The 57,077-nt window shown below is 69.4% G+C and carries 52 protein-coding genes (2 of these 52 cut by a window edge); 32 read left to right on the top strand and 20 right to left on the bottom strand.

Translation table 11 applies throughout. The features are described 5' to 3' along the window. The 4 genes in view from ABZ345_RS01010 to ABZ345_RS00995 are tightly spaced (at most 27 nt apart) and all read right to left on the bottom strand, a layout consistent with a single transcriptional unit that may run on beyond the window. Positions 1-456, bottom strand: the 5' end (the start) of a protein-coding gene (locus ABZ345_RS01010; protein ID WP_359841591.1) for a glycosyl hydrolase 115 family protein. It extends 2,607 nt beyond the left edge of the window; 456 of the gene's 3,063 nt are visible here — the first part of the coding sequence; its start codon is at positions 454-456; its stop codon lies beyond the left edge, outside the window. Positions 457-483: 27 nt separating this feature from the next. Continuing rightward, positions 484-1,299, bottom strand: a complete 816-nt coding sequence (locus ABZ345_RS01005) for a carbohydrate ABC transporter permease (protein WP_359841589.1) — start codon at positions 1,297-1,299, stop codon at positions 484-486. A gap of 2 nt (positions 1,300-1,301) precedes the next feature. After that, positions 1,302-2,276, bottom strand: a complete 975-nt coding sequence (locus tag ABZ345_RS01000; protein WP_359841587.1) for a sugar ABC transporter permease — start codon at positions 2,274-2,276, stop codon at positions 1,302-1,304. Further along, complete coding sequence (locus tag ABZ345_RS00995) at positions 2,276-3,559, bottom strand: extracellular solute-binding protein (RefSeq protein WP_359841586.1); 1,284 nt, start codon at positions 3,557-3,559, stop codon at positions 2,276-2,278. The genes ABZ345_RS01000 and ABZ345_RS00995 overlap by 1 nt, the downstream gene beginning before the upstream one ends. 130 nt (positions 3,560-3,689) lie before the next feature. Between ABZ345_RS00995 and ABZ345_RS00990 the strand changes: the two genes are divergently transcribed. From ABZ345_RS00990 to ABZ345_RS00940, 11 genes are all read left to right on the top strand, one after another. Continuing rightward, entirely contained in the window at positions 3,690-4,703 is a 1,014-nt protein-coding gene (locus ABZ345_RS00990) for a LacI family DNA-binding transcriptional regulator (protein ID WP_359841584.1), read from the top strand. A gap of 26 nt (positions 4,704-4,729) precedes the next feature. Continuing rightward, complete coding sequence (locus ABZ345_RS00985) at positions 4,730-7,030, top strand: glycoside hydrolase family 3 N-terminal domain-containing protein (protein WP_359841582.1); 2,301 nt, start codon at positions 4,730-4,732, stop codon at positions 7,028-7,030. Positions 7,031-7,093: 63 nt separating this feature from the next. Next, on the top strand, positions 7,094-8,188 hold the full coding sequence (locus ABZ345_RS00980; protein ID WP_359841581.1) for an aldose epimerase family protein: 1,095 nt from the start codon (positions 7,094-7,096) through the stop codon (positions 8,186-8,188). Positions 8,189-8,260: 72 nt separating this feature from the next. Beyond that, a complete protein-coding gene (locus ABZ345_RS00975; protein ID WP_359841579.1) occupies positions 8,261-9,625 on the top strand; it encodes a glycoside hydrolase in 1,365 nt (454 codons plus the stop codon). 123 nt (positions 9,626-9,748) lie between these two features. Then, on the top strand, positions 9,749-10,051 hold the full coding sequence (locus ABZ345_RS00970; protein WP_359841577.1) for a gas vesicle protein: 303 nt from the start codon (positions 9,749-9,751) through the stop codon (positions 10,049-10,051). Positions 10,052-10,068: 17 nt separating this feature from the next. After that, positions 10,069-10,374 carry a gas vesicle protein gene (locus ABZ345_RS00965; protein WP_359841575.1) on the top strand — a complete coding sequence of 102 codons (306 nt, stop codon included), beginning with the start codon at positions 10,069-10,071 and terminating at the stop codon, positions 10,372-10,374. Beyond that, positions 10,371-11,054, top strand: a complete 684-nt coding sequence (locus ABZ345_RS00960; RefSeq protein ID WP_359841573.1) for a GvpL/GvpF family gas vesicle protein — start codon at positions 10,371-10,373, stop codon at positions 11,052-11,054. Before ABZ345_RS00965 ends, ABZ345_RS00960 begins: the two co-directional genes overlap by 4 nt. After that, entirely contained in the window at positions 11,047-11,199 is a 153-nt protein-coding gene (gene gvpJ, locus ABZ345_RS00955; RefSeq protein WP_359841571.1) for a gas vesicle protein GvpJ, read from the top strand. The genes ABZ345_RS00960 and gvpJ (ABZ345_RS00955) overlap by 8 nt, the downstream gene beginning before the upstream one ends. Continuing rightward, the gene (gvpK, locus tag ABZ345_RS00950; protein WP_359841569.1) at positions 11,196-11,465 is read left to right on the top strand and encodes a gas vesicle protein GvpK; all 270 of its coding nucleotides are present in this window, start codon (positions 11,196-11,198) and stop codon (positions 11,463-11,465) included. Before gvpJ (ABZ345_RS00955) ends, gvpK begins: the two co-directional genes overlap by 4 nt. Further along, the gene (gvpJ, locus tag ABZ345_RS00945) at positions 11,462-11,812 is read left to right on the top strand and encodes a gas vesicle protein GvpJ (protein WP_359841567.1); all 351 of its coding nucleotides are present in this window, start codon (positions 11,462-11,464) and stop codon (positions 11,810-11,812) included. The genes gvpK and gvpJ (ABZ345_RS00945) overlap by 4 nt, the downstream gene beginning before the upstream one ends. Then, on the top strand, positions 11,809-12,489 hold the full coding sequence (locus ABZ345_RS00940) for a GvpL/GvpF family gas vesicle protein (protein WP_359841565.1): 681 nt from the start codon (positions 11,809-11,811) through the stop codon (positions 12,487-12,489). Before gvpJ (ABZ345_RS00945) ends, ABZ345_RS00940 begins: the two co-directional genes overlap by 4 nt. A 6-nt stretch (positions 12,490-12,495) precedes the next feature. Here ABZ345_RS00940 and ABZ345_RS00935 read toward each other — a convergent pair whose 3' ends face one another. After that, on the bottom strand, positions 12,496-12,744 hold the full coding sequence (locus ABZ345_RS00935; RefSeq protein WP_359841563.1) for a PLD nuclease N-terminal domain-containing protein: 249 nt from the start codon (positions 12,742-12,744) through the stop codon (positions 12,496-12,498). Between the two features lie 186 nt (positions 12,745-12,930). On the opposite strand from ABZ345_RS00935, the gene ABZ345_RS00930 reads away from it, so the two are divergent. Then, entirely contained in the window at positions 12,931-13,281 is a 351-nt protein-coding gene (locus tag ABZ345_RS00930; protein WP_359841561.1) for an STAS domain-containing protein, read from the top strand. A gap of 15 nt (positions 13,282-13,296) precedes the next feature. Here the strand turns inward: ABZ345_RS00930 and ABZ345_RS00925 are convergent, their stop codons facing one another. Beyond that, a complete protein-coding gene (locus ABZ345_RS00925) occupies positions 13,297-14,457 on the bottom strand; it encodes a beta-ketoacyl synthase N-terminal-like domain-containing protein (RefSeq protein ID WP_359841559.1) in 1,161 nt (386 codons plus the stop codon). A 205-nt stretch (positions 14,458-14,662) separates the two neighbouring features. Between ABZ345_RS00925 and ABZ345_RS00920 the strand changes: the two genes are divergently transcribed. The 4 genes from ABZ345_RS00920 to ABZ345_RS00905 all read left to right on the top strand — a co-directional run bounded on the left by ABZ345_RS00920 (position 14,663) and on the right by ABZ345_RS00905 (position 20,073). Continuing rightward, positions 14,663-17,419, top strand: coding sequence for an EAL domain-containing protein (locus ABZ345_RS00920; RefSeq protein ID WP_359841557.1), 2,757 nt, complete (start codon positions 14,663-14,665; stop codon positions 17,417-17,419). Positions 17,420-17,674: 255 nt separating this feature from the next. After that, positions 17,675-18,049: a hypothetical protein gene (locus ABZ345_RS00915; protein WP_359841555.1), complete on the top strand. Its 375-nt coding sequence runs from the start codon at positions 17,675-17,677 to the stop codon at positions 18,047-18,049. A 5-nt stretch (positions 18,050-18,054) separates the two neighbouring features. Continuing rightward, the gene (locus ABZ345_RS00910; RefSeq protein WP_359841553.1) at positions 18,055-18,531 is read left to right on the top strand and encodes a roadblock/LC7 domain-containing protein; all 477 of its coding nucleotides are present in this window, start codon (positions 18,055-18,057) and stop codon (positions 18,529-18,531) included. Positions 18,532-18,810: 279 nt separating this feature from the next. After that, positions 18,811-20,073: a vanadium-dependent haloperoxidase gene (locus tag ABZ345_RS00905; RefSeq protein ID WP_359841551.1), complete on the top strand. Its 1,263-nt coding sequence runs from the start codon at positions 18,811-18,813 to the stop codon at positions 20,071-20,073. Between the two features lie 6 nt (positions 20,074-20,079). On the opposite strand, the gene ABZ345_RS00900 is transcribed toward ABZ345_RS00905, so the two are convergent. Continuing rightward, positions 20,080-21,183 carry a substrate-binding domain-containing protein gene (locus ABZ345_RS00900; RefSeq protein ID WP_359841550.1) on the bottom strand — a complete coding sequence of 368 codons (1,104 nt, stop codon included), beginning with the start codon at positions 21,181-21,183 and terminating at the stop codon, positions 20,080-20,082. A gap of 103 nt (positions 21,184-21,286) precedes the next feature. On the opposite strand from ABZ345_RS00900, the gene ABZ345_RS00895 reads away from it, so the two are divergent. Genes ABZ345_RS00895 through ABZ345_RS00870 form a run of 6 tightly spaced genes read left to right on the top strand, consistent with a single transcriptional unit; the run spans position 21,287 to position 28,822 of the window. After that, positions 21,287-22,612: a sugar ABC transporter substrate-binding protein gene (locus ABZ345_RS00895; protein WP_359841548.1), complete on the top strand. Its 1,326-nt coding sequence runs from the start codon at positions 21,287-21,289 to the stop codon at positions 22,610-22,612. Continuing rightward, positions 22,609-23,538, top strand: coding sequence for a sugar ABC transporter permease (locus ABZ345_RS00890; protein ID WP_359841546.1), 930 nt, complete (start codon positions 22,609-22,611; stop codon positions 23,536-23,538). The genes ABZ345_RS00895 and ABZ345_RS00890 overlap by 4 nt, the downstream gene beginning before the upstream one ends. A 41-nt stretch (positions 23,539-23,579) precedes the next feature. Next, complete coding sequence (locus ABZ345_RS00885) at positions 23,580-24,389, top strand: carbohydrate ABC transporter permease (RefSeq protein ID WP_359842228.1); 810 nt, start codon at positions 23,580-23,582, stop codon at positions 24,387-24,389. Then, positions 24,386-25,396: a hydroxyacid dehydrogenase gene (locus ABZ345_RS00880; protein ID WP_359841544.1), complete on the top strand. Its 1,011-nt coding sequence runs from the start codon at positions 24,386-24,388 to the stop codon at positions 25,394-25,396. Before ABZ345_RS00885 ends, ABZ345_RS00880 begins: the two co-directional genes overlap by 4 nt. 58 nt (positions 25,397-25,454) lie before the next feature. Beyond that, positions 25,455-27,356: a DUF2264 domain-containing protein gene (locus ABZ345_RS00875; protein ID WP_359841542.1), complete on the top strand. Its 1,902-nt coding sequence runs from the start codon at positions 25,455-25,457 to the stop codon at positions 27,354-27,356. Between the two features lie 8 nt (positions 27,357-27,364). Then, positions 27,365-28,822, top strand: a complete 1,458-nt coding sequence (locus tag ABZ345_RS00870; protein ID WP_359841540.1) for a glycoside hydrolase — start codon at positions 27,365-27,367, stop codon at positions 28,820-28,822. Here the strand turns inward: ABZ345_RS00870 and ABZ345_RS00865 are convergent. The 4 genes from ABZ345_RS00865 to ABZ345_RS00850 all read right to left on the bottom strand — a co-directional run bounded on the left by ABZ345_RS00865 (position 28,814) and on the right by ABZ345_RS00850 (position 32,511). Then, entirely contained in the window at positions 28,814-29,494 is a 681-nt protein-coding gene (locus ABZ345_RS00865) for a DUF1345 domain-containing protein (RefSeq protein ID WP_359841538.1), read from the bottom strand. The two genes, ABZ345_RS00870 and ABZ345_RS00865, sit on opposite strands and share 9 nt — an antisense overlap. A 48-nt stretch (positions 29,495-29,542) precedes the next feature. After that, positions 29,543-30,250, bottom strand: a complete 708-nt coding sequence (locus ABZ345_RS00860) for an aspartate/glutamate racemase family protein (RefSeq protein ID WP_359841537.1) — start codon at positions 30,248-30,250, stop codon at positions 29,543-29,545. Between the two features lie 11 nt (positions 30,251-30,261). Further along, a complete protein-coding gene (locus tag ABZ345_RS00855) occupies positions 30,262-31,707 on the bottom strand; it encodes an NCS1 family nucleobase:cation symporter-1 (RefSeq protein WP_359841536.1) in 1,446 nt (481 codons plus the stop codon). Positions 31,708-31,797: 90 nt separating this feature from the next. Further along, positions 31,798-32,511, bottom strand: a complete 714-nt coding sequence (locus ABZ345_RS00850) for a GntR family transcriptional regulator (RefSeq protein ID WP_359841534.1) — start codon at positions 32,509-32,511, stop codon at positions 31,798-31,800. Between the two features lie 151 nt (positions 32,512-32,662). On the opposite strand from ABZ345_RS00850, the gene ABZ345_RS00845 reads away from it, so the two are divergent. Continuing rightward, a complete protein-coding gene (locus ABZ345_RS00845) occupies positions 32,663-33,418 on the top strand; it encodes a hypothetical protein (protein ID WP_359841532.1) in 756 nt (251 codons plus the stop codon). Positions 33,419-33,421: 3 nt separating this feature from the next. Here ABZ345_RS00845 and ABZ345_RS00840 read toward each other — a convergent pair whose 3' ends face one another. From ABZ345_RS00840 to ABZ345_RS00830, 3 genes are all read right to left on the bottom strand, one after another. Further along, the gene (locus ABZ345_RS00840) at positions 33,422-34,741 is read right to left on the bottom strand and encodes a glycoside hydrolase family 6 protein (RefSeq protein WP_359841530.1); all 1,320 of its coding nucleotides are present in this window, start codon (positions 34,739-34,741) and stop codon (positions 33,422-33,424) included. A gap of 134 nt (positions 34,742-34,875) precedes the next feature. Beyond that, positions 34,876-35,733 carry an expansin EXLX1 family cellulose-binding protein gene (locus ABZ345_RS00835; protein WP_359841528.1) on the bottom strand — a complete coding sequence of 286 codons (858 nt, stop codon included), beginning with the start codon at positions 35,731-35,733 and terminating at the stop codon, positions 34,876-34,878. 129 nt (positions 35,734-35,862) lie between these two features. After that, a complete protein-coding gene (locus ABZ345_RS00830; RefSeq protein ID WP_359841526.1) occupies positions 35,863-37,161 on the bottom strand; it encodes a DUF1996 domain-containing protein in 1,299 nt (432 codons plus the stop codon). Between the two features lie 237 nt (positions 37,162-37,398). On the opposite strand from ABZ345_RS00830, the gene ABZ345_RS00825 reads away from it, so the two are divergent. Then, complete coding sequence (locus ABZ345_RS00825; protein ID WP_359841525.1) at positions 37,399-38,229, top strand: SGNH/GDSL hydrolase family protein; 831 nt, start codon at positions 37,399-37,401, stop codon at positions 38,227-38,229. Here the strand turns inward: ABZ345_RS00825 and yicI are convergent. Together yicI and ABZ345_RS00815 are read right to left on the bottom strand one after the other, a co-directional pair. Continuing rightward, positions 38,222-40,447 carry an alpha-xylosidase gene (gene yicI / locus ABZ345_RS00820; RefSeq protein WP_359841523.1) on the bottom strand — a complete coding sequence of 742 codons (2,226 nt, stop codon included), beginning with the start codon at positions 40,445-40,447 and terminating at the stop codon, positions 38,222-38,224. The genes ABZ345_RS00825 and yicI overlap by 8 nt on opposite strands. Before the next feature lie 68 nt (positions 40,448-40,515). Continuing rightward, positions 40,516-41,739, bottom strand: a complete 1,224-nt coding sequence (locus tag ABZ345_RS00815; protein WP_359841522.1) for an ROK family protein — start codon at positions 41,737-41,739, stop codon at positions 40,516-40,518. A gap of 137 nt (positions 41,740-41,876) precedes the next feature. On the opposite strand from ABZ345_RS00815, the gene ABZ345_RS00810 reads away from it, so the two are divergent. The 7 genes from ABZ345_RS00810 to ABZ345_RS00780 all read left to right on the top strand — a co-directional run bounded on the left by ABZ345_RS00810 (position 41,877) and on the right by ABZ345_RS00780 (position 51,790). Beyond that, complete coding sequence (locus tag ABZ345_RS00810; protein WP_359841520.1) at positions 41,877-43,535, top strand: ABC transporter substrate-binding protein; 1,659 nt, start codon at positions 41,877-41,879, stop codon at positions 43,533-43,535. Between the two features lie 2 nt (positions 43,536-43,537). Next, entirely contained in the window at positions 43,538-44,536 is a 999-nt protein-coding gene (locus ABZ345_RS00805) for an ABC transporter permease (protein WP_359841518.1), read from the top strand. Next, positions 44,533-46,239, top strand: a complete 1,707-nt coding sequence (locus ABZ345_RS00800; protein WP_359841516.1) for a dipeptide/oligopeptide/nickel ABC transporter permease/ATP-binding protein — start codon at positions 44,533-44,535, stop codon at positions 46,237-46,239. The genes ABZ345_RS00805 and ABZ345_RS00800 overlap by 4 nt, the downstream gene beginning before the upstream one ends. Beyond that, the gene (locus ABZ345_RS00795; RefSeq protein WP_359841514.1) at positions 46,236-46,991 is read left to right on the top strand and encodes an ATP-binding cassette domain-containing protein; all 756 of its coding nucleotides are present in this window, start codon (positions 46,236-46,238) and stop codon (positions 46,989-46,991) included. Before ABZ345_RS00800 ends, ABZ345_RS00795 begins: the two co-directional genes overlap by 4 nt. Beyond that, positions 46,988-49,441, top strand: coding sequence for a glycoside hydrolase family 2 protein (locus ABZ345_RS00790; RefSeq protein WP_359841512.1), 2,454 nt, complete (start codon positions 46,988-46,990; stop codon positions 49,439-49,441). Before ABZ345_RS00795 ends, ABZ345_RS00790 begins: the two co-directional genes overlap by 4 nt. Beyond that, the gene (locus ABZ345_RS00785; protein WP_359841510.1) at positions 49,441-50,268 is read left to right on the top strand and encodes a substrate-binding domain-containing protein; all 828 of its coding nucleotides are present in this window, start codon (positions 49,441-49,443) and stop codon (positions 50,266-50,268) included. The genes ABZ345_RS00790 and ABZ345_RS00785 overlap by 1 nt, the downstream gene beginning before the upstream one ends. Positions 50,269-50,527: 259 nt before the next feature. Beyond that, complete coding sequence (locus ABZ345_RS00780; RefSeq protein WP_359841508.1) at positions 50,528-51,790, top strand: YncE family protein; 1,263 nt, start codon at positions 50,528-50,530, stop codon at positions 51,788-51,790. Between the two features lie 44 nt (positions 51,791-51,834). On the opposite strand, the gene ABZ345_RS00775 is transcribed toward ABZ345_RS00780, so the two are convergent. Both ABZ345_RS00775 and ABZ345_RS00770 read right to left on the bottom strand, forming a co-directional pair. Continuing rightward, a complete protein-coding gene (locus ABZ345_RS00775) occupies positions 51,835-51,987 on the bottom strand; it encodes a hypothetical protein (protein ID WP_359841506.1) in 153 nt (50 codons plus the stop codon). A gap of 37 nt (positions 51,988-52,024) precedes the next feature. Beyond that, on the bottom strand, positions 52,025-52,624 hold the full coding sequence (locus ABZ345_RS00770) for a TetR family transcriptional regulator (protein WP_359841504.1): 600 nt from the start codon (positions 52,622-52,624) through the stop codon (positions 52,025-52,027). A gap of 79 nt (positions 52,625-52,703) precedes the next feature. Between ABZ345_RS00770 and ABZ345_RS00765 the strand changes: the two genes are divergently transcribed. Continuing rightward, the gene (locus tag ABZ345_RS00765) at positions 52,704-53,462 is read left to right on the top strand and encodes an SDR family NAD(P)-dependent oxidoreductase (RefSeq protein ID WP_359841502.1); all 759 of its coding nucleotides are present in this window, start codon (positions 52,704-52,706) and stop codon (positions 53,460-53,462) included. A 4-nt stretch (positions 53,463-53,466) separates the two neighbouring features. Here ABZ345_RS00765 and ABZ345_RS00760 read toward each other — a convergent pair whose 3' ends face one another. Continuing rightward, positions 53,467-56,229, bottom strand: coding sequence for an AAA domain-containing protein (locus tag ABZ345_RS00760; protein WP_359841500.1), 2,763 nt, complete (start codon positions 56,227-56,229; stop codon positions 53,467-53,469). Between the two features lie 126 nt (positions 56,230-56,355). Next, positions 56,356-57,077, bottom strand: the end of a protein-coding gene (locus tag ABZ345_RS00755) for a S8 family serine peptidase (RefSeq protein WP_359841498.1). The gene runs 1,090 nt beyond the window's last position; only the last 722 of its 1,812 coding nucleotides appear in the window; the start codon falls outside the window, past its right edge; it ends in the stop codon at positions 56,356-56,358.

The following is a 57,077-nucleotide window of genomic DNA, read 5'->3' as shown; positions in this document are numbered from 1 at the left end:
GATCGTGCCGCGCGGGTCGCTGCCGGTGATCACCAGAGCCCGCCTGCCCGCAGTCCGCACGACCTGCGTCAGCGAGGTCTCCCACTTCCCCTCGATGCCGGTGACGTCGAGCTTCCCGGCCGCGACCAGCTCGTCCACCAGGCGGCTGCGGCCGAGCGAGCCGACCAGCACGACGTCACCGCGCGCCGGAACGGTGTCGACGGCCAGCGCGGGTCTGACTCCGGTGACGCGCTCGATGTCGGCTTGCAGGTCTCCGGCGACCCGCACGACCCCGGGGTGATCGGAGTCGCTCACCACGATCGCGGTGGCCTTTCCCTTGGACACCAGCGGAAAGCGACCGGAGCCGCCGTCGTTCGACACACGTTCGGCCGCCGCCGCTGTGGTGCCGGTGGCGCCCACGGCCGTCAGCGCGGCCATCAGCTGCAGGAAGTTCCTTCTGGCGAGGGGTGAGGTCATCGTCGAACTACCTCCTCGGAAGCGGGTTCAGCCCTTGACCGACCCGGTGAGACCACCGACCATGCGGCGTTCGGCGAGCACGAAGAACGTGAGCGCGGGGATCATGGACAGCGCGGTGAAGGCGAGCACCTTCGCGGTGTCCTGGGTGTGCTCCGACTGGAACATCGCGACGCCCAGCGGCAGCGTGAAGTTCGCGGAGTTGTTGAACACGAGCAACGGCAACAGGTAGAAGTTCCAGCTGCTCACGAACGCGAGCACGGACACCGTCATCAGCGCGGGCCGGGACAACGGCAGCAGGATCCGCCAGAAGAAGCCGAGCTTGGCCGTGCCGTCGAGCAGCGCGGCGTCCTCCAGCTCACCCGGGATCGCGTGCATGAACGGCCGCAGGATCACGATCGTGATCGGCAGCGAGAACGCCGCCTCGGGAATCGCGACGCCGAGCGGGTTCTCCAGCAACCCGAGCAGGCGCAACCACAGGTACAGCGGCAGCGACGCCACGCCCAGCGGGAACAGCAGGCCGAGGGTGAACAGCGTGTAGAACGCCTCCCGGCCCCGGAAAGCGTAGCGGGACAGGGCGAACGCCGCCATCGAGCCGAGCACGACCGCGAGCGTCGTCGCGATCACCGCGATCAGCGCGCTGTTGCCGAGCAGCCGCCAGAACACCGGGGACGTCGCGACGTCCCGGTAGTTGTCCCACACCCACGGGCCGGGCAGGCCCGCCGGCGAAGAGTTGATCTGCGCCGTCGTCCGGAACCCGCCCAGCAGCACGAACAACAGCGGCACGATCGTGACGCCCACGACGGCGATCGCGGCCAGATAACCGACGGTGTTGCGACGTGACATGGTCAGTTCACCGCCCTGGTCTGCGCGCCCTCGGTGTCCCTGCGCAGCGCGTATCGCTGGTACAGCAACGCGAACGTGAAGCAGATGATGAAGAGGATCACCGCGACCGCACTGCCGAAGCCGAACTCGTAGCGCTTGAAGCCGTGGTCGGTCAGATAGCTCACCATCGTCGCGGACGCGTTCGCCGGCCCGCCGAGCGTCATGATCCAGACCAGGTCGAACAGCTGCAGCGATCCGATCACCGCGAGGAAGATCCACACCCGGATCGTCGGTCCCAGCAGGGGAAGCACGACGTGCCGGGTCGCCTGCCACGGACTCGCACCGTCGAGCGCGGCGGCTTCCCGCAGCTCGGCCGGGATGTTCTGGAGAGCGGCCAGCAGCAGGATCACGCCGAACCCGATGTACTTCCAGGTGATCACGACGAACAGCGTGTACAGCACGATCTTCGGGTCGGCGAGCCACTGTCGTACGAAAAAGCCGAGGCCCGCGCCGCGCAGCAGCTCGTCGATGAACCCACCCGGTTGCAGGATCAGCAGCCAGATCACCGCGGTGACGGCTTCCGACAGCACGTACGGCGCGAAGACCACCATCCGCAGGAAAGTCCGGCCGCGCAGCTTCCGGTTGAGCAGGAGCGCGAGGCCGATGCTCAACGGCAGCTGCACGATGATGGTGAGCGCGACGATGATCAGGTTGTGCCCGATGGCGCTCTGGAACACGTCACCGGAGAAGGCGTCGACGTAGTTGCCCAGGCCGACGAAGTCGGTCAGCGGGCCGAAGCCGTTCCACGAGTAGAGGCTGTAGTACGCGGCCACGCAGATCGGGATCAGCACGAACGCGGTGAACAGCACGAGAGCTGGCGCCAACAGGAACGCGAGCTCGAGACGGGTGCGGGAGCGGGACCGTCGCCGGGCGCCCCCAGCCGCGGGCGCGTGCGGGCTGGGGGCGGTCAACGGCCGCGAACTGGTCGCGGTGCTCATCATTTGTTCCCGGCAGCCGCCTGGCTCACCGACTTCACGATCGTGTCCGGCCCGCCCTGTCCGGCGAAGAAGTTCGCGATCGCGTCGTTGAGCGCCTGGCCGACGTTGGTCGGCATGGCGATGTCGAAGTAGAACTGCAGGTGCGGAGCCTTCGACACGTACTCCGAGATCTTCTTGTGCGTCTCGGTCTTCAGCGAGGCCACCGCGGCCGGGTGCACGGGCAGCCCGGAGCCCGTCGCGGCGAGCTTCTTCTGCACGTCCTCGCTGACCAGGTGGCCCAGGAAGTCCGCGCACGCCTTGGCGGCACGCGTGGTGCAGGAGAAGCCGTCACCGCCGCCGAGGACCGAGTTCGGGTCTCCCTGCCCGCCCGGCACCGCCGGGAACGGGAACCAGCCGATCTTCGAGTCCAGGTCCTTGTCCTCGGTCAGCGACTGCATCACGTCCGGGTTCCAGTCGCCCTGCAGCTCCATGGCGGCCTTGCCGGTCGCGAGCATGCCCGCCGAACTGCCCGCGCCCTGCTGGGCCGGGGTGCCGACGAAGCCGTCCTGGAACGGTTTGGTGTCGAGGAAGGCCTTCAGGTTCTCCCCCGCCTTGGTGAAGCACGGGTCCGCGAAGTCCTTCTTCTCGACCGCGGTCTTCAGCGAGTCGACGGAGCACTGGCGGATCGCGAAGTAGTTGAAGTAGAACGCGTCCGGCCAGCGGTCCTTGCCACCGACCGCGATCGGCACCAGGTTCGCGGTCTTCAGCTTGGTGACCGCCGTGTTCAGCTCGTCCAACGTGGACGGCGGACTGGTGACGCCGGCGGTGGCGAAGAGGTCCTTGCGGTACCAGAACCCGACGGCGTGCATCTGGTACGGCACGCCGTACTGCTTGCCGCCGGACTGCCAGCCCTGGGCCGCCTGGCCCAGTGGGCCGATCCAGCCCGACGACGCCTGGGTGATGTCGGCGAGCTTGCCGGAGCTCAGCTGCGAGGTGAGTGACCCGCCACCCCACTGCTGGAAGATGTCCGGTGGTGTGTTGCCCTGCAGCGCGAGCGGCACCTTGGTCTGGAACTGCTCGTTCTGCAGCGGTTCGATCGTGAACGACACGTCCGGGTGCGCCTTGTGGAAGTCGTCGGCGATCGACTGCCAGATCGACTTCATCGGTTCGGTCGTGCGGTTGTGCCACCAGGTGAGGGTCACCGGTCCGTTGGCAGACGCATCACCGCCGGAGCCGCTGCACGCGGCGAGCAGGAGGGTCGCCGCGGCGGCGAAAGCGACGGACAACTTGTGCGAACAACGCATTTGGTCCACTCCTGACGACGTCGGCCGAGTGTGACGATCCGCGACGGTGCGCGACGGCTAGTGAGAATTCCGCGTCGATCTCGCCGTGTCAATCGTTGTCGATAACGTTTTACATCGCTAGCCTGACCCGGTGCCTCCTCGCTCTCGTGTCACCATCCGTGACGTCGCGGCTCACGCCGGCGTCTCGGTCGCGACCGTCTCCAAGGTCCTGAACCAGCGCTACGGCGTCGCCGCCGAGACGCTCGCGCGGGTGCAGCAGGTGATCAAGGAGCTGGGCTACGAGGCGAGCCTGGTCGCGCAGAGCCTGCGCAACCACCGGACCAACGTGATCGGCATCCTGGTCGCGGACATCGAGCCGTTCAGCACCGAACTGCTCAAGGGCGCGGCGGACGCGCTGCGCGGCACCGGTTTCGAGCTCGTCGTGTACTCGGCCGGCGGGCGCACCGGTGACCCGCAGGGCTGGGAACACCGCTACCTGACCAGACTCAGCGGCACGCTCGTCGACGGCGCCGTGCTGGTCACGCCCGCCGTCGACCTCGAAGGACTGCCCGGCACCCCGGTCGTCGCGGTCGACCCGCACACCGGCCGCTCGCCGCTGCCCACCGTCGACTCGGACAACCTGCACGGCGGTCAGCTCGCGACCGAGCACCTCCTGGAGCTGGGACACCGCCGGATCGCCCTGCTCACCGGCCGCGAGGACCTGAAGTCGGCCCAGCAACGTGAAACCGGCTACCGGCGCGCCCTCGCCGCCGCGGGTGTGACGGTCGACGAGAGCTTGATCCGCCGCGGTGACTACGACCACGACATCGCCGCCGAGTCGGCACGGGAGCTGTTGTCCGGCCCCGACCGGCCGACGGCGGTGTTCGCCGCCAACGACATCACGGCCATCGCGACCATCGAAACGGCCGGCGAGCTGGGCCTGCGGGTGCCGGAAGACCTCTCGGTGGTCGGCTTCGACAACATCCCGGAGTCCGCCCTGTGCACCCCGCCGCTGACGACGGTGGGGCAGCCGATCCGGGAGATGGGCCGCCGCGCGATCACGTTGCTGGTGCGGCTCATCAACGGCGAGCAGCCGGACGAAACGCACATCACGCTCGGCACCGAGCTGATCGTGCGTCACTCGGCGCGCGCGTTGTCATCCTGACTCCTCACCGAAGACAGGCGGTTCCCGTGACGACCGAAGCCACCACGCCGGACGAGCGCTGGCGCGACCCGCTCGTCTCCGCGGCCGAGCGCGTGCGAGACCTGATGGCGCGCATGACCCCGCGCGAGAAGGTCGCGCAGCTGTACGGCGTCTGGGTCGGCATCGACTCCGGCGGCGAGGTGGCGCCGCACCAGCACGACTTCGTGGCCGAGCTGGACTTCGACGACCTGCAGCAACACGGCATCGGCCAGCTCACCCGCGTGTTCGGCACCCGCCCGATCGCGCCGGAGGTGGGCGCGCACAGCCTCGCCCGCACCCAGCGGCAGATCATCGAGGGCGGCCGGTTCGGGATTCCCGCGGTGGTGCACGAGGAGTGCCTCACCGGACTGGCCGCGTGGCAGGCGACGGTGTACCCGTCACCGCTGTGCTGGGGGGCGAGCTTCGAGCCGGACCTGGTGCGGCGCATGGCAGAGCTCATCGGCCGGTCGATGCGCCGGCTCGGCGTGCACCAGGGCCTGGCCCCGGTCCTCGACGTCACGCGGGACCTGCGGTGGGGTCGCGTCGAGGAGACCATCGGCGAGGATCCGCACCTCGTCGGCACGCTCGGCGCCGCCTTCGTCACCGGCCTGGAGTCAGCCGGAATCGTGGCCACCCTGAAGCACTTCGCTGGCCACTCGGCCTCCCGGGCGGGCCGCAACCTCGCACCGGTGTCCATCGGCCCGCGCGAGATGGCCGACGTGATCCTGCCGCCGTTCGAGATGGCGCTGCGGGCGGGCGCGCGGTCGGTGATGAACTCCTACTCCGGCGTCGACGGAGTGCCGGTCGCCGCCGATCCCACGATCCTGACCGACCTGCTGCGCGGTGAGTACGGCTTCACCGGAACCGTGGTCGCGGACTACTTCGCCGTGCCGTTCCTGCACATGCTGCACGGCGTCGCCGCCGGCCGCGAGGACTCGGCCGGGCAGGCGCTGACCGCGGGCATCGACGTCGAACTGCCCACTGTGGACTGTTACGGCGACCCCTTGCTGGCCGCGGTGGAGTCTGGCGCGGTCGACGGCGCACTGGTGGACCGGGCGCTGGAACGCGTGCTGCGTCAGAAGTGCGAGCTCGGGCTGCTCGACCCCGGCTACTCCCCCGAGCCCGCCACCGATCTCGACCTCGACGACGAGGACTCCCGCACGCTGGCAGGCAAGCTGGCCGAACGCTCGATCGTGTTGCTGCACAACGACGGTGTGCTGCCGCTGGCCGAACGGCGGCGCGTCGCCGTCATCGGGCCGCGAGCCAACGACCCCGGCGCGATGATGGGCTGCTACGCGTTCCCGTTGCACGTCGGTGTGCACCATCCGGACGTGCCGATGGGCATCGAGGTGCCGACCGTGCTGGACCGCCTGCGCCCCGACCACGACGTCACGTTCGCACTGGGCTGCCCCGTCCTCGGCGGCGGCGACGAGGAGATCCTGGAGGCCGTCGAGACCGCCCGGCACGCGGAGGTCTGCGTCGCGGTGCTCGGCGACCAGGCAGGCCTGTTCGGCGGCGGCACGTCCGGCGAGGGCTGCGACGCCGCCGATCTGAAGTTGCCCGGCAGGCAGGAAGAGCTCCTCGAGGCGCTGCTCGCCACCGGCACCCCGGTCGTCCTGGTGCTGCTGTCGGGGCGTCCCTACGAACTGTCCCGGCAGATCGACCGTCTCGCCGCGGTGGTGTGCGGCTTCTACCCCGGCGAGGAAGGCGCCGCCGCGGTCGCCGGTGTCCTCAGTGGACGGATCAACCCGTCCGGCAGGCTCCCGGTGAGCTTCCCCGGTCCGGGCGCGAGCCAGCCGGCCACCTACCTCACCGCCGCGCTCGGCGCCCGCAGCGAGGTCAGCACCGTCGACCCGACGCCGCTGTTCCCGTTCGGGCACGGCCTGTCCTACGCCCCCGCCGCCTGGGTGAGCGTCACCGCGCAGTCACACGCGTGGCCGACCGACGGAACCTGCCGGGTGGTCGCGGTCCTGCACAACGGCACCGAGACCAGCACCAGCGAGGTCGTCCAGATCTACCTGCACGACCCGGTGGCCGAGGTCGCCCGGCCGATCCGGCAGCTGATCGGTGCGGTGAAGGTCGACCTCGCGCCCGGCCAGACGCGCACGGTCACGGCGGTCCTGCACGCCGACCTGACCGCCTACACCGGGCGGGCCGGTCACCGGCAGGTCGATCCCGGTGAGGTCGAGCTGCACGTCGGCAGGTCCAGCGCGGACATCGACACGACCGTGCGCCTGACGATGACCGGGCCTCCCCGTCGCGTCGGATTCGACCGCGCGTTCACGCCGGAGTTCGAGCTCGAGGCCTGACAGCGTTCGACGGTCATCCTCACGGCAAGGCTCAAGGTCGACTGTTAGCGCTAACATGACGGGATGCAGCGTTCTGACACCGTCGCCCCCGCGGTCAGCAGCGAGCACTTCGGCAAGGTTGGCGACACCGACGTGCACCGCTACGTGCTGGCCAATCCGGGCGGGATCACCGTGCGGGTGCTGGACCTCGGCGGCGTGGTCCAGTCGATCGACGCCCCGGACCGCCACGGCTCGCTCGCGAACGTGGTGCTCGGGTTCGCAGACCTCGACGGCTACGTGGCCAACAACCGGCCGGACGCGGGCCGGGTGTTCTTCGGTGCCCTGATCGGCCGCTACGCCAACCGGATCGGCGGCGCGAAGTTCAGCCTGGACGGCGAGCAGTACGAGGTCGACGCCAACGAGAACGCCAACTGCCTGCACGGCGGCGGCGGAGGTTTCGACACGCACGTCTGGCAGGCGAGCCCGTTCACCGACGACACCGGCGCCGGTGTGCGGCTCAGCCACGTCAGCCCGGACGGCGACCAGGGCTTCCCCGGCCGCGTCACGACCGCGGTGACGTACCACCTCGACGCGCGCGACCGGCTGACCATCAGCTATCGCGCGGAAACCGACGCGCCGACCGTGCTGAACCTGACGAACCACACGTACTGGAACCTGGCGGGCGAAGGTTCCGGCGACATCTACGACCACCTGCTGACGATCCGCGCGGGTTCGTTCTGCGCGGTCGACGACTCGCTGATCCCCGACGGCGATCCGGTCCCGGTCGGCGGGACCCCGTTCGACTTCCGCGAGCCGACGCCGATCGGGGCGCGCATCGAGTCACCTGATCCCCAGCTGCGGATCGCGCACGGGTACGACCACAACTGGGTGCTCGACGAGGCCGGGCAGCTCGCGTTCGCCGCGCGGGCGCACGATCTCGGTTCTGGCCGGATGCTCACCACGTACACGACCGAGCCGGGTCTGCAGTTCTACTCCGGCAACTTCCTGTCCGACGCGCTGGTCGGCACGAGCGGCCGGCCGTACCGCCGCGGCGCGGGTTTCGCGTTGGAGGCACAGCACTTCCCCGACTCGCCGAACCGCCCCGACTTCCCGAGCACGGTGTTGCGGCCGGGCGAGACCTACCACCAGGAAACGGTTTACGAGCTGACTACGCACTGATGCCCGGTCGAATTCGAGTCGAAGAAGTGCTCGGGATTGCCTGCACCGCAACGGTTCCATCACGCTGACTGAATGACCTCAGCGGTATCGGCCGTAGCGGTGCTCCTCCTCGGCACGCTCGTCGCGCCGGCCGCGGCCACCGCGGTGACCATCGACGGCGCCCGGCCGCACCAGCAGATCGACGGCTTCGGGTTCTCGGAGGCGTTCGGCCGCGCCGAGATCATGCACGGCTCGCAGAGCCTGTCCGCGCCGAAGCAGCGGGAGATCCTCGACCTGCTGCTGTCGCGCACCACCGGCGCCGGCATGTCCGTCGTGCGGCTGGGCATCGGGTCGACGTCCGCGAACTCCATCCAGCCCGCCGATCCTGGCGGCCCGAACGCGGTCCCCCGTTACGTGTGGGACCGTGACGACGAGAGCCAGGTCTGGCTCGCCCAGCAGGCCAAGGCTTACGGCGTGAACCGCTTCTACGCCAACGCGTGGAGCGCGCCCGGTTACATGAAGACCAACGGGGACGAGGCCAACGGCGGCAGCCTCTGCGGGCTGTCCGGCGCGTCCTGCGCGAGCGGCGACTGGCGCCGCGCCTACGCGAACTACCTGGTGCAGTACGCCAAGTTCTACGCCCAGGAAGGCATCGGGATCACCGACATCGGGTTCACCAACGAACCCGACTACACCTCCGACTACTCGTCGATGCGCTTCACCCCGGCCCAGGCGGCGGAGTTCGTCAAGGTGCTCGGGCCGGTCGCCTCCGGACTGAAGGTCGCGTGCTGCGACTCGTTCGGCTGGAACCAGCAAAGCGCCTACACGCGGGCGATCGAGGCCGACGCGGCCGCACGCGCCATCGTCGCCACGCACACCGGCCACACCTACGCGTCGCAGATCACCGGCCCACTCCCGACGAACCGCCGCACCTGGATGTCGGAGTGGTCTCCGAACGGCACGACGTGGAACGAGAACTGGGACGACGGCAGCGGCTACGACGGCTTCACCATCGCCAAGGCCGTGCACACCGCGCTCACCACAGGCAACGTCAACGGCTACGTGTACTGGTACGGCGCTTCGGTCGGCGCCACCCGCGGCCTCATCCAGATGGACGGCGACGGCTACCGCGTGTCGAAGCGGTTGTGGGCGCTGGCGAACTACAGCCGGTTCGTCCGTCCTAACGCGACTCGGATCGACGCGACCTCCTCCGGTGACCTGCTGATGTCCGCGTTCCGCAACACCGACGGCACCCTCGCCGTCGTCGCGCTCAACACGGGCACCAGCGCGGGCTCGGTCTCGTACGCGCTCAAGAACGTCGCCGCCTCCACCGCGACGCCGTACCTGACCAGCACGACGGGCAGCACCACGGCCCAGTCCCCCGTCCGCGTCACGCGCGGCACGTTCACCGCGACCGTGCCCGCGCGATCGCTGGTCACCTACCGGATCACGCCGTGATCGCACCCCGATAGTCCGATCAGACCACCATTCGAATGTATTCGACACCTCGCGTGAACATGTGAATTCTTGCTCGGCGGCAATTTCTACAACTCACCGTTGCTACTCCCTAGTATCGAGCCGGTGAGCGCCGACTCGAGTGATTCTTCGTCGCCTGGCAAACCTGAGAGGCTGACAGCGGCGAATGCCATTCGAGCCGCAACGGAGCAATTCGGTGCTCTGCTCGGAAGAGCCCCTGAGGCCGTTTCGGGGATTCGCGCTCTGCCGGACGGCGGCTGGTCGGTGCTGATCGACGTCGTCGAGCTCGAACGCATCCCCGCCACTACCAGCATCATGGCCACCTACCGCGTCGACGTCGACGCCGCAGGTGAGCTGTCCGGCTGTGAGCGGCTCCGGCGCTACACCCGCGGGACGACCGACATGTGACGGGGACGGATTCGCACGTGGAAAACAGACACACCTCGCTGGCCGACACATTGGAACGGGTTCTGGACAAAGGCGTCGTCATCGTAGGTGACATCGCCGTGTGCGTAGTGGACATCGAGCTGCTCACACTGCGAGTGCGCTTGTTCATCGCATCCGCGCAGACCGCTCGTGAAATGGGAATGGACTGGTGGGCGAACGATCCGTTCTTCTCGCCGAAAGTGGTGGACCGAATGGCCGAGATGAAAGACCTCACCCAGCAGAACGCGGAACTGCGCGATCGCCTCGCGGTGCTCGAACGCGCGCTCGGGGAGAGACGCTCGTGAACCGCGGCCTGTACGCCTACGCGATCACCAGGGACAGACCAGCGGAGGTGACCGGGGCCTGGCTGATAGGCCACCGGGACCTGGCGCTGGTCGTGGCGGAGGTGGACCTCGACCGGTTCACCGGACTGGACTTCGACGAACCCGCCGAGGACAGCCCACTGGCCGTGCTGGCCCGTGAACATGATGCCGTTGTGCGCGCGGTGTTCCGGCACGAACCCGTGCTGCCGTTGAGGTTCGGCACCGTCCTGGAGGGCACCGACGCCGCACTCCGGTTGCTCGCTGTCCGCCACGACGAGGCGCTGGCCCGTCTGCACCAGGTCGAGGGGCGGCGGGAGTGGGGCGTCCGCGTCCGGGCCGCTGCGCGGAAGCCGGTGGAGCTGGACGGCCTGTCGGGAACGGCCTACCTGACCCTGCGGCGCCGCAACCTGACCGCCGCCGACGACACCCGGCGCGATGCCGCGGCCCTGCACGAGGAACTGACGCGCGCCGCCGCCGAGAGCACCCGCCGCGATCTCGCGGGTGACGTGCTGCTCGATGCGGCCTACCTGGTCGACGCCGGGCGCGAGGACGACTTCCACGCCGAGATCCACCGTCTGAGCGGCGAACTGGGCCTGTCGGTGGAGATCACCGGGCCGTGGCCGCCGTACTCGTTCACGACCATGGAGCTCGCCGATGCCTGACCACAGCACCGCGAGCCTGGTCGACCTGCTCGACCGCGTCGTGCACCGGGGTGCGGTCGTCCGCGGCGACGTCGTCATCACGCTCGCGGGCGTCGAGCTGATCCGGCTCGACCTGCGCCTGTTGCTGATGGGCATCGGCGGGTGAGCGGGCAGGACGCCGGCCGAGCGCTCGGCCGGATCGTCGTGGCCGTGCTGGAGATCGTGTGTGAACTGCTCGAACGTCAGGCGCTGCGCCGGGTGGACGCGGGCACCCTGACCGACGAGCAGGTGGAGAACGTCGGCCAGGCCCTGATCTCGCTGCAACGCCAGTTCGCGGCGCTGCGGGAAGCACTCGGGGAGCCGGACTCCTCGGGCGTGCGGCTCCCGGTCGACATCGCGAGTCTGCTGGACGATGAGAGGACATCGCTGTGACCGCTCCTGCCATTCCGAACTCCGGCGGCCTGGCCGACGTGCTGAACGTCCTGCTGGACAAGGGACTCGTGATCGACGCGTCGGTGCGGGTCTCTTTGATCGGCATCGAGATCCTCGCCATCGACATCAAGGTCGTGATCGCGAGCGTGGACACCTACATCCGTTACCTGGAAGCGATGCAACGGCTAGAGGCGGTGCGCCGGGGCATGTCGGCGCCGCCGGTGTCCCAGGGCATCGGCGGCACCTATGGGCTGCTGGCCTCCGCGGTACCGGCCGTGGTCACCCCTGCCATGGTCGCCCCGACGCCGATCGCCGTTCCGACGCAGGCGGAGGAACCGCAGCAGTGAGCCTGCGCCTGCATGGTGTCGTGCGAGCGCGCCACCGGTGGCCCGACGGCTCACCGTTCCGGCTGATCGTGGTGGACGACCTCGCTGTCGTGGTGAGCGACCACCACAGCGAGCTCACCGAACAGGACGCCACCGCGAATCTGGCCGGGCTGTGCGCGCTGCTGCTCGCCGGACCGGTGCTGCCGCTGCGCATCGGAACCGTCGCGGTGGACGAGGAAGCCGCCCGTGCCGCCGTGCTCGCGCTGACGGTGCCGGCCCTGCGCGCACACCTGGAGCGGCTCGACGGCCTGGCCGAAATGCATGTGCGACTGGCGTTCGACGAGGAGACGGCGCTGCGGGCGGTGTTCGACGAGGGTGCGTTCACGGGCGGCGGCCGCGACCTCGCCTCCACCATCGGGAGGGGCGAACAGATCGCCCAGGCGGTCGCGGCGTGGCGCGGGAAGCAGGCGGACGCCCTGCTCGCTCCGGTGTCGGCCCTCTCCCGGTCGGTGGCGATGCTCGACGCGCGCGAACACACCGAGGATCTCCGCGCGTTCCTCGTTCCGCTGGACCAGGCCGAAGCCGTGCGTACAGCGGTGGCCGGGTTCGACGGCGTCGTGGCGACCTGCACCGGTCCGCTGCCCGCGTTCCACTTCCTGGACCTGGCACCACAACCCGTGTCCCGCTGGGGCTGGTGAGGCGGTCTAATTCACCCCGGCGGTCCGTCGCCCTGCCACGAACCACAGCACACTGCCCAGGAACGGCAACGCGAACACCACGAGCAGCCAGAGAATCTTGGCACCGCACCCGATCGGCGCGCCCAGCACGCTCACCAGCGCGGCGATCCAGAAGATCAGGAGCGCGGCGGCCAGGAGCAGGGCGAGCACGAGGCCGCCGCCCTCGAGCAACCGGGCGTTCTGATCGGACAGGGCCGGCACGACCTGATGTGACATGACGCCGAGGTTAGGTCCGTTCGGACGCATCGGGCATCGGCCTGAGGGACGATCGTCCGTCCTACCTGGAGTGGACGACCTGATGTGCCCTCGACGCCTCGACGGCCGGCGCGACAGGCCGGGCGGGTGATGATCGACAACGCTGGCCCGGCCTGACAGGCTGGAGGGGTGTCGACAGGAGGCGGGATGGAACCACTCGAGGTCGAGACCGAACAACGGGACAACGCGGTGATCCTCCGGGTCGCCGGCGAGGTCGACTCCTACACCGCGCCGGTGCTGCAAGAGCACCTGGCCGCGGCGTTCAGCGAGGCGGCGAGACACAAATACGCGGTCGTGCTGGACATGACCGGCGTCTCCTTCCTCGCGTCGACCGGCCTTTCCGCGCTCGTCGAGTACCACACGCGCGGCGAGGACCAGGGCATCGCGCTGCGGATCGTCGCACCGGCGGGAAGCGTTCTGCGCGCGCTGCGGGCGACCATGCTGAACGACCTGCTCGAACTGCACGCCACCCTGCCCGAGGCGCTGGCCGCGGGCTGAGCCGGACGGGCTGGGTCAGGCGGGCGGTGCCAGCACGACCGCCGAGTTGTGGCCGCCCATGCCGAGCGACGACTTGATCGTGACGCCGTCGCCGAGCGGTGTGGGCCCGTCCAGCAGTCGCGGGTGTCCGGGTGCGACGACCGGTGGCGCCGGGATCACCCCGCGGTCGTAGGCCATCGCGGTCACCGCGACCTCGATGGCCGACGCCGCGCCCTGGCAGTGCCCGGTCAGCGGTTTCACCGAGTAGATCCCGGTCTCCGGCGCGAACAGCTGTTCCAGCACGGCTGCCTCGGCGGCGTCGCACTGCGCGGTGCCGGGGCCGTGCGCGTTGAGGTAACGCACGTCGGACGCGCTCACGGCGGCGTTGTCCAGCGCGTCGGTGAAGCACGCGGTGATCTGGTCGAGGCGCGGGTCGATCGACGTCACGTGGTACGCGTCGTGCGACATCGCGCCGCCGAGCGCGAGGGCGTACGGACGTGTCGCGCGGCGTGAGAGGACGAACGCCACCGAGGCCTCGCCCATCACGAATCCCCTGCTGCCCACCTGGAACGGGCGGCAGGCGTCGAGCGGCTCGGCGTCCACGATCGCCACGCCGAGCCGGACGAAGTGGGCCACGTTCTCCGGGGTCAGGGAGAGATCCGTCGCGACGAACACGACATCGTCGACGATTCCCGCGTCCAGCCAGGCTTTCGCGGTGAGCAGACCGGCGTTGCCCGACGCGCACATCGCCGAGACGTTCATCGCCGGACCGTGGAACCCGTACTCCTGCATGAACGTCGACATCGGCGTGGACGGCATCAACGCCAGGTAGTCGTGCACCGAGAGCTTGCCGCCGCGCGTGACGTAGAAGTCGCGCCAAAGGTCCACTTCGCCCAGCACCACGGCGTGCAGCAGGCCCACCCGGCGGCCGGGCCGCCAACCGCGGGTGCCCGCGTCCTCGATGGCCTCCCGGGCGGCGGCACGCATGGCCCGCGCGAACCTGCTCGGCCCGTCCACCGGGTCACCGCCCTCGCCGACCCGCGCCGCCCAGACGGTGTCACCGGGGAAACGGCCCAGCTCGGGAACGATGACGGCGGCGGGTTTGCCGCTCACCAGTCCTTCCCAGAACGACTCACGGTTCCACCCGTAAGCGCTGACGACGCCGATTCCGCAGATGCCCACACCCCGCGCGACCATGTCCAGTTTCCCCCATACCGAGGGCCGATACCTCTGTCGCAAGGATAACGGTGTAAACCATCTGGCTGCGAGAAACCCATTGGTGCACAATGGATTTCGTGAGTGAACCCTGATCAACGCGCGGTATGGGCGACCGGCTATAACGGCACACCATGTTCACGCCAGGCGGATGCGGTGGCGGCCGGGTCTGTAGTAGGACTTCACGATGGCAACGCCACCGCACATCCGAGACGTCGGATCTGGGAGCCAAGACGTGAGCGGGCTGATCGGCGACGCCGAGTTCGACCACGAGCTGCTGGTCGACCTGGCGCTCTCGGTCGGCGCCGCCGTGGTGTGGTGGCTGGACCTCGGCGCGGACCGGCTCGGCTGGACGCCCGGCCTGGACGCGCTGATCGGCGTGCCCGGCGCGGACACCGGCACCGTGCGCGCCCGGCTGGCCGAGCTGGTCGAACCGCTGACCGTGGCCGCGAAGACGGCGACGGAGTGGCAGGACTTCGAGCTGGAACAGCCGGTCGAAACCCCGGCCGGACCGTGCTGGCTCCAGTTCCGCGCCCGTGTCTCGACCCGCGGAACCACGCGGGCCCTGGTCGGCGTCGCCTCCAACGTGACCGGGCGGCACACCCAGCAGCAGGAGCTGGCGGATCTGGCCGACCGCTACCGGTTGCTGGTGGACCACACACCCGAGGCGATCGTGGTGCACGAGGCGGGCCGGCTCGTGTATGCGAACCCGGCGGCGGTCCGGTTCGTGCGGGCAGCGTCCGACGAGGAGATTCTGGGGCGGCCGATCACGGACTTCGTCCATCCGGACTCGCAGGAGGAGATGCTGCGGCGGATCTCGAAGCTGACCGTGCCGGGGGCGGCGAGCGACCCGGCGGACGCGGTGCTGGTCAGGTTCGACGGCGGCACGACCGAGGTCGAGTCGGTCTCGGTGCGCACGACCTGGGAGGGCAGACCGGCGTTCCAGGTGATCATGCGGGACGTCACCGAGGAGAAGGCCATCGCGGCGCAGCTGCGCCACCAGGCCGCGCTCGCCGAGCACGTCAGCGACGCGCTCATCGGGACCACGCCCGACGGTGTCGTGACCTGCTGGAACCCCAGCGCGGAGACCGTCTACGGCCACCTCGCCGACGACGCGATCGGGCAGCCCATCAGCCACGTGGTGGGGGCACCGCTGGACCCGGTGGCGGTCCTGGAAGCGGGTGGTGTGGTGCACGCGGTGCACCGCAGGGCCGACGGTGAGGCGCTGGCGGTGCGGGTGTCGGCGGCTCGTGCGGACGACGGGTACGTGCTGATCTGCGCGGACGAGACCGCCCGCAAGCGCGCGGAGCACCACTTCACGTCGGTGGTCAACGCCATCGGGGAGGGCGTGCTCGTCGTCGGCGCCACGGGACTCGTCGAGTCCGTCAACCCCGCGGCCGAACGGATCCTCGGCATCCGCGCGCGGGAGGTGATCGGCAAGTCGTCCTCGCTGACCGAGCTGTACGACGAGGCCGGCCGGCCCATCCCGACAACGCACTTCCCGTCGGCCATCACCCGGACGACCGGCAGAGCGCAGCACGGGCGGATCGTCTGCGCGCGCCGGCCGGACGGCCGCCGCGTCTGGCTGTCCCTGAGCGCCCGCGCGCTCACCCAGGAGGGCAAGCTGCCGTCGGCGACGGTCGTGTCGTTCACCGACATCACCGAACGCCGCATGATCGACAGCCGGCTGGAGCACGAGGCGACGCACGACGCGCTGACCGGCCTGTGCAACCGCACGGTGACCATCAACCGGCTCAGCCCGGCAGCCCGGGCACACCGATCCGGGCTCACCGCGGTGCTGTTCATCGACCTGGACAAGTTCAAGGTCATCAACGACTCCCTCGGCCACAGCACGGGCGACGAGGTGCTGCGGGTCGTCGGCACGCGGCTGAGCCGCAGCGCCCGCCGCGGTGACGTCGTGGGCAGGCTCGGCGGTGACGAGTTCACCGTCATCGCCTACGGGGTGACCGGCGCGGACGAGGTGACCGCGCTCGCGGACCACATCCGCGCCGAGCTCAACAGGCCGATCCCGGTGGACGGGCGGCAGCTGCACGTCGACGCGAGCGTGGGCGTGGTGCTCGCCGAACCGGCCGACTCCCGCGACGGCTCCGACCTGCTCCGCGACGCCGACCTCGCGATGTACCAGGCGAAGACGAGGGGACGCGGGCGCGTCGCGTTCTTCGACGTCGAGCTGCGCGAACGCATCCAGCGCCGCCTGCAGCTGGAACAGGACCTGCGCAGAGCCCCGCTGGGCGACGAGCTGTGGCTCGCCTACCAGCCGATCGTCGACCTCCGCACGGACAGGCGCACGGCCGTCGAGGGCCTGCTGCGCTGGACGCATCCCCGCTACGGCCTCATCTCCCCCGGCGAGTTCATCACGCTCGCCGAGGAGAGCGACCTGATCAACATCATCGGCGCCCACATGCTGCACACCGCCGCCCGCGAGATCGCCGGACTGGCAACGGACCTGCAGCTGACCGTGAACCTGTCGGCACGCCAGCTCGACGACCCGTGGCTCGTGTCCGCGGTCCGGCACGCCACCCACAAGGCGGGGCTGGCCCCGGGCTCGCTGTGCCTGGAGATCACCGAGAGCGCCCTCATGCGCGATCCGGCACTGGCCGCCCGCACCCTCGCGGCGTTGCGCGACCTGGGCGTGCGGCTCGCGATCGACGACTTCGGCACCGGCTACTCCTCGCTCGCCCAGCTGCTCACCCTGCCGCTGGACACGCTCAAGATCGACCGTTCCTTCACGGCGGGGCTGGGCCGGTCCGACGAGGCCGAGGCGATCGTCACGAGCATCATCGCGATGGCCCACGCGGTCGACCTGACCGTGATCGCCGAGGGAGTGGAGCACGGGGAGCAGTTGGAGATCCTGCGCTCGCTCGGGTGCGACCAGGCGCAGGGGTTCCTCCTCGGCAGGCCGGTACCGCTGGCCGAACTGTGAAGTTCCCGGAAAAAGAGCGCGATCGCGATTCGCGTTCGACTGGGGTATCGACACCGTTCGACGACGTTCGACAATGACCGGACACAATGGACTCGACGCTGTGTCCACTTTGCTCCGAACGGGTATGTACGCACCCCACCTCGCCACATAGGGTGATGCTGATCATGCGACTCCGGTCCGGCGAATTCGGGGAAACCGCCGGACGAATTGTCATCGCACTCAATCGTTCGAACGCGCGCGAGGAGCAGTCGTCGAATGAACATCGACACGGCGTTGAAAGAAGCCATGAACATCACCGGCGCGGTGGGCGCCGCGCTCGTCGACTTCGAGAGCGGGATGTCGCTCGGGTCGATCGGCGGCGGTGACCGGCTGGACCTGGAGGTGGCCGCGGCCGGCAACACCGAGGTGGTGCGGGCGAAGCAGCGGGTGGTCTCCGCGCTCAAGCTGAACGACGAGATCGAGGACATCCTGATCACGCTGAACCGCCAGTACCACCTGATCCGCCTGCTGAAGGCGACCAACCGGGGCACCTCGACGTTGTTCCTGTACCTCGTGCTGGACCGCGAACGGTCCAACCTCGCGCTGGCGAGGCACAGCCTCAAGACCATCGAAGCCGACCTGATCGTGTGAACGACATGTCCGCCCAGGCATCAACGGACGCCTGCGCGCTGCCCCTGCGCAAGCGCGGTTCGTCCTTGTCGGCCCGGCTCGCGATGGCGCTGCCGCCGAACGGTGCCGGCAAGAAGACGGTGACCGAGGCACTGCAAGGGATCCACGACCGCATCGACTCCGTCGCGATCAACGGGGTGCTGGTCGCGACGCGGGACGGCGTGGTGCTCAGCGCGCTCACCCGTGACCTCGAGAACGAGAGCGTCGCCGCGATGGCCGCCGCCGCGGCCGGGCTGGGGGCCCAGTTCACCGCGCGGGCCAACGTCGGCGGCTCGCGCGTGGTGTTCTTCGAGGGCGACACCGGTCAGGTGGGGGTGTTCTCAGTCGACGCCGACACGCTGCTCGTGGTGTTCAGCGGGCACAACACCACCATGGGCATGTTCAACGTGGCGGCCAAGCAGGCGCTGGCCTTGCTGCAGCAGGCGATGACCCCACATCAGTGAGGACCGCCGTCAGCTGCTCGATCGCTTGTCCTGCCCCTTGATGGTCAGCAGGGTCAGGACAAGCGCGCCGAGCCACGTCGCGGCTCCGAAAGCCCTCGATCATCGGCGGTCCAGTGCTCAAAACGACCTTCAAGGTCCGGTGATCCGATATCCGCTCGACCTTCTGCGCCGCCTGGAGCCGGCCGAAGTTAGTTCGAGCAGCCGTCGCCGAGCTGCGCGAACCGCGACACGATGGGGCCGTCCTGACCGCGACTTTCCGCGTGTTCTGGAGGCGAGGTCATGCAGAAGATCGTCCTGGTCCTGGTGCTTCTGCTGTCCGGCGCCGGGTCGAGCGCGGCCGCCGAGCCGCGGCCCGACAGCGTGCGAGTGTGGAACGAGCTCGCGTTGGCCGCGGTGCGCGCCACCCGTGCCACCGACGCCGACGCGGCCCGCACCTACGCCATGCTCAACGTGGCCATCTACGACGCGGTCAACGGACTCTCCGGTCCCGCACGCGCCCATGCGCTGATACCCGGTCCTGGCCCGCGCGGCGCCGATCCGCGCGCCGCAGCCGTCGCTGCAGCACACGGCATCCTCGTCGGGCTGGACCCCGCCCGAACCGAGCGCTACGACACGCAGCTGAGCGCCGACCTGGCCGTCCTGCGTCCCGGCCACCAGCGCGATGCCGGCGTGCGCTGGGGAACCGAGGTCGCTCACCGCGTGGTGGCCGCCCGCAGCGACGACGGCTCGGTTCCGGTGCAGAGCGAGCCCGCGGGCTCTGGCCCTGGCGTGTTCCGAGCCGAGTGGTCCGGCGTGCAGTACCGCACCGTCCGCCCGTTCGCCGTCGCCGATCCCGCCGCGTACGTACCGGGTCCGCCGCCCGCCCTGGACAGCCTCGACTACGCCGCCGCCTTCGCCGAAGTCGCGCTCCTCGGTGACGCCTCGATACCCGCCCCCGACAAGCTCGCCACCTTCCAGTACTGGTCCGTGCCCACCGGCACGAGCCAGCCCGCCGGCGAATGGGTCAAGATCGCGCTGACCGTGTCGCACGACCTGTCGTTGCCCGCCTCGGCGCGCCTCCTGGCGTTGCTGACGATGACGCTGGCCGACACCACGATTCCCACTGTCGGCACCAAGTTCACCTACCGCCACTGGCGTCCGGCCACGGCGATCCGCGAGGCCGACACCGACGCGAACCCGTGGACTCAACCGAACCCGGGCTGGAACCCGAGAGCGGGCAGCGTCGGCGGAACACCGGAGTACCCGTCCGGGCACAGCTCCTACAGCGGCGCGGCCGCCACCGTACTGGCCGGGTTCTTCTGCACGGACGACATCCGCTTCACCCACACCACGGACACCGCACCGGGCGGCCAGGCACGCACCTATCCGAGTTTCTCCGCCGCGGCCACCGAGGCCGGCCGGTCACGGGTGTTCGGCGGACAGCACTTCGAGTTCAGCAACCAGGCGGGTCTTGCCATCGGACGCGGCGTCGCAACCGAAGTGCTCGCCACGCATCTGCTGAAACGACACGGACCCACGCACCACGGTCATTGTCCACTGTAGACAGCGTCAGACCGGGCTGAGCGCGGTTCCGCACGACTCCCGCACGGTCAGGGTCGGCCACAGCACCACCCGGTGCACCGGCCGGTCCAGCGGATCCGCCAGCCGGGCCAGCGCGAGCTGCGCGGCCAACGCGCCCAGCCGGTGCTTCTGCGGACGCACGGCCGTCAACGGCGGATCCGACGCGGCCGCCACCTCGTCGTCGTACGACACGACCGCGAGGTCCTCCGGCACCCGGACCCCGCGTTCCCGTGCCCGTTCGAGCAGCCCGATCGCCTCCCGGTCGGCGTGCACCAGCACGGCGTGCACGTCGTTGGCCAGGCACTCGTCGATCACCTGGTCGACCGCGCGAGTCCACTGTGGAGAGCCGTAGGGCGAGACGTCGAGCACGGGAACTCCGTTGAACGGCAGCTCCAACGACGACACCGCGGTCGTCCAGCCGCCGCGGATGACGTCGCTGTGCGGACTCTGCCTGGAGGTCACGAGCCCGATGCGGCGGTGCCCGAGCGTGGCCAGGTGCCGGACGGCGAGGCCGGCGCCGATCGCGTGGTCGGTCACCGCCGCGTCCAGCGCGATCGTCGGCAACTCGGGCGGCGGGAGCCGTTCGACCAGAACGACGGGGACGGACTGCCCGCCGAGCCATCGCAGAAGTTCGACGCCCGCGCGGCCGGTAGTGCTGGGCGCCACCAGCAGGGTCTGCACGCCGCGGTCGAGCAGCTCGTACACCCGGCGTCGGTCCTCGGCGGCGTCGTAGCTGGAGGCGCGCAGCACCAGCCGTCCACCCGCCGCGGCGACGGCCGTCTGCGCGCCCTGAATCACCGCCGGCCAGTAGTACTCGACCGACGGCGCGACCATGCCGACCAGCGGCTGGGTCGGCGCGGGGCCGAGGACGGACTGCGGTCCGCGCGGGAAGGCCTCAGCGTGCTTGGGCATGGTGATCCCGCCATGCACGCGCACGACGAGGCCGCGGTCGGCGAGCGCGGTGACGTCGCGGCGCACCGTCACCGCCGACGCGCCGAGCAGGTCCACCAGTTCCTGCAATCGGACCGTGCCGTGCGTCCGGACGGCACGCAGGATCAGCTCATGGCGCTGAGCAGCCAACTTCTGATTCATCGTTTCGTTTCTGATCGGTTCCGAGCGTTCTCGATCGTTTCGTTGACCGGTGAGTCTGCCACGGGGTGAGGTGTGCCACATCAGTCCAGCAGGAGGGTCAGCAATGGAGCTTTCCCCAGCGCTGCGGACCAGCGGCCTCTCGCGCCGCGGGTTTCTGCGCGCCACCGCCGCACTGGGCGCGGCTGGTCTCGTCGGCGGCTGCACCGCCACCGCCGCACCGCCCGGTGCCACCACCGTCACCATCTGGTCGTGGCTCACGGGCATGGACAAGTACGTCGCCGCGTTCAACGCCGGACAGAAGGACGTCTTCGTCGAACTGCGGGTGATCGCGGCCGGTCTGTCCGGTGGCTATGCCCAGCAGACCAACGCCATCCGGGCGCACAACGCGCCGGACGTCCTGCACGTCGAGTACCAGGGTCTGCCGCAGATCCTGCTCACCGGCGGGCTGCGCGACCTCACGAACGACATGGCCGACCTGGAGAGTCAGTACTCCCCCGCCGCGTGGCGCGGGGTGCGGCCCGACGGCCGGACGTGGGGCGTGCCGATGGACATCGCCCCGATGGTCTTCTACTACCGCAAGGACTTGTTCGACCAGCACGGCATCGCGTTGCCGCGCACGTGGGACGAGTTCCGCACGGCAGCCGCCGCGGTGAAGCAGGCCGACCCGCAGGCGCGCATCTGCTCGTTCCCGCTCAACGACGGCTCGTTCTTCGCCGGAATGTCCTGGCAGGCAGGCGATCCGTGGTGGACGGCACAGGGCGACACCTGGGCCGTCGACATCGCGGGTGAGGTCACGCTGCGCACCGCGTCCTACTGGCAGTCGATGATCTCGGACAACCAGGTGGCCGGGGTCGTCTACGGCTCGCAGGACTGGATCGCCGGAATCCACGACGCCAAGCTGTGGGGCGTGCTCGGCGCGTCGTGGAGCGTCGGCACGCTCAACCGGTCCATCCCGAAGGACACCGGGCGCTGGGCCGTGGCGACCATGCCGACCTGGGACGGCAAGCCGGCCAACGGTGTCCAGGGCGGCACGGCGTGGGGAATCTCCGCGGAGAGCAAGCAGCCGGAGGCCGCCATGAAGTTCCTGCGGTGGCTCAGCACGAACCCCGAGGTGCCGAAGATCGGCAGCGCCTTCAGCACGCCGTTTCCCGCGCACCTGCCCAACCGCGCCGTTGCGCGACAGGCGTACAAGGGCGGCTTCTTCGTCGGCGACCCGGTCTACGACGTGCTCGACGAGGCCGCGAAACGGGTGCCGGACTGGACGTGGGGACCGAACGCGCTGCGCCTGTTCTCCACGATCTCCGACAACTTCGGGCCGGTTCGCGGTGGCGGCACGACGTTGCCCGAGGCTCTGAAGAAGATCCAGCAGCACGCCGTGGCCGACATGCGCGCCAAGGGACTTTCGGTGCGAGAGGGGAAGGCGGCATGAGCGTTCTCGCGCCCGAGCGCACACCGATGAGGGAGGAACGGTCCGCGGAGCCGGCCGTCCGGACCCGCCAGAAGGACTTCGGCGGACTGGTTCTCGCTGTTCCGTTCCTGGTGCTGCTCGTGACGACCGTGCTGGTGCCGGTGCTGTACGCGCTGTACCTCAGCCTGTTCACCGAACGGTTGCGCGGCCTGGGTTTCTCCGGCCCCGAGCACGTGTTCGTGTGGCTGGGCAACTACGTCTCGGTCATCGCGGACAAGGCGTTCCACACGGGACTGGGCAACGTCGCGCTGTTCGCGTTGGTGCACATCCCGAGCATGCTGATCGGCTCGCTGATCCTGGCTCTGCTGCTGGACTCCGCGGTCGTGCGGCTGCGGCAGGTGTGGTCGCTGGCGGTGTTCGTGCCGTACGCGGTGCCGGTGGTGATCGGTGGCCTGATCTGGGCGTACCTCTACAGCCCCACGATCGGCCCGATCAAGAACCTGCTCGGCGTCGACCCGTTGAGCGACTCTGCGCTGCTGCCGTCGGTCGCGAACATCGCGACCTGGCAGTGGGTCGGCTACAACATGATCATCTTCTACACCGCGCTGCAGGCCGTCCCCAAGGAGATCGTCGAGGCCGCACGGGCCGACGGCGCGGGCGGGTTCCGCACGGCGTGGTCGATCAAGATCCCGGTGATCCGGCCGACGATCTTCGTGGCGGTGGTGTTCACCGTCATCGGCTCGTTGCAGCTGTTCACCGAACCCATGGTGCTCAAGGGCTTCACCGGCACGGTGACCAGCACCTGGACGCCGAGCATGTACGTGTACGAGGCCGCGTTCGTGGCCGGTGACAACGGACGCGCCGCGGCGGCGTCGGTGCTGCTCGCGGTGATCTGCGCGCTGCTGTCCGCCGTCGTCATGCGCTTTTCGACGAGGAGGTCGCGGTGAGTGTCGTGGACACCAGGTCCCGCTGGGTTTCCGTCCCCGCGGTGCACCTGATTCTGGTCATCGCCGCGCTGTACAGCCTGCTGCCACTGGTGTGGCTGCTGACGTCGGCGACGAAATCGCTCGGCGACTTCTCCACCACCGGCGCGTTCTCGTTCGGCGAGTGGAACCTGTGGACAAACGTGAAGACGTTGTTCACGCAGGAGAACGGCATCTTCTGGCACTGGCTGCTCAACTCGGTGCTGTACGCGGGAGGTGGAGCGGTCCTCGGCTCGCTCATCTGCGCCGCGTGCGGGTACGCCATCGCCAAGACGAGCTTCCCCGGCCGGCGTCTGCTGTTCGCTCTGACGCTGACCGGCGTGCTCGTGCCGACGACCGTGCTGGCGCTGCCGATGTACCTGCTCGCGTCCGAACTGCGGGTCGTGGACACGTTCTGGGCGGTGTTCATCCCGTTGCTCACCAACCCGTTCGGCGTCTACCTCGCCAGGGTGTACGCCGACGCGTCGGTGCCGGACGAGGTGCTGGAAGCCGCGCGGGTCGACGGGGCGGGCCAGCTGCGGACGTTCTTCACCGTGGCGCTGCCGATGATGCGGCCGGGTGTGGTGACCGTGCTGCTGTTCCAGTTCATCGGCATCTGGAACAACTTCTTCCTGCCGCTGGTCCTGCTCACCGACCCGAAGCTCTTCCCGGTCAGCCTGGGCCTGTTCCAGTGGAGCACCCGGCAGACCCAGTTCCCCCAGTACACGCCGCTGGTGATCACCGGATCGCTGCTCGCGGTGCTGCCGCTGGTGGTGGCGTTCCTGGTGCTCAACCGGCAGTGGCGCAAGGGCCTCGCCGCGGGGAGCGTGAAATGAGCAGGCCCGAGGTGATGCTCGCGATGAGCCCGGACGTCGCCGACCAGCAGTTCGGTCCGCGCGAGCTGGAACGGCTGCGCAGGCTGGCGACACTCGGCACTCCCTTGGTGGCAACCGACTTCACGTCTGCGGCCGTGCGTCGCCGCCTCGCCTCCGTGGAGGTGCTGATCACCTCGTGGGGATGTCCGCCGATCACTTCCGACGTGCTGTCGGCCGCGCCCCGGTTGCGCGCGGCCCTGCACGCGGCGGGCAGCGTGCGGTCGCACGTCGGTGATGAGGTGTTCGACCGCGACATCCTGGTGACGACGGCCGCGCACGTGAACGCCGAACCGGTCGCGCAGTACACCGTGGCGGCGATCCTCTGGACGTTCAAGAAGGTGCCGTTCCTGGCCGCCGACGCCCGCCGGTTCCGCGAGGACTGGGACTACCGCTCGCGCCGCGGCGAGCTGTCCGGCCTGGGCCGCACGATCGTGCTGGTCGGGTTCTCGCGCGTCGGCCAGCGGGTGGTGGAACTGCTGCGCCGCCTCCAGGCAGGCCGGTTGCTCGTGGTCGACCCGGTCGTGGACCCTTCGCTGGTGCGGGCGGCCGGTGCCGAGGTGGTGACACTCGCCGAGGCATTGCCCCAAGCGGACGTGCTGAGCCTGCACGCCCCCGCACTGCCCTCGACCCGTCACCTGATCGGCGCGGCGGAACTGGCCGCGCTCCCCCAGCACGCCACGCTGGTCAACACCGCGCGAGGATCCCTTGTGGACACCGCTGCGCTGGAGGAGGCCTGTGTGCACGGGCATCTGCACGCCGTGCTGGACGTGACCGAACCCGAGCCGCTGCCCGCCTGGTCGCGGCTGTACGACCTGCCGAACGTCACGATCACCCCGCACGTGGCGGGGTCGCTGGGCTCGGAGACGCGGCTGATGGCGGCTGCGGCGCTCGACGAGCTGGAGCGCTACGTGACCGGACAGTCGCCGCTGGAACCGGTGACCAGGCAGGGACTCGCGGTGCAAGCATGACGCTCCCGCCTGACCACCGCCCCACCCCACAGACCCGCCACCGAACGGCCGCACCCGCATGAAGCTCCCACCCGAAGACCGCCGCCTCTCCCCGCGCACCGGCTGGACCCGCGCGCACTGGGAGGCAACCGCCGACCATATGCTCAACGCAGTCAACCGGCACTGGTCCCCGCGGTGCGCCCGGATCGACCTGCCCGGCGAACCGAGCCGCTACGGCCCCGCCTCCGACGGCCTCGAGGGGTTCGCGCGCACGTTCCTGCTCGCCGGATTCCGGGTCGCGGGCGGCGGCGACCCCGCGCTGCTGGAGCGGTACGCGTGGGGGCTGGCCGCGGGCACCGATCCGCACTCCCCGGAGGCCTGGCCGCGGCCGGACGTGCTGGGGCAGGCCAAGGTCGAGGCCGCGTCGATCGCGCTGGTGCTGCAGCTGACGAAGCGGTGGTTGTGGGACCAGCTCGACGACGCCGTCCGGGAAAGGGTCCTCGACTGGCTCGGCACCGTGGTGGGCCAGCCGTACCCGCCGATCAACTGGGTGTGGTTCCGGATCGTCGTCGAGTCGTTCCTGCGCGAGGCCGGCGGCAAGTGGTCGGAAGAGGACATCCAGGAGGATCTGGCGCTGCACGCGTCGTTCCGGCGTGAAGCTGGATGGCTCAGCGACGGCGAGGAACGCGCGTTCGACCACTACACGGGCTGGGCGCTGCACCTGTACCCGGCCCTGTGGACGCACCTGTTCGACGTCCCGGACTCGCTGTGCGCACAAGAGACCCGCCGCACGTGGTCCGCCGACCTCGGCCGATACCTCGAGGACGCGGTGGCGCTGCTCGGCGCCGACGGGTCGCCGCTCATGCAGGGGCGCAGCCTCACCTACCGGTTCGCGGCCGCGGCGCCGTTCTGGGTCGGCGCGATCACCGGGGTGGCCGAGCCCGGACTGGTCCGGCGCGCGGCGTCCGGGGTGTTGCGGCACTTCGTCGACCACGGCGCGCTCGAGCCGGCCGGGCTGCTGACGCTGGGCTGGCACGGCGGCTGGGCCCCGATCCGGCAGGCCTACTCCGGACCCGGCTCGCCCTACTGGGCCGCCAAGGGCATGCTCGGCCTCGCCCTGCCCGCCGACCATCCCGTGTGGACGGACGTGGAACGCCCGCTGCCGGTGGAGACGCGCGACTTCACCCGCGTCATCGCCGCGCCGGGCTGGCTGGTGTCCGGCCGGCGCGCCGACGGCATCGTCATCACGGTCAACCACGGCACCGATCACGCGCTGCCCGGTGACCAACGCGCGGACTCCCCCTTGTACGCGAGGCTGGGTTATTCGACGGCCACGATGCCGGGTGCCACGGACAACTCGGTGGTGCTGCTCGACTCCACGGGTGCGGCGAGCCACCGCGCGGGCTTCGAGACGTTGTTCGCGAAAGAGCTCCCCGGCGGTGTGGTGGCCGGTGCGTCGTACGGAACGGTGCGCTGGGTCGACACCAGTGCGGACGACTCGCCCGACCACGGTTCCGGACGCGAAGGCGAGATCGTCGAGGGGCCGCCGGTGCTCGTCGTCTCCGTCGTGCGCAGCGGGGTGGAGATCCGCCTCGTGCGCGTGGACGGCGACACGGACGCCCGGCTGCGGCTGTCCGGCTGGCCCGTCGCCGCCGACGTCCGGCCGCACACCGAGACCGCGGCACGGCCCGAGGTCGTGGTCTCCACCAGGCACCTGCGTTCCTCGCTGTGCGCACTGCGCGGGTTCGACCAGTCAGGCGTGCACACCGGCACCGGCACGTCACCGCTGGGCAGGTACGTCACGGTGCCGTGGCTGGCCAAGACCGGCCGCGTCCACCGTGGCGAGGTGCTCGCCGCCGCCGTGCGCCTGGACCGGGGCCGCGGCGCCGGCGCGAATCCGTTGCTCACGGGGTGCGCCAACGAGATCGTGCTCAAGTGGAGCGACGGACTGGACACGAGGATCACCCTGCCAACTCCTTAGGAGAAACCATGGTCACCCGCAGGACAGTGTTGTCCGGTGCGGCGGCGGCAATCGCGGCGACAGCCGTCGGCACCCGCGTGAGCGCCGACCAGACGATCGCGATCGACCCCGCCACGAACTACGGCACGTGGGAAGGATGGGGCACGTCGCTCGCCTGGTGGGCCAACGTCTTCGGCGACCGCGACGACTTCGCGGACCTCTGGTTCACCACGAAGACCGTCACCTACAACGGAACCGCGCTCCCCGGACTGGGCATGAACATCGCCCGCTACAACCTCGGCGCGTGCAGCTGGAACAGCGTGGACGGCGAACGCATGGCCGTCTCGCCGAACATCCCGCGCTTCAAGCAGATCGAGACCTTCTGGCAGGACTGGCGCACCACCGACCCGAACTCGTGGCAGTGGGGCGCCGACGCGAAACAACGCGCGTCTGTCGTCAAAGCCACCCAGCGAGGTGTCATCACAGAACTGTTCGCCAACTCGCCCGCGTGGTGGATGTGCATCAACCACAACCCTTCCGGCGCCGCGAACGCGAACAGCAACAACCTGCAGTCGTGGAACTACCGCACCCACGCCTCGTACCTGGCCGAGGTGGCGAGGCAGTTCCGCGACCGGTTCGGCGTCACGTTCCGCACGGTGGACCCGTTCAACGAGCCCGCGTCGAACTACTGGTCCGCCACCGGAAAGCAGGAGGGCTGCCACTTCGACCCGTCCCTGCAACGGACCGTGCTGCAGTACCTGCGCGAGGAGCTGAACAACCGCGGCCTGTCCGGAACGCGCATCTCGGCCTCCGACGAGACGAACTACGACGTGGCGCGCAGCACGTGGAACTCCTTCGACGCCACCACGAAGTCCGTCGTGAACCAGATCAACGTGCACGGCTACCAGGGTTCCGGTGGCCGCCGCGACCTGCTCTACGCCGACGCGAAGGCCGCGGGCAAGGTGCTGTGGAACTCCGAGACCGGCGAGAAGGACGGCACCGGGCTCTCACTGGCCACCAACCTGTGCCTCGACTGGCGCTGGCTGCACCCGACGGCCTGGTGCTACTGGCAGGTGATGGACCCGACGCCGGAGTGGGCGCTGATCGCCTACAACCCGGACACGCTGCAGGCGGGCGCCGTGCAGAAGAAGCTGTACGTGCTGGCGCAGTTCACCCGGCACATCCGGCCGGGCATGCGGATCATCTCCGCGTCCACCGGGAACGCCGCCGTGGCCTACGACCCCGCCGCCCGCAGGCTCGTGCTCGTCGCCGTCAACACCGAGACCTCGACGCAGACGATCACCTTCGACCTGACGAGGTTCGGAACCTTGCCCACCGGCCTCATCACCCGGTGGTCGACCTCGACGACCACCGGTGGTGACAGGTACGCGGAACGCACCGACGTCCGGCTGGACGGCAAGCTGCTGCGGGCCTCGTTCGCGGCGGGTCAGGTGCAGACGTTCCAGCTGGACGGCGTGTCAGCCTGACGTGCTGCTGATGCTGGCCACCAGGTTGATCGTGGTGGCCAGCACGCCCGTGCCGAACAGGTACGACAGCAACGCGTGCTTCAGCACGGTGCGGCGGACGTCCCGAGTGGACAGTGACGTGTCGGAGACCTGGAACGTCATGCCGACGCTGAACGCGACGTACGCGAAGTCGCCGTAGTCCGGGGGTTCCTGCTGGTTGAAGTCGATGCCGCCGTCGACGTCGAAGTAGTAGATCCGGGCATAGCGCAACGTGAAGATCGTGTGCACGACCATCCACGACAGCACCACGGACAACACACCCAGCCCCACGCGCAGCAGCTCCGAACCGCCTGACGTCTGCGCCGCGCGGGCGAGCACGAAACCGACCGACACGAGGCTCGCAGTCGACGCGAGCAGCAGAACGACCTCGGTGGCCGTGCGCGTGGGCTCATTGCGCACGGCGTGCCGCGCGGTCTCCTCGGCGTCCATCGGCCAGATCAGCACCCACACCCAGACCAGGTAGACCAGCGTCGCCACGTCCCAGCCGACGAGCAGCCCGAACTCGGCCTGCCCTGCCAGCGAGACCGCGACGCCGGCGGCGACACCCGCGGCGATCGCCGTGGCGAACTTCGTCCTCGCCAGGACGAAGCCGTCGTCGTCGGAGGGCGGGCGGGCCGGGAGATCAGCTGGCATGAGACAGGAAGGTACGACATGCGGCCTCCCGTGTCGCGCCATGGACGCTCAGCAACCGAAGTCGCTCAACACTCCCGCGTACCTCTTCGGCGGCGGAACAGCGAACTCGTCCCGCTTCCCGGTGCGCAGCCCCATCTCCACCAACGCCTGCACGGTGAGGACGGCGGACTGGACGCCGTCGACCACGGGCACGCCGATGGCCGCCGAGATCGGCTCCGCCCAGTCCGTCATGCCCGCGCACCCGAGCACCACCGCGTCCGCGCCGTCCTCCTCGACGGCACGGGCGCAGGCGGCCGTGACCACGTCCAGCGCGGCGGAGTCGAGCTCCAGCACCGGGATCTCGCAGGCGTGGACGCCCAGGCACAGCCCGCGCATCCCGTACCTCCCGGCCAGGTCCCACGCGCGGCCGCGGGTGCGGGACAGGGTCGTCACCACGGTGAAACCCCGCCCCAGGTACGCGGCCGTGCGCATGGCGGCTTCGGCGATGCCGACCACCGGTCCCCGAGCCAGTTCCCGCGCCGCGTCGAGTCCGGGGTCGCCGAAGCACGCGATGACGTAACCGTCCACACCGGACACTTCACCGGAGGCGATCTCCGTCAGCAGTCCCGGCACGCTGAGCGCTTCGTCGTAGTGACTCTCGATCGACGCGGGCCCCATCTCCGGGCTGACCGCGTACACCGAGGTGCCGGGACCCGCGACGGCCTTGGCCGACCGTTGCACCAGCGCGGTCATCTCCGCGCTGGTGTTGGGGTTCACGACCTTGATGATCACTGAGCCCGCCGGGACGCCGCCGAGTACACCGCCAGGGCCACCGCCATGCCGATGAACCAGGTGTACTGCGCGGCACCGCCCAGCGCGGGCACCAGGACGGGAGCCACCGCGACGATCGCGCCGGCGACCGTGGCGGCGATGGCCTTCGGGTTGTAGCCCTTGCGGTAGTGGTAGCGGCCCTCCGGTGACATGGTGAACAGCTCGTCCACCACCACCTTCTGTTTGCGCACCAGGTAGTAGTCCGCGATCAGCACGCCGAACAGCGGGCCGATGAACGCGCCGAGCACCTCGAGCGTGTAGTGGATGACCTCGGGGCTGTTGTAGAGGTTCCACGGCGTGATGAGCACCGACCCGACCGCCGCGATCATGCCGCCCGCGCGCCAGCTGATCCGTTGTGGACTGACGTTGGAGAAGTCGAACGCGGGCGAGATGAAGTTCGCGACGATGTTGATCCCGATCGTCGCCACGCTGAACGTCAGCGCGCCCAGCACGATCGCGAGCGTGCTGTCGACGCGGGCCACCGTCGCGACGGGGTCGGTGATGAGCTCGCCGAACACCGGCAGGGTCAGCGACGTCGTGACGACCACCAGCACCGAGAACACCAGGAAGTTCACCGGCAGGCCGAGCAGGTTGCCCCGCTTGACCGCGGCGAACGAGCGGCCGTAGCGGGAGAAGTCGCCGAAGTTCAGCATCGGGCCGGAGAAGTACGAGACCACGAGGGCGATCGCGCCGAGCATGACGGGGATCGAGGCGAGGCCGGTGTGCTTGACCTCGCCGAGGCTCAGGTCGATCGCGCCCCACCCTGCCCGGTAGATCAGGTAGCCGGTGAGCAGGAACATCACCACGTACACGGCGGGCCCGCAGAAGTCGATGAACCGGCGGATCGTCTCCATGCCCGTCCAGAACACCGCCGCCTGCACGATCCACAGCAGGGCGAACGAGCCCCAGCCGAGCAACGGCAGCCCGAGGAACCCGTACTGCTGCACGTCCGCGTACGGCATCAAGGTGGGGAAGAGCTTGAGCAGCACCACGTTCAGCGCCGCGGACGCGAGATAGGTCTGGATGCCGTACCAGGCCACCGCGATGAGCCCGCGGATGATCGCCGGGACGTTCGCGCCCAGCACGCCGAACGACGCCCGGCAGATCACCGGGTACGGCACACCGGTCACCTGGCTCGGTTTCGCGACCAGGTTGCAGAAGACCTGCACGATGCCGATGCCGACGAGCAGCGCCAGCAGCACCTGCCAGCTGGACAGGCCGAGCATGAACAGGCTGCCCGCGGTCACGTACCCGCCGACACTGTGCACATCGGACATCCAGAACGCGAAGATGTTGTAAGAGCCCCACGTCTGCTTCTTGAGAGGCGCCAGGTCCTCGTTCGTGAGACGGGGGTCGTACTGCGGCTTCGTACCGGTCGCCAGGCGGGAGACTGTATCGGTCATCACCAACTCCTCGTGCCCTCGGATGTGGTGCGAGCAGCCTGATCCCGCCGTGTTACGCCCTCATGACGCGAACCGTATATCTTGCGAGACTCACTCCGAGTCGACGAACAACCCCGTGTGACGGGGCAGCGCTGCGAGTGACGCCCGCAGCCTGCCGTGGTGCTCCCGGGCCGCCGCGAGCAGCCTCTCCACGTCCCGCGCGAGGAACGCCGCGAGCATCTCCCCGTGGTCGCGGTGCATCTCTGCCTTCGCGCCGTCGGACACGTGGGCCATGGGCTGCACCGGTTCCGTGGTGTTCCACGCCGACTCCAGCATCGCCAGCAGCCGATGCATCCCGCACGGCCGGACCAGCGCCAGGTGGAACCGCCTGCTGTCGCGGTGGTAGCCGCGCACGTCGTGTGCCGCGATGGCCTGCCCCAACGCCTCGTGCGTGGCGGTCGCCTCAACGTCGTCCTGCGGCGTCGCCCTCGCCACCGCGGCGGTCAGTGCCGCTACCTCCAGCACCTCCCTGACCACGTACAGCTCGTGCAGCTCGTGGGTCGTCAGCTTGGCGACCCGGTAGCCGAAGTTGGGCTGGTGCTCGACCAGCCCCTCGCCGATCAACGTCTTGAGCGCCTCGCGCACCGGGATCCGGCTCACGCCGAACACCTGCGCGACCTCGTCGAGTGGAATCGCGGTGCCCGGTGGCACGCCGCCGTCGAGCAGGCAGCGGCGCAGCTCGTCGAGGATCGCGGCCTGCGGACCTCCCCGCTGGTCGCTGACCAGCAGGGAGATCAACGCAGAACGTTTCCGCGGACCCGCCACGCCCGCAAGCCTAGGCCACGTTCCAGGCATGGTTCACGCTCTGGCCGACCGCCCCAGGTGGCCGAAGCCGCTGCGCCCGACGCGCGATCCCGCAACCGCCGCCCGGCGCCAAGCAGTTCCCTCTCGTTGAGAGATCTCCTAATCTTCAACCATGCCAATGTGGAAAGCGCTCTCCGTACTCCTGGCAGCAGTCCACCTCACGACGTCCACGCCGGCGATCGCGGCCCCTTCGTCCTGTTCCCGCCCGAACATCCTGTTCTGCGAGGACTTCCAGTCCGTCCCTCTCGGCGGCGCGACCAGCCTGAAGTGGGGTGTCGACACCAGCCACGGCACCCTCACCGTCGAGAAAGCCCCGCGCGGCCAACGGGTTCTGCGTGTCCACACCGAACGCAACGGCCGCGCGTTCCTCCGGGTCGAGGACTTCTCGGCTCCGGGCAACAGCTTCTACGGACGCCTGCGGCTGAAGGTCGACGCGTTCCCGCGCAAGCCCGACTGGGCCCACTACACCCTGATCGAGGCCACCGGTCAGGGTCCCGAGATCGTTCGGCCGCTGGGCGGTCAGTACGTGCCCACCGCGGGTCGTGCGTTCTGGGGTGTCGGCGCCGACGGCGGACCGACCGGCGACTGGACGAACTGGCGCGAGTCGGCACCGTCCCGTGAGGACGTGTGGCAGTGCGTCGAGTGGCGGATGGACGCCACCGACAACCGCGTCGAGCTCTGGTTCGACGGTGTGCCGCAGCCGGATCTCACCGTGTCGACGCGCACCCACGGCGGAAACCCGGTGGACTTCGTGTTCCCGCGCTTCGACACCGTCAAGTTCGGCTGGCAGCTCTACCAGCCGAACGACGGCGCGTACGACCTCTGGATGGACGACATCGCGCTGGCGACCAAGCGGATCGGCTGCTGACCCCTACCCGCAGGCCACCCCGTTCAGCGTCGGCGATCCGAACGGCGGGGTGCCGCCGCCATAGGTCGCGTTGTAGCCGATGGTGACGGTCCCGCCGGTGCCGAGAGAACCGTTCCAGGAGGCGTTCCCGACCTCCACGACGTCACCCCTGTCGTTCCACGTGCCGTTCCAGCCCTGGCTCACGGTCACGCCGGGCGCGGAGAAGGTGAACGTCCAGCCGTTGAGCGGCGCCGCGCGGTTCTCGATGACGATCTCGCCGCCGTAGCCGCCCGACCAGCTGCTCGTCACCTTCTGGGTGGCCCTGCACCCGCCCTGAGCAGGCGGAGTGGTGGTCGTCGTGGTGGTGGTCGTCGTGGTGGTCGTGGTCGTCGGCGGCCTGCCCGCGCTGGCCAGCTCGTACGCCCGCTGCGGCACGAACTGGCCCGCGCCGGCGATGCACCCGTCCGCCTCGCCGGGCGGCTTGACCCACAGGAACGCGGCGATCTGCCCGTCTCCGGTCTGGTCGGTGCTCGGCGTGCCGATGGCCCGCCCGGCCGGGTCGCACCACTCGCTGCCCGCGGGACCGTTGCCGTTGCGGCTGGTGTCGATCACCGCGCGCAGCCGCGAGTCGCCGACCGAGTTCAGCACCGCCTTGGCGAACGCCACCTCGTCGGACGACGAGCGGTAGTTGGACACGTTGGTGGAGATGCCGTCCGCGCTGTTCGAGATGTCCGCCGCCCGCAACCGCGACGCCGCCTCGCCTGGGGCGAGCCAGGCCGAGTGGCCGATGTCGAAGTAGACCTTGGCCTGGCCGGACCCGGCCTTGAGACGCTTGCCCGCGTAGGCGATCGACGCCTGAGTCTCGGCCTGCTGACCGGAGTTCTGGCAGTTCGTCATCAACGGCAGCACGTCCGGCTCCAGCACGATCGCCGCCGGTCGTCCCGCCAGTCCCGCCGCGACCTGGTCGACCCACGCCCGGTACGCGCTGTGGCTGGGCGCGCCGCCGCCGCTCGCCCCGCCGCAGTCGCGGTTCGGGATGTTGTAGACCACCAGGATCGGGACCTTGCCCGCGGACGCCGCCGCGCCCACGAAAGCGTCCACCTCGCTTGCCACCGTGCCGGTGTTGGTGGTGGTGAACCACCTTGCCTGCGGCACGGCCGCGATGCGGTCGCGGATCATCGGCGTGCGCCAGTCACCGGGGTTCTGCGCGACCCACCTGGCCGCGCCGCTGTTCGGGTCGACGTAGAACGGCGACGCAGCCGCCTGTGCACTGCCCAGCACCGCCGCCGCGCCCGTCACGAGCGTGGCCACCGTGATGCCGACGGCAACTCCTTTGTTGCGCATCCTGCCTCCTCATTTCTGGGAGCGCTCCCAGACTGGCGCCACACTCTATTCACGAATGGGCCGCTCAGGGAAGGTCTCGTCGAACGCCTTCGACGGTGCGATCAGCAGAAGAACACTGGGAACGTTCCCAGGAATCAGTGGGCAGCGAACTGCAGGCTCGTCGCCTGGACCGCGTCGGGCTTGACCGGCAGCGCGTTCACGACCAGGCGCTCGCCGTAGATGTCGGTGATCGCGATTGCCCCGCCGCAGCCGGCACCGTTCTCGGAGAGGAAGTAGTTGTATTCCATGCGCCGCAGCTCTTTCCACTGCCCGCCGGCCTGGACCTCCAGCCGTGCCACGGGGTTGCGGTGGTCGATCGCCTGGATTCCGCACCAGTACTGCGAGGAGCCGGTCTTGTAGCGAATGGAGATCTTCTTCTCCAGCGGCGGGCTGACGAGCGACCACGTCACCGGGATCTCCCCCGCCTTCGGATCCGCCAGCCGCGCGAACGCCTCCCTGCTCAGGTCGAGTTGGCCGACGCGGCACGGCGCCGGGCAGAGGTTCGTGACCCGCACCGTGATGCTCTTGCCGTTGGCGGCCTTCACCAGGATGTAGGCGCCGCACGCCTTGGAGTCCTCGTAGTCGGACCAGTTCATGGCGACCGTCAACGGGTCGGGACCGGGGTCGTACGAGCAGGCACCGCCGCCATCGGACGCGTAGAACGTCGCCGGGCCGGTGTGGGAGACACCGGGCTTGATCTTGCTCGCCAGCGGTGTTCCTGCAGCCGCGGGGACTGGTACTGCCGAGGACGTCGGCGGCGGAGATGATGACGTCACCGGCGGCGTTGATGACGGCGCCTGAGTCGTCGTGGTCGCGGTCGTCTCCGGCGTGGTGAGCTCGGCGACGACAGCGACAGCGCGGCCCGTCACGCTGGCGTTGCCCTGCACGGCAATGCCCACGGTCACCAGTACCAACGCAGCAGCAACCAGCAGCGCAACACGTGCCCTCGTCACCAAAACAGTCCCAATCTCGAGAAGTGCCGGTCGCGGCCGAGCCGGTCCGGCGCGGGGTCAGCGTAGTTCCCGATGCCGAAAACCGGCAGGGCGCCTTGTGTTCGAGGCGCCCTGCCGGAAGTCAACGAGTCACTCCTTGCACTTCTTGCCGCTGTTCACGCAGTTGACGAGCCTGTCCATGATCTGCTGCGACATCACGTTCGCGAAGTCGTCGTGGTCCGAGAAGGGGTTGTGCGCCTCTTCCGGGAACGAGTCGACCTTGTACTGGCCCTTCTGCTGGATGTCCCTGGGGATGTTGTAGGTCAGGGAGATCCGCAGCTGCGGCACGGCCTTGAAGCCCTTCTGGCACTTGCCGTTCGCGTCCGGGAAGACGATGTGCTCGCGGTGCTTCGCGGAGTCGATGTTCTTGCCGTCCCAGCAGCTCGGGAAGTCGTGGATGCGCTTGACCTTCGAGCCCTGCGGGCAGATCGGGTACTTGTTGATCTGCACCTTGTCCTCGAAACCGGTGCAGGTCCACGAGTCCTTGGCGTTCTTCTGGCCATTGGCGGTCACCTTGGCGTCGCCGTACAGGATGCGCAGGAACTTCGGCATCGCGACGACCTTGCCCACGGGCGAACCGCGGAACTGCAGCTCGGCGACCTCGGGACGCTGGATCTCGCCGTCGTTGCCGGGAAGCTCGTTCTCGTTGGCCTTGCCCTCACCGAGCTGGCACGGCGCCAGCTTCTCGAGACCCTGCGGGCGGTCGGCGTTGCGGCCGATCGCGATGGCCATGCGGTCGATGGTCGCGACCCGCTTGTCCTTCAACGGTCCCACGATCGCGTTCTGGTTGAAGTTGGGGTCGCGGGGGTTCTCGTTCTTGGCGAGACGCTTGTTGGCCTCGTCGATCTGGGTCTTGAGCAACGCGAGGTTGCGGTCGACCTCCGCCTTCGCCTGACTCGGCACCTTCGGCAGCTTGCTCGCGACGTCCGGGCAGCTGACCGTCTTGGCCTGGTCATCGTCGTCGTCGATGCGGACCACCGGCCAAAAGTAGGCCGACTTGTCGCCGTTCTTGCAGGTCGTGCCCGCCGCGTCCAGCGACTTGTTGTTCGAGTCCGCGTCGCTGGAAAGGTTGCCCACGTAGTCGTGCAGGTGCTGGGCACCGTTGCGGACGCCCGGCTGCGCGATGAAGTTGTCCGGGTTGAAGTGCTTGTTCTCGTTGCGCCCGCAGTCGACCGTGAACGTGCCTGTCGTGGCACCGTTCTCCGGTCTGGGTTTCTTCACGTTCGGCTTGACCTTCGTGATGTCGACGAAGAAGCCCTTGTCCGCCCCGTCGGCCAGAGCGGACTCGCCGCTGCTCGTGGTGGCCACCACCAGCGCACCGACCGCGGTGAGGCCCAGCAGGCCCGCCGCGACCTTCAGCACGAGAGGCTGTCCTTTGTAGAGGCTCATGCTGCGGGGTACGGACGGGGAGCCCGATCGGCTCATTTCGATTGCGTTCGAATCGAATAACCGTCGAACGGACACTCCAAACGAGACAGTGGGCCCTCGTTTCCCCCGCTGAACCGCATCGACGTCGATTCGATTGGATTGTCCGGATCGACGCTTTCCCTTTAGCCTCAGCGCATGCGCCGCCTCACCGCGTCATGGTTCGAGTACTCATCGTAACTGAACCTTTGGGAGACAATCGTGCGGAAACGTGTTCTGCCCTTGGTGGCGCTCGCCGTTCTGACTTTCGTCGCCGCTCCAGCCGCAGCGGACCACCCCGGCTGCGCTCCCGCCGCCGCGGCCTCCACGAGTGCCGCGAGCGTGAAGGTCTGGCTCGCCGGCGACTCGACGATGGCCGACCCGAAGTCGGGCTGCCCGGTCGGCTGGGGCAACCAGTTCGACACGCTGTTCAAGGACGACGTCACCGTGGTGAACAACGCCGTGGCGGGCCGGAGCATCCAGACCTGGCTGTACGAGTCCAACGTGAAGAGCACCAAGGACTCCGCGGGCGAATGCGTGGTGAGCCCCCGGACGTTCCACCAGCGCTGGCTGACCATGCTCGATCCCACCAACGGGATGAAGGCAGGCGACTACCTGATGATCCAGTTCGGGATCAACGACGGTGACCCCAACTGTCCTCGTCACGTGGGTGGCGCGCGGTACAAGGAACTTCTCGCCGTGATGGCCAAGGCCGCCAAGGACCGCGGTGTCACCCCGATCTTCCTCACGCCCGTCTCGGCGATCAAGTGCAGCGGCAGCTCGGCCGTGGGCACCCGAGGCTTCCTCACCGAGACGGCCGACGCGGGCAGGGCCGGCGGTGTGACCGTCATCGACCTGCACAAGCTGAGCTACATGCTCTACAACACCCTCAAGCTGTGTCCCAACGACGGCGACTACACCAAGGGTGCGGTCGGTGCCTTCTTCTGCAACGACCACACCCACTTCGAGGCCGCCGGTGCCAGGCAGATCGCCGGTGTCGTGGCCAAGGCCCTGCGAGACCAACGAATTCCGCTGGCCGGCTACCTCAGGTGAGCTCCAGGGTCACGGTGCCTCCCGTGGCGGGAACCGGTTCCCCGGCGGGGAGCTGGACCTGCCACGCGGCCGGCGGTGACTCGGCCTCGACGTCGATCCGGTTGCCGCGCCGGCGGGTGCGGAACGTGGAACCGGCGACCTCGGTGGTGATCGAGGCGCCGTCGTCGAGCTGGTGGAGCCGCAACGTGACACCGTCGGCGTAGTCGTAGTCCGGGCGGTCGTCGACGGCGCCGAGCGGGAGGACCGTGTTCGGCCGCACCAGCAGTGGCACGGTGAGAAAGTCGCACGACATCGTTGTCCACCGCCCGCCCGGCACCTCGGCGCCGGTGAAGAAGTCGGTCCAGGTGCCTTCCGGGACGTAGAACGACACCTCGCCGCGGTCGGAGAACACCGGTGCCACCAGCAGGCTTTCGCCGAACATGTACTGGCGTTCGAGATGGGTGCACGCCGGGTCGTCCGGGAACTCCAGCGCCATCGCCCGCATCATCGGCGTGCCCTCGGTGGTGGCCTGCAGCGCGGCGTGGTGCAGATACGGCATCAACCGGGCCTTGAGTCTGGCGAACACCCGCAGCACGTCGACGGCCTCCTCGTCGAACAGCCACGGCACCCGGTACGACCTGCTGCCGTGCAGGCGGCTGTGCGACGACAACAGCCCGAACGCGATCCACCGCTTGAACAACGCCGGGTCCGGGGTGCCCTCGAAGCCGCCGATGTCGTGGCTCCAGAACCCGAAACCCGACAGCCCCAGGGAAAGCCCGCCGCGCAGGCTCTCGGCCATGGCCTCGTAGGTCGACTCGCAGTCGCCGCCCCAGTGCACCGGGAACTGCTGCGACCCCGCGGTGGCCGCACGGGCGAACACCACCGCGTCGCCGTCGCCACGCCGTTTGCGCAGCACCTCGAAGACGGTCTTGTTGTAGAGATAGGCGTAGTAGTTGTGCATCCGTTCCGGGTCGGAGCCGTCGAAGTACTCGACGTCCGTGGGGATGCGCTCGCCGAAGTCGGTCTTGAAGCAGTCCACGCCCTGGTCGAGCAGAGCGTCCAGTTTGGACGCGTACCACTCGCGGGCGGCCGGATTGGTGAAGTCCACCAACGCCATTCCGGGCTGCCAGAGGTCCCACTGCCAGACGTCACCGTTGGGGCGCTTGAGCAGATAGCCGCCCTCGACACCTTCCGCGAACAGCGGAGACCGTTGCCCCACATAGGGGTTGATCCAGACCGAGATCCGCAGGCCGCGCGCCTTCAACCGGTCCAGCATGCCGACCGGGTCCGGAAAGGTGCGCGGGTCCCACTCGAAGTCGCACCAGTTGTACTCGCGCATCCAGAAGCAGTCGAAGTGGAACACGCTCAACGGCAGGTCGCGCTCGATCATGCCGTCGATGAAGCCGGACACCGTCTGCTCGTCGTACGACGTCGTGAAGGACGTGGACAGCCACAGGCCGAACGACCACATCGGCGGCATGGGCGGCCGGCCGGTCAGCATCGCGTACTTGCGCAGAATCTCCTTGGGGCTCGGGCCGTAGATCACGAAGTACTCCAGCGTCTGCCCCTCGACGCTGAACTGGACGCTGGACACCTTCTCCGAGGCGACCTCGAACGAGACGTGGCCCGGATGGTTGACGAACACTCCGTAGCCCGCGTTCGTCAGGTAGAACGGCACGTTCTTGTAGGCCTGCTCACTGCTCGTGCCGCCGTCCGCGTTCCAGATGTCGACGGTCTGGCCGTTGCGCACCAACGGTCCGAAGCGCTCGCCCAGTCCGTACACGACATCTCCGACGCCGAGGTCGAGCTGGTCGCGGACGTAGTGCTTGCCGTCCAGCGTCAGGAATCCCATGCCCTTGGCCTGGCTGGTCGTCAGCACCTCGCCGCCGACGAGGAACTCGACCTTCCACTCGCGGCTGACCCGCACCTCCAACGCGCCGGAGGTGAGCGTCTCGTCGGTGAGGTGCACATAAGGCTCGGCCGCGGCCAGGGCGAATTCGGGTTGCTTGCGCCGTTCCCCCTCGAAATGTGTGAGGCTCACCCGGATCACGTCCGGCATCGGTGAGGAGAACCGCACCGTCGCCACCGGGCCCTGCAACAGGTCGCCGCGATGGCGGATCGGGCGGGTCGGCGCGTGCACCACCAGCTCCCCCGCCGACGGGCTGATGTCGTAGACCTCGACCGGATGCGCCGCCTGCACGCCGTCGCGCAGCAGCCAGTACCCATTGGTGAACTTCATTCGATCGCTTTCGCCGTTCGAATTCGAATCGAATCGCTTCGATTCCTTTCCCCGAACGGTAGCGCAGGTCAGCGAACGAATATCGGTGGTTCGTCGGCCGCCAGATCGTCCGGCAGACGCAGACCTGTCTGCCGCGGCACGAGTTCGGACTGCAGCACGATCGCCGCGGCACCGATCGCCGGTGCCGACGCGGCGGACGGCGACAACCGCACGGAGACCGAATGCGCGTCACGAGCGATGAACGCCCGGTCCAGCTCGGCGCGCAGCACCGGCAGGTAGACCGAGCCCGCGATCGCGAAGCTCGGCCCGGTGAGCACCAGCACCTCGAGGTCCAGCACGTTGGCCAGCGTGCGGGCGCCCACCGCGAGGTAACGGGCGGACCGCTCCAGCAACGCCAGCGCCCGCGCGTTGCCCCGCCGCGCCGCCCGGCTGATCGCCGCGAAGTCCGCCGCGACCGGTGTGGCCGCGCGCGTCCGGCCACCGACGAGTCCGGCCGCACGACTCAGCGCCCGATCCGCCCGCGCCTGCGCCACCACCGCGCCGGGACCCGCCAGCGCCTCCAGGCATCCCCTTGCACCACAACGGCATTCGGGCCCGTCGACGTCCACGCAGGCGTGGCCGATCTCGCCGGCGCGGCCGCCCGGACCGCGGTAGGTCGTACCGCCGAGCACCACCCCGGCACCGATCCCGGCCCCCAGGTACAGCGCGGCGAACGTCGACGTGGCCCCGACGCCACCGGACCAGTGCTCGCCGATCGCGGCGGCGGTCGCGTCGTTGTCGAGCACCACCGGCAGCCCTGTGGCCCGTTCCAGCATCTGGCCGAAGTCGCCGTGCTCCCACGGACGTGCCGACACCAGTCCCAGACCGAGGATTCGATCGCGTTCGACACCGACGCTGTCGATCAGCGCGCCGACCTCGCGAGCCATTCTGGTGATCACGGCGGAGACCTCGGAGTCTCCGCTTCCCGCGCGCGAGATGCGAGCCACGACCGCGCCACCGAGGTTCGTCAGCACGTAGGTGATCCGTGCTTCGTCCAGGTGCACGCCGACGGCGTAACGCGCGAAGTGGTTGAGCTGCAACATGACCCGGCGTTTGCCGCCGGTCGACTCGGCGTGCCCCGTCTCGGCGACGAGGCCCTCGTCGATCAGCCCGCGCACGACCGTGGAGATTGTGCCGCCGGTCAGCCCGGTGGCGTTGACCAGGCCGACGCGGCTGATCACGCCCGCCGCCCGGACGAGGTCCAGCACGGCCGCTCTGGTGCTCGCGTGGGTCACCCGCGCCGGTCCGCTCACCGCATTCCTCCGTCGAACGACGAACCTTGTCGCATCGACAAGTCGTGCCCAGTAAAGCATCCCGAGCCGTTGACTTTCTTTGTTTAGCAACTGAAGAATCCTCGCCGCGAACCACCCAGCGGCGGGGAGGATCAACGATGCTCAAGCAGCTTTGCGCGGTCGGTCTGGCGGTGGTCGTCGCGGCCACCGCGGCGTGCTCGGGGTCCGGAGGTGGCGGCAAGGCCAGGGACACGCTCGTCGTCTACACCGGGCAGGCGGGCGACTTCCAGCTCAACTTCAACCCGTACTCCCCCACCTTCATCGAGGGCATGGGCACCATCAACGAGCCGTTGTTCTTCTTCAACATCGCTGCCGACCAGCCGCCGAAGCCGATGCTCGGCACCGCGTACTCCTGGAACACCGACGGCACCGAGCTGTCGATCACCCTGCGCGACAACGTGTCGTGGTCCGACGGCCAGAAGTTCACCGCCGAGGACGTCGTCTTCACCCTCGACATGGTCGCCAGGAACCCGGCCCTGAACAAGACCTCCTACAAGGGCACGGCCACCGCGACCGACGACACGCACGTGGTGGTCAAGTTCCCCGAACCGTCCTACATGGACGGTCCGCAGGTGCTCGGCCAGATGTGGATCATGCCGAAGCACATCTGGAAGAGCATCGGCACGCCGGCGACCGAGGTGAATCCCACACCGGTCGGCACCGGCCCGTTCGTGCTCGACGACTTCAAGGCGCAGTCGTTCACCCTCAAGGCGAACCCGGCCTACTGGGGCGGTGAGCCCGCGCTCAAGCACATCCGCTACCTCTCGCTGTCGGGCAACCAGGCCGGCGTGGACGCGTTGAAGGCCGGCTCCGTCGACTGGCAGACCGGCCCGGTCCCCGACCTCAAGGACATCGAGAAGAACTACCCCGGCTACAAGGCGATCACGTTGCCTCTCAACCAGGTCTCGCTGTTCACGTGCTCCAACGCGCAGCTCGGCTGTCAGGGCGCGCAGACCGATCCCGCCGTGCGCAGGGCGATCTACTACGGCATGAACCGCACCCAGATCAACTCGCTGGCGTTCCAGAACGTCAACAGCGAGATGTCTCCGGGCTTCACGTTGCTGCCGCGTGACAACGCGCTCGTGTCGGGCAAGCTCACCGATCGGGTCGCGCCGATGAACGCGAACACCGCCAAGGCCGAGGAGCTGCTGACCTCCGCCGGCTACGCCAAGGGCCCGGACGGCATCTACGCCAAGGACGGCAAGCCGCTGGCGCTGACCGTGAAGGTGGTCGCCGGCTGGACCGACTACATCACCGCGCTCGAGACCCTCAGCCAGCAGCTGCTCCAGATCGGCATCAAGCTCACCCCGCAGCAGCTGTCGTGGAACGAGTGGGCCGACGCGCGCGGGCGTGGCCAGTACGAGCTGCTGATCGACTCGGTGGAACAGGGGCCGGCGCCCGACCCGTACTACACCTACGCCTACTTCTTCGCCACCGCGGCCACGGCGCCGGCCGGGCAGGCCGCCTACCCGAACTACTCCCGGTTCAGCAACGCCACCGTGGACCAGGCGCTGGCCGAGCTGAAGAAGACCGACCGCGGCAACCCCGCGCGGCAGCAGCACTACGACGCGATCCAGGTCGAGCTCGAGAAGTACATGCCGTACATCCCGGTGATGACCGGCGGCGTCCCGAACGAGTTCAACGCCAAGGCGTTCACCGGCTGGCCCACCAAGGACGACCTGTACGCGTTCCCCGCGGTGTGGAAGCGGCCGGACGCCTCGCAGGTGTACATGAAGCTCAAGCCCGCCGGTAACTGACGATGGGCTACTACCTGCGCAAGCTCGCCTTCTACCTGGCGGCCCTGTGGGCGGCGGTCACGCTGAACTTCGTCATCCCCAGGATGCTGCCTGGCGACCCCGTCGACATCCTGATGGCCAAGCTTCAGCAACGCGGCGGCGGCGTCGATCCCGCGGCCCGCAAGGCCTACGAGACACTGCTCGGCACCGGCGGCCGCGACTCGGTCCTGCAGGAGTACGTCAGCTACCTGGGCAACCTGCTGCGCGGTGAGCTCGGGGTGTCGGTCAGCGCGTTTCCGGCGAAGGTGTCCGACGTGATCGCGGGCTCACTGCCGTGGACCATCGTCCTGGTCGGTCTGTCGACGCTGCTGTCGTTCCTGCTCGGCGTCGGGCTCGGCGCCGTCGTGGGCTGGAAGCGCGGGACCTGGCTCGACTCACTGGTGCCCGCGACCACGGTGCTGTCGGCGGTGCCGTACTTCTGGCTGGCGCTCATCCTGGTCGCGCTGCTCTCGACCGGGCTGGGCTGGTTCCCGCTCAACGGCGGCTACGACGTGGTCCTCGATCCCGGCTGGAGCGGGGAGTTCGTCGGCTCGGCCATCTACCACGGCATCCTGCCCGCACTGACGATCGTGATCTCGTCGGTCGGCGGCTGGTTGCTGGGCATGCGCAACATGATGGTCTCGGCGATGTCCGAGGACTACGTGCTGACCGCGCGGGCGAAGGGACTGCGGGACAGCCGGATCATGATCCGGTACGCGGCCCGCAACGCGGTGCTGCCGTCGGTCGCGGGGTTCGCGATCTCGCTCGGGTTCGTGGTGTCGGGCTCGATCGTCACCGAGCTGGTGTTCTCCTACCCCGGCATCGGGTCGAAGCTGCTGCAGGCCGTGCAGAACAACGACTACGCGCTGATGCAGGGGATCTTCCTGGTGATCACGGTCGCGGTGCTGGGCGCGAACCTGGTCGTGGACCTGGTGTACGGCTTCATCGACGCGCGGACCAGGGATCGGAGCGTGGTGTCATGAGCGGCCGCTGGCAAGGCCTGCTGCCGCGCTGGTCGGCCAAGCTGGGTTTCGGGCTGGGCATCGCCGGTGCGATCGTCCTGTTCGGACTGATCGGCCCACTGCTCACCGGTGACCCCGCCACGATCAGGGACATCGGGCTCACCCCTCCCGGCGGTGAGCACCTCCTGGGCACCACGGTGACCGGTCAGGACATCCTCGCCCAGCTGGCCCACGCCACCCGCGGGTCGCTGCTGATCGGACTGCTCGTAGGGGTCATGGCGACAGTGTTGTCCGGTGTGTTCGGCATCGTCGGCGCCTACGCGGGCGGAGTGCTCGACGAGGCGTTCTCGTTGTTCTCCAACGTGATGCTGGTGATTCCCGGCCTGCCACTGGTGATCGTGATCGCCGGCTTCGTCCCTCCCGACCAGCGCGGCACCGGGACGATCTCGCTGGTCCTGGCGATCACCGGGTGGGCCGCGGCGGCACGGGTGCTGCGGGCGCAGACGTTGTCGTTGCGCACCAGGGACTACGTGGCCGCTGCTCGGGTGTCCGGCGAGAGGACCTGGCGGGTGATCTGCGTGGAGATCCTGCCGAACCTGTTGCCGATCCTGGCCTCGCAGTTCGTGTTCGCCGTGGTGCTGGCGATCCTCAGCGAGGCGGGGCTGTCGTTCCTCGGGCTCGGCGCGGCCAACTCGTCGACGCTCGGCACGATGCTCTACTACGCCCAGAACGGATTCGCGCTGCAACGCGAGGCGTGGTGGTGGTTCGTCCCGCCTGGGCTGATCATCGCTCTGTTCGGCGGTGCGCTCGCGCTGGTCAACTTCAGCATCGACGAGATCATCAACCCCCGGCTGCGCGATCGTGCCCGGCGTGAACGGGACGTCGTGGCTGTGGAGGCGGAGATCACCCCGGCCGAGCCCGACGCCGTGCTGACGGTCAGGAACCTCAACGTCGTGTACCAGTCAGCGACACCTGTGCACGCGGTGAAGGACGTGTCACTGACCCTGCGCCGCGGCGAGATCCTCGGCCTGGCCGGGGAGTCCGGCTGTGGCAAGACCACGCTCGCCTACGCGATCAACCGCCTGCACCGGCCGCCCGCCGAGGTCACGTCGGGGTCTGTCACGTTCGACGGCGTCGACGTGCTGGCCATGGGACCGGAGGAGCTGCGGGAGTTCCGCTGGGTCAGGCTCTCGATGGTGTTCCAGGGAGCCATGAACTCGCTGAACCCGGTCACCCCGATCCGCGCGCAGCTGCAGGACGTTCTGCGCACGCACCGGCCGTCGATGTCCGCGCCGGACCGCGAGGTGCGGTGCGCCGAGGTGCTGAGGCTCGTCGGCGTCGACCCGGCCCGCCTCGGCGCCTACCCGCACGAGCTGTCCGGCGGCATGCGGCAACGGGTGATGATCGCGATGGCACTCCTGCTCGACCCGCAGGTGATGATCATGGACGAGCCCACCACCGCGCTGGACGTCCTGGTGCAGCGCGAGATCCTGAACGAGATCGTGCGGTTGCGCGACCAGCTGCGGTTCGCGGTCGTGTTCATCACCCACGACCTGCCGCTGCTGCTGGAGCTCAGCGACCGGATCGCGGTGATGCGCGACGGTGAGGTGGTCGAGTACGCGACCGCCGAGGACATGTACCTGCGGCCCCAACACCCGTACACGCGCCAGCTGCTGGCCTCGTTCCCCAGCCTCACCGGTGACGCAGGAGCGCTGATCACATGACCACGCTGGAAGTCCGCGACCTCACCAAGACGTTCCACAAGATCCACGCGGTCGACCACGTCTCGTTCACCCTCACCGCGGGGCGCACGGTCGCGCTGGTCGGCGCGTCCGGGTCCGGCAAGTCGACGATCGCGAGGATGATCGCCCGCCTGGTCCGCCCCACCTCCGGGGAGATCGCGCTGACCGGCCCGGACGGCGAACCGGTGCCGCGACGGGACTACCGCGACCACGTGCAGATGATCTTCCAGGACCCGTTCGCGTCGCTCAACCCGTTCCACACCGTCGAACACCACCTAGCCCGGCCGCTGCGGCTGCACGGAGGTTCTCGCGCGGAGGTGCCCCACCTGCTCGAACGGGTCAGCCTCACCCCGGACTTCGCGCACCGGCGGCCGCACGAGCTCTCCGGCGGGCAACGGCAACGCGTGGCCATCGCCCGCGCGCTCGCACCGGGCGCCAAGGTGATCATCGCGGACGAGCCGGTGTCCATGTTGGACGTCTCGATCCGCCTGGGAGTGCTGAAGCTCCTGGCCCGCCTGCAGCGCGAGGAGAACCTCGCCGTCCTCTACATCACGCACGACCTCGCCACGGCCCGGCACTTCTCCGACGAGGTCCTGGTGATGCACCGCGGCCGGATCGTGGAGCGCGGGCCGAGCGACGACGTGCTCGTCCGTCCGCAGGACCCGTACACCCAACGGCTGGCCGCCGCCGCGCCGAACCCGGAATCCCGCTTCTCCCTGGGAGGACAGCCTTGATCCGCCAGTACCTGCACGACGGCTGGCAGCTGACCGCGACGACGACCGAGGTGCCCGACCACATCCGGGGCCGGTCCGTGCCCGCGACCGTGCCCGGCAGCACGCACCTCGACCTGCTGGCGTCCGGGCTGATCACCGACCCGTTCCTCGACCAGGCCGAGACCGAGCTGACCTGGATGCACCGCGCCGACTGGCGGTATCGCACGACGTTCCTCGCCGCCGCAGTGACGCAGGGCCAGCGGGTGGATCTCGTCTTCGACGGCCTGGACACCACGGCCACCGTGGAGCTCAACGGGCACCTGCTCGGCCACACCGCGAACATGCACCGCAGCTACCGCTTCGACGTCCGGGAGTTCCTGGTCGACGGCGGCAACGACCTCACGGTGTCGTTCTCCTCCGCGCTGGCGCACGCCGAGAAGACGGAGGCCGCGCTCGGCGCCCGCGCCCACGTGAACGCCCACCCGTTCAACATGATCCGCAAGATGGCGTGCAGCTTCGGCTGGGACTGGGGACCGGACCTGCAGACCGCGGGCATCTGGCGACCTGTCCGGCTGGACCGCTGGCACACCGCCCGGATCGCCTCGGTGCGGCCGGTCGTGACCGTCTCACCGGACGGGACCGGGCACGTCGAGCTCCACGCCGGCCTCGAGTGGACCGAGGCACCGTGGGAAACGCTGACGCTGCAGATCACCGTGGGCTCGCGCGAGCACACCGTCTTCGTCCCTGCCGGGCAGCAGGCCGTGGTCGCCCGGATCGACGTCCCCGACGCCGATCTGTGGTGGCCCGTCGGCCACGGCGACCAACCGCTCTACGACCTGGACGTCGTGCTGTTCGCGAAATCGTCCGTTGTGGACAGGGCGACGCGGCGGATCGGGTTCCGCACGATCACCGTCGACACGACACCGGACGAGATCGGCACGCCGTTCACCGTCGTCGTCAACGACAAGCCCGTCTTCGTCAAAGGCGCCAACTGGATCCCCGACGACCACTTCCTGACAAGGATCACGCGCGACCGGCTGGAGCGACGCATCGACCAGGCCACCAGCGCGTACGTCAACCTGCTGCGCGTGTGGGGTGGCGGGATCTACGAGTCCGACGACTTCTACGACATCTGCGACGAACGTGGAGTCCTGGTGTGGCAGGACTTCCCCCTCGCCTGCGCCGCGTATCCGGAGGAGGAGCCGGTGCGCGGCGAACTGGAGGCCGAGGCACGCGAGAACGTCGTCCGTCTCATGCCGCACGCCTCGCTGGCGTTGTGGAACGGCGGCAACGAGAACCTCTGGGGGTTCGCGGACTGGGGCTGGCCCTGGCAACTGGAAGGCCGGACCTGGGGCCTGGGCTACTACGAGGAACTGCTGCCGGGGATCGTCGCCGAGCTCGACCCGACGCGGTTCTACTGCCCCAGCAGCCCGTACAGCCCTGTTCCCGGCCTGCATCCGAACGACGAGAACCACGGAACGCGGCACGAGTGGCAGGTCTGGAACGAGGTCGACTACACGCACTACCGCGACCACGTGCCCAGGTTCTGCTCGGAGTTCGGGTTCCAGGGCCCGCCGGCCTGGTCCACGCTCACCCGGTGGATCCACGACGAGCCGCTCACCCCGTCCTCACCGAGCTTCCTGACCCACCAGAAAGCCGAGGACGGCAACGGAAAGCTCGACCGCGGTCTCGCAGCACAGCTGCCCGTGCCCCAGCGGTTCGAGGACTGGCACTGGGCGACCCAGCTCAACCAGGCCCGTGCGATCGGCTTCGGCGTCGAGCACTTCCGCTCGTGGTGGCCGCGCACGGCCGGCGCGGTCGTCTGGCAGCTCAACGACTGCTGGCCCGTGACGTCGTGGGCGGCGATCGACAGCGACGAACGCCTCAAGCCGCTGTGGTACGCGCTGCGGCACGCGTTCGCTCCCAGAATCCTGACTTTCCAGCCGCGTGACGGCAAGCTCGTGCTCGTCGCCGTGAACGACCACGACGAGCCGTGGGACGCGCACATCACGTTGGATCGGCAGACCTTCCGGGGCGTCACGCAGCACCTGACTAGACTGCGCCGCACAGTGCCACCCAGGTCGGTCGTCGAACTGGGCCTGGACGAACCACTGCTGCGACCAGCGCACGACGACGCGGAGGTGATGGTGGCGACCACCGCCGAGGCGCGCGCGATCCTGCCGTTCCTGCCCGACTCGCAGCTGTCGTACGACCCGAGTCCCCTTGTCTCCCAGGTGGAAGCGGTGCGCGGCGGCTACGAGGTCGAGGTGCGCGCCGAGGCGTTCGCGCAGGACGTGGCCATCCTGGCCGACCGGGTCGCGCCGGACGCCGTGGTGGACGACATGCTCGTGCCGATGCTGGCCGGGGAGGTCCGCGTGTTCCACGTCCGCACGAACGCCGTCGTCGATCCCGCCGCCTTCACCGATCCGCTGGTTCTGCGCTGTGCCAACGATCTCGGCGCGGTGCCGTGATGGACTCGTCCGGCGCGGTCGGGCTCGTGCTGGCCCGGCCCGCTCGGTTGCTGGGCGTCGAGCCGTTCTTCATGGAGTTCATCGCGGGCATCGAGGAACGGCTGGCCGAGCGCGATCTCTCGGTGCTGCTGCACATCGTGGCGGACCACGAGGCGGAGATCGCCGCCTACCGCCGGTGGTCGCAACGAGGTCTCGTCGACGTGACCGTCGTGGCCAATCCCGTTGTGGACGACCCACGTCCCGCCGTGCTGGTCGAACTGGGCCTGCCCGCCGTGGTCGTGGGTGATCACCCGGACCTGCCCGCCGTGCGCACCGATCACGCGGGTCCCGTCGCCGAGGCTCTGCGGCACCTGCTCGAGCTGGGGCATCGGCGGATCGCCAGGGTCACCGGGCCTTCTTCCTTGCTGCACACAAGAGCTCGCACGGCCGCGTTGCTCTCGGGGTGCGGGCAAGCCGGTGTCGAGCCGGTGATCGTCGAGGGCGACTACTCGGAGGAGGCGGGCGCCAAGCTGACCACCGCGCTGCTCGGTCGTGCCGAACGGCCCACCGCGATCCTCTACGACAACGACGTGATGGCCGTGGCGGGCCTGGCCGCGGCCGCGTCGTTGGGCGTCGCGGTGCCGGAGCGCCTCAGTCTCGTCGCGTGGGACGACTCGACGTTGTGCCGCTTGGCTTCTCCGGCCTTGACCACGATGAGCGTGGACGTGCACCAGTTCGGCGTGACGGTGGCGGAGTCGGTGCTCGAGCTCGTCGACGGCGTGCCCGTCACCCCGCGCTGGTCCCCCACCGCCCACTACGTCCCGCGCGGGACCACGGCACGTGCTTAGTTCCGGTTCTCCAACCGGTCCACATTGATTCGTCTCTCGACGCACCAGCGGCGGCCGACCCAGTAACGTGAAAAAGTTTCGACTGACTCCGGCCCTCGATCTTGTGGCCGGCATCACTCCTGCCTACTATCCAGTAGGTAGGAGCTGGACCCGCTCCCCCTGACACGTGCCCCCTCCGGAGACCCTGCGAAGTCCCCCGGACGCGGCACGGTCCCCGTCCCGCGCCGCCGACTTCAACGGAGAAGCAGCGATGAACGCTATGCCCGACCCTGCACGGAAATCTCCTGCCGGGAGCGCTCTCACCCGTCTGGCGAGGGCCGCCGCGGCGGCCACGCTCCTCGCCGCCGGAGTCACCGCCTCCGCCAACGCCGCGCCTCCGCTGCGCGAGGTGATGTTCGTCGGCAACAACTGGGACGGCACCGCCGACGTGGTCAAGTCCACCGGCGACTTCGCCAGGATCGGCCGCCTCAACGTCATCCCCGACAAGTCCCAGCGGCTGACCGAGATCTACCTCAACCCGATCAAGCTCGCGTTCTTCCTCGGCATCCGGTCGGGCCCCGGCGAGGGACACGACCAGTTCGTCGACGACATGTACACCACCCCCGACGGCTCGGCCGTGGTCGTCTCGCGGCCCAGCTTCGCCGACGTCGTGTCCCTGGACCTGGCCACCGGCAAGGTCAAGTGGCGGTTCCCGGTGTCGGGCTTCCGCTCCGACCACATGGCCGTCTCCCCCGACGGCGCCCGGATCGCGGTCTCGGCGTCGACCTCCAACACCGTGCACGTGCTGGACATCAACACCGGCAGGCAGCTCGGCTCCTTCAAGACCGGTGACAAGCCGCACGAGAACGTCTTCACCAACGGCGGCCGCTACATCTGGAACATGTCGATCGGCGAGGTCAACAACAACTTCGACGCACCGGACCAGGACTGGCTCAAGGGCGACCGGCACATCACCGTCGTCGACGCCGCCACCTACCAGGTCGTCAAGACGATCGACATGCGCGGCAAGCTGAACGGCTTCGGCCGCAGCGACCTCTCCAACGCCGTGCGGCCCGCGGTGTTCTCCCCCGACTTCTCGAAGCTGTACTTCCAGGTGTCGTTCTTCAACGGCTTCGTCGAGTACGACGTCGCCACCGACACGGTCACCCAGGTCAAGACGCTGCCGAAGAACTCGAACACCAGCGACGACCGCACCACGTTCGTCAACGACTCGCGCCACCACGGCCTGTCGATGAACCCCGACGGCAGCAAGCTGTGCGTCGCCGGGACGATGGACGACTACGCCACCGTCGTCGACCGCGCCACCCTGCAGCAGGGCCCGCTCGTGACGGCCTCCAAGCCCTACTGGGCCACCGTCAGCGGTGACGGCCGTCAGTGCGTCATCTCCGAGAGCGGCTCCGACCAGATCACGGCGATCGACTTCAGCACCGGCCAGAAGGTCGTCTCCGTGCCTGTCGGCGACCACCCGCAGCGCGTGCGCCTCGGCCACGTCGCCGCCGACTGGACCGGCCCCACCAGCTGATCACCGCGTTGCCGCGGGGCGCTCGACCGTCCTGCGGCAACGGGTCAGAACCCCCGCGCCGCGATCAGCAGCGCCTCACTCAGCACAACCTCGAGCCGCCCCGCCCCGTCCTCGGCGGGATCGGTCCGGAACGCGTGGTGCTCCACCGCCGCCCGCAACACGTGCGCCTCAGCCACGTCGCCCCCGACCGGCCTCACCCGCTGATCACCGCGCAGGCCGTCCCGCGGCAACGGGTCAGAACCCCCGCGCCGCGATCAGCAGCGCTTCGCTCACCACGACCTCGAGCCGCCCCGGCTCGTCCTCGGCGGGATCGGTCTGGAACGCGTGGTGCTCCACCGCCGCCCGCAACGCCGCGTTGATCATCGCCGCGTGCACGAGGACGGTCAGGTCAGGAGCGCTCAGCCCGCTGCGGCGGGCCAGCGCCTCGGCGAACACCGGTTCCGCCTGCCGGTGCGCCTCCAGCCACACCGCCCGCAGACCGGGTTCGGTCCTGGTCAGCCGCACCAGGTCCAGCATCGTCGCGCGATCATCGGTGAGCTGGACGGGCTGCCGCATGACCTCGATCAGCTCCGGCATGCCCTGGTCGTCGCGCCACGACCGCAGCCAGTCCGCGGCGATCTCGATCCCGCCGGTCAGCAACGGCATCACGCAGCTGTCCTTGGTCGGGAAGTACCGCCACAGCGTGCGCGACGAGATACCGGCCGCTGCGGCGATCTCCTCGGCCGAGGTCGCGGCCACCCCCTTGGTGACGAACAGGCCGACAGCCGCGCGTGCGACGTCGAGGCGGGTCTCGGCCTTGCGCCGCTCCGTGAGTGACGGACGTCCGATCGGCATGCCCCGACGATACCCTTTCTTGTCATACGGTGCCAAGATGTCGCACAATGACAAAAAGTACTCGCAGCTGGAGGCATCAATGAGTGGACTCGCGGGAAGCAGCGTCATCGTCACCGGCGGCGGCTCGGGCATCGGACGGGCGGCGGCACTGCGCTTCGCCGAACAGGGGGCGAACGTCGTGGTCGCCGACATCAACACCGACGCCGCCAACGCGGTCGTCGCGGAGATCGAGGCGAGTGGCGGCACCGCGAAAGCCGCAACCGGCGACCTCAGCGACCAGGCAGTGGCCGACGAGGTGGTCGCGACCGCGGTGAACACGTTCGGAGGCCTGGACGTCCTGGTGAACAACGCCGGGATCATGGACACGATGACCGCCGCGGCCGACGTGTCCGACGCCGAGTGGGAACGCGTCATCCGGGTCAACCTCACCGCGCCGTTCCTGCTCACCCGCGCCGCGCTGCCGCACATGCTCGCCAAGGGCAAGGGCGCGATCGTCAACACCGCGTCGGAGGCCGGCCTGCGCGGCAGTGCCGCCGGTGCCGCCTACACCGCCTCCAAGCACGGTCTCGTCGGCCTCACCCGGTCGGTCGCGGTCATGTACCGCGACTCCGGCATCCGCGCCAACGCCATCGCGCCCGGCGGCACCAGGACCGGCATCGCCGTGACCGCGGACCCGGCCGGGCACGGTCCGCGGGTGCTCTCCGGGTACATGCAGAACGTCGGCCGCATCTCCGAGGCCGACGAGCAGGCCGCCGCCATCGTCTTCCTCGCCTCGGACGCCGCCGCCAACATCAACGGCGTCGTACTGCCTGTCGACAACGGATGGTCCGCTGTGTGACCGGTCAGCGCGGCGCCAGCTCCTGCGCCAGTTCCACCGCCGCCCGCGCGGGATCGTGATCGAACCGGCTGCCGAACGCGTCGTGCACCTGCCACCCCGCGTGGGTGAGCGCACGCCAGCGAGCGAGATGTCCCTGCGCCCCTTCCGGATGCGGACGCGTCTCGACCGCCACCGCGTTCTCCCTCTCCCCCACCACGAGGTCGATTCGCCACTGCCCCACCGGATATCCCGTCCGCACGGTCAGCCCCGCGGCCCTGAGCTCCTCGGCCAGCCGCGCCGTCCAGGCATCCGCCGGCTCGACCCCGGCGGTCTCCGTGGGCTGCACGTCCGCGTACCGCAGGTACTCGCCGGCCAGACCGGGCGGCTCGGCGGCCGACGTGATCACGTACACCTTGCCGCGCGCACGGGTGGTCAGCACCGCAAGCAGGTTGGGGTCGTTGACGAACCGCCACGCGCCGGGCTTCTCGTCGGCCGCGAGGCTGATCACGACCTCGTCGAACTCGCTGCCCTGCACGCCGTGCACCGTGCCGACGCGCACGCCACCCGTGGTGATCTCGTCCAGCGTCAGCTCGCCGAGCAGCGCTTCCTCCAGCGCGTCGGCCTGCGCGCGGAACGGCGTCACCACTCCGATCGACCGCACGCCCGCCGCGATCCGCTTGCGCACGTGGGCGAGCACCGCGTCGACCTCGGTCTGGTTGACGCCCTTGGAGTTCCGCTCGCCCGCAACGCGTTCGGTGTCGATGCAGTCGACGTCCGCGACCGCCGGGTGCGTGGTCAGCAGCGCGATCTTGCCTTCGTAGAACTTCGAGGCCGCGAACCCGATCAGGTGCGGCGCGCACCGGTGGTGCTCGTCGAGCCAGTGCACGCCCGCGGTCGCGGCGGCCGCGTCGAACAGGCTCACCTTCGGCACGTCGAGGCGGTCGCGCAGGTCCTGGGTGCCCTCGGCGTCGACCGCCGCCTGCACGGCCTGGTCGCTCACGAACGACACGTGCCGCAACTGCCGGGGATCGCCTCCGATCACCGCGCAACGACCGCGCAGCAACGCCGGTGCGGCGAGCGGCTGGTCGACGTGGCTCGCCTCGTCGATGATCACCAGGTCGAACATGCCCGGTACGGGCGGCAGGATGTCCTCCACGTCGGACAGCGTGCCGACCCACAACGGCAGTGCCGCCACGAGATCCGCGCTGTCGATCTCGGCCAGCCCACGCCGGCGCGCCGCTCGTCCTGACCGCAACGCCTTCGCCAGCGCCGCCACCGCCCGGCGCGCGCCCGATCCGCGACGGCTGACCGCGAACTCCTTGAGCCACGCGGCGGTCGCGGCACGAGACTCACTGTCCTGTTCGGACAGCAACGGCCGCAGCTCGCCGAACGTCGTCCCGCCACCGGCGCCGAGCCGTACCAGGGCGGCTGTCTGCTCGGCCGCCGCCACAGCGGCCGTGAGGTCCTCGGCCGATGCTTCACCGGCTCCGGCGAGGCGTCGCGCTCTCGACAGCGCCCACCCGGTCCGCAGTCCGCTCAGAAATCCCGTGCGCGGCCGCAAAAGCCCATGCAGTGCATCGAAATCAACGCCGGCGTCGAACGCCCGCGGAGCCACCGTCCGGTGCCCGGCCATCAACGCCTGATGCCGCCGCGCCTCCGCCGCCAGCACCTCGTCGTTCAAGGCGGCGCCGACCGTGCGTTCGACCCGCGCGACGGCCGCGACGTCCGCGCGCCGGGCCCGGTCGAGTTCCTTGAGCTGCGCGGGATCGCTCGTGGCGGACAGGCCGTCCGACAGCTCCCGTGCCATCCCCTGACGCAGCTCCGAGTCACCGAACAGCGCCGGAACCGGCCCGCCCGCGCGACGCAACGCCGCACCGAGCACATCGGCGGCGTTGCGGGTACGGCTCGCGAGCAACACCGACCGTCCGGCCGCGACAGCGTCCAGCGCCAACGCGGCGAGGGTGTGTGTCTTGCCCGCTCCCGGCGGCCCTCCGACGACGGTGATCCGTGCACGGCGGGCGTTCTCGACCGCGCGCTGCTGGCTGGGGCTCAACGGCAACACGGAACTGATCGGCTCGTCGTGGCCGATCACGCCCTGATCCGAGGAGTACAACGCGGCGAGCGCCGTGTCCTCGACCCCGGTCGCCGTCGCCCACTGGTACAGCGCCGACCCCTGCTCGGTGGTCACGACGGGCTCGCCGGCGTGCAGCCCGGCCCCCATCGCGACGACCAGTTCCCGGCCGTGGATCAGCGTGTTCGGGTCGTCGCGCACGATCGGCACGTTCTCGAACCCCGCCACCTTCAGCGTCTCGGTGATCCACTTCTCGGTCGGCCCGAGCGCCGCCTCCCGTTCCGCGGTCTTCGCCCAGTCGTCGATCAACGCGAACACGGCGACGTCACCGGCGACGTGGAACGCGTAGGTCGACCCCATCCCGTGGTGCAGGCGCACCGGCCGTGATATCAACGGCAGGCACACCCGCCGCCGCTGACCGCCGATCTCCGTGGGACCGACCAGGAACGCCCAGCCCAGCCGCAGAAGCCGGTCCTCCTGGTGCAGCGCGTCGAACGCGGCGAGGTGCTGCACCTGGTCACGTGCCTGCTTCGGCACGGTCCAGGTGATCGGCGTCCACTCCTGCTCGTTCTGGGTCGCCGTTATCGCCCGCCACGACGGTTCGTGGTCGCCGAACCACAGCAGTCCCGCCGCCTTCGAGAGGTCGAGCTGGACCTTCTGCGGCTGCTCGGCCGCACTCAACCGGGCGAGGGTGCGCAGGACGGCCGGAACGTTCACCCGGCCATCCTTCCACCGCGCTCAGGACCGGCCGCCCCGAACCACCGAAGCCGGCGACGCTGCGCCCCGACACGGTCGTCGGGGCGCAGCCGGTCACCTTCGGCGCGGGGGTGATCGCCGCCTACCTCACAGGGTCAGGCTCCAGGTGTCGATCGTGCCGACGTCCGCCGTCGCCGCGTCCCTGACCTGCAGCTTCCACGTCCCGTTGCGGGCTTCGGAGGACAGGTCGACGGTGAAGGTCTGGTCGATGTCGTCCGCGCTGCCACCCGAGCGGTTGCTCAGCGAGTACGACGACCCGTCCGGCGCGATCAGGTCCACGACCAGGTCACCGCGGTAGGTGTGCTTGATGTGCACCTCGACCTTGCTGGACGCCGAAGCGTTGCCGCTGCAGCCCGCCACCGTGATCGACGACGACACGGTCGAGTTGTCCGGGATCGCCACGTCGGTGCCGTTGGTCTGCGTGCCGCACGAGGCCGCGCCGACCGTCCACGTGAACGTTGCGCTGCCCGAACCACCGGCGGTCGCGGTCGCCGTCGCGGTCACGTTGTAAGTGCCCGCAACGGAAGCCGTGCCGGTGATCAGTCCGGACGAACTGATCGACAGACCGGTCGGCAACCCGGTCATCGACCACGTGTACGGCGCGGTGCCGCCAGAGGCCGACAGCTGCAGGCTGACCGACCCGTTCAGCGCCGTGGTCTGCGCGCCGGGGTTGGTCACGGAGACGCCCGGAACACCACCGGAGTTGGTGCGCAGCAACAGGTTCGCCGAGTTGGCACCGGGGTTGGTCACCTTGTTCGGCGTCGCGGCCGCCACGATCGCGGCCTGCACCTCGGCCGGCGTCTTGGAGG

The organism is Lentzea sp. NPDC005914, from assembly GCF_040629405.1.
In the GTDB taxonomy this organism is placed as follows: domain Bacteria; phylum Actinomycetota; class Actinomycetes; order Mycobacteriales; family Pseudonocardiaceae; genus Lentzea.
Note: the sequence above shows the minus strand (reverse complement) of the source record. Positions and strands in the feature narration are given on the sequence as shown.

Bases quoted from the DNA above. Each gene is read 5' to 3' on its own strand.
- ABZ345_RS00895 (WP_359841548.1), top strand. From the start codon at position 21,287: ATGGAGCTTTCCCCAGCGCTGCGGACCAGCGGCCTCTCGCGCCGCGGG.
- ABZ345_RS00845 (WP_359841532.1), top strand. From the start codon at position 32,663: ATGCCAATGTGGAAAGCGCTCTCCGTACTCCTGGCAGCAGTCCACCTC.
- ABZ345_RS00855 (WP_359841536.1), bottom strand. From the start codon at position 31,707: ATGACCGATACAGTCTCCCGCCTGGCGACCGGTACGAAGCCGCAGTAC.
- ABZ345_RS00890 (WP_359841546.1), top strand. From the start codon at position 22,609: ATGAGCGTTCTCGCGCCCGAGCGCACACCGATGAGGGAGGAACGGTCC.
- ABZ345_RS00930 (WP_359841561.1), top strand. From the start codon at position 12,931: ATGGAACCACTCGAGGTCGAGACCGAACAACGGGACAACGCGGTGATC.
- ABZ345_RS00810 (WP_359841520.1), top strand. From the start codon at position 41,877: ATGCTCAAGCAGCTTTGCGCGGTCGGTCTGGCGGTGGTCGTCGCGGCC.
- gvpJ (WP_359841571.1), top strand. From the start codon at position 11,047: ATGCCTGACCACAGCACCGCGAGCCTGGTCGACCTGCTCGACCGCGTC.
- ABZ345_RS00840 (WP_359841530.1), bottom strand. From the start codon at position 34,741: ATGCGCAACAAAGGAGTTGCCGTCGGCATCACGGTGGCCACGCTCGTG.
- ABZ345_RS00865 (WP_359841538.1), bottom strand. From the start codon at position 29,494: ATGCCAGCTGATCTCCCGGCCCGCCCGCCCTCCGACGACGACGGCTTC.
- ABZ345_RS00785 (WP_359841510.1), top strand. From the start codon at position 49,441: ATGGACTCGTCCGGCGCGGTCGGGCTCGTGCTGGCCCGGCCCGCTCGG.
- ABZ345_RS00995 (WP_359841586.1), bottom strand. From the start codon at position 3,559: ATGCGTTGTTCGCACAAGTTGTCCGTCGCTTTCGCCGCCGCGGCGACC.
- ABZ345_RS00795 (WP_359841514.1), top strand. From the start codon at position 46,236: ATGACCACGCTGGAAGTCCGCGACCTCACCAAGACGTTCCACAAGATC.
- ABZ345_RS00780 (WP_359841508.1), top strand. From the start codon at position 50,528: ATGCCCGACCCTGCACGGAAATCTCCTGCCGGGAGCGCTCTCACCCGT.
- ABZ345_RS00770 (WP_359841504.1), bottom strand. From the start codon at position 52,624: ATGCCGATCGGACGTCCGTCACTCACGGAGCGGCGCAAGGCCGAGACC.
- ABZ345_RS00905 (WP_359841551.1), top strand. From the start codon at position 18,811: ATGCAGAAGATCGTCCTGGTCCTGGTGCTTCTGCTGTCCGGCGCCGGG.
- ABZ345_RS00870 (WP_359841540.1), top strand. From the start codon at position 27,365: ATGGTCACCCGCAGGACAGTGTTGTCCGGTGCGGCGGCGGCAATCGCG.
- ABZ345_RS00920 (WP_359841557.1), top strand. From the start codon at position 14,663: ATGGCAACGCCACCGCACATCCGAGACGTCGGATCTGGGAGCCAAGAC.
- ABZ345_RS00880 (WP_359841544.1), top strand. From the start codon at position 24,386: ATGAGCAGGCCCGAGGTGATGCTCGCGATGAGCCCGGACGTCGCCGAC.
- ABZ345_RS00915 (WP_359841555.1), top strand. From the start codon at position 17,675: ATGAACATCGACACGGCGTTGAAAGAAGCCATGAACATCACCGGCGCG.
- ABZ345_RS00925 (WP_359841559.1), bottom strand. From the start codon at position 14,457: ATGGTCGCGCGGGGTGTGGGCATCTGCGGAATCGGCGTCGTCAGCGCT.
- ABZ345_RS00830 (WP_359841526.1), bottom strand. From the start codon at position 37,161: ATGAGCCTCTACAAAGGACAGCCTCTCGTGCTGAAGGTCGCGGCGGGC.
- yicI (WP_359841523.1), bottom strand. From the start codon at position 40,447: ATGAAGTTCACCAATGGGTACTGGCTGCTGCGCGACGGCGTGCAGGCG.
- ABZ345_RS00910 (WP_359841553.1), top strand. From the start codon at position 18,055: ATGTCCGCCCAGGCATCAACGGACGCCTGCGCGCTGCCCCTGCGCAAG.
- ABZ345_RS01000 (WP_359841587.1), bottom strand. From the start codon at position 2,276: ATGAGCACCGCGACCAGTTCGCGGCCGTTGACCGCCCCCAGCCCGCAC.
- ABZ345_RS00935 (WP_359841563.1), bottom strand. From the start codon at position 12,744: ATGTCACATCAGGTCGTGCCGGCCCTGTCCGATCAGAACGCCCGGTTG.
- ABZ345_RS00805 (WP_359841518.1), top strand. From the start codon at position 43,538: ATGGGCTACTACCTGCGCAAGCTCGCCTTCTACCTGGCGGCCCTGTGG.
- ABZ345_RS01005 (WP_359841589.1), bottom strand. From the start codon at position 1,299: ATGTCACGTCGCAACACCGTCGGTTATCTGGCCGCGATCGCCGTCGTG.
- ABZ345_RS00975 (WP_359841579.1), top strand. From the start codon at position 8,261: ATGACCTCAGCGGTATCGGCCGTAGCGGTGCTCCTCCTCGGCACGCTC.
- ABZ345_RS00900 (WP_359841550.1), bottom strand. From the start codon at position 21,183: ATGAATCAGAAGTTGGCTGCTCAGCGCCATGAGCTGATCCTGCGTGCC.
- ABZ345_RS00800 (WP_359841516.1), top strand. From the start codon at position 44,533: ATGAGCGGCCGCTGGCAAGGCCTGCTGCCGCGCTGGTCGGCCAAGCTG.
- ABZ345_RS00980 (WP_359841581.1), top strand. From the start codon at position 7,094: ATGCAGCGTTCTGACACCGTCGCCCCCGCGGTCAGCAGCGAGCACTTC.
- ABZ345_RS00765 (WP_359841502.1), top strand. From the start codon at position 52,704: ATGAGTGGACTCGCGGGAAGCAGCGTCATCGTCACCGGCGGCGGCTCG.
- ABZ345_RS00875 (WP_359841542.1), top strand. From the start codon at position 25,455: ATGAAGCTCCCACCCGAAGACCGCCGCCTCTCCCCGCGCACCGGCTGG.